A 57671-nucleotide genomic window follows, 5' to 3' on the forward strand; every position below is an offset into this window, starting at 1 on the left:
CTGAAGACCACCGAGGCGCTGGTGGTCCTGGCTCGCAAGCTGCTGCGCATTGCGTTTGCCGTCTGGCACAGTGGCACACCGTTTGACCCGCAGCGGGTAGCCCTGCGCGCTTGACGAAAACCATAGAACCTCCGCCGGCCCAAGATGCCGTCCCCCGTCCAAGCGCCGAAGGCGCGCCAGAGAGGGGGGAAGCCGCGTCAGCGGCGCAGGGGGGCGCTCCGAATACAGCGCAGGGGGGGTACCTAATTCAACAGGCGTTCAGGATTGGCATCCAGCTTGGCCAGCGCGTCCCGCGTGGCGCGCACGGTGAGCGCCTCGTCTTCACTGGGCACCAGCAAACCGGCCTGCAGATACGCCGCCACGCGCGCCGACTGGACGAGGAAACACCGTCCACCATTGGTCACGAAAAGGTAAAGCTGGCCCCTCTGGCTGCGCCAGGCCAGTTGCACGCTGTTGAGCTTGCCGTTGTGGTCCAGACCGAACCAGGAACCAATCTGCAGTTCGACTGCCCATGCGCGCATGGCTTCGCTCGGCTGGCTGCCCCCCTGATTGATCACCTCGATGTTGCTGGCATCCACGCCCGTGATCATCTCGATGCTCTCGTTGTCGAGATCCAGATCGCCCACACCGCTTTCGGGCAGAAAATCCTCGAGATTGGCCAGCCGCTTGGCGAGGTTGTCCAGGCTCTCTTCAGAAATGGCTTCCGTGCGTGACATGAAGGCGTCTGCCAATGTGTCGCTCACCGACTTGATGTGCTGGTCCTGCAGGCCGGCGGGGAAGCCCAGCAGCCCCATGCCCTGTCGCAGTCGCTGCAGCAAACTGGGCAGTTGCTGGATCACGCGAGCGCGGTCGTTGCGGTTGGGCTTGGCACTTGCAGCCCACAGAAGGTCTGTGGCCACCTGTTTGAGCGAGCCGGTTTCTTCGTGCTTGAGTCCGTATTTCACGCTGGCCACCGCCAGCACGTCCACCCAGACCTTGAACAGAAACTCGCGCACTTCCTCGCGAACCGGCACGTCGTCGAGCAGCTTGCGCAACTCGATGGTGTATTGCACCGACAGGGTTTCCTTCTGCTCGATCTGCTGCGCCACACTGACCACACGGCTGGTGCTGTCCTGCTCACTGAGGTAGGTCGACAGAAACTTCTGGAATTCGTCAAACACGAGTTGGAACACACGCCGGCCGGTTTCCGGATACTGCTCGATCACCTGCACCACGCGCTTGATTTCAGCCTCAAGCGCGGTGGACCCCACGTTGGTTTCGAAACCCATCACGCAGGAACCCATTCGGTCGATCAATTTGCGCGCGGGGTGCTGCAGGGCACTGAAAAACTCGGGCTCGGCCAACGCCACCCGCAACACCGGGATCTGCAGGCGGGCAAACCAGACCCGGACACTGGGCGGAATGCGTTCTTCGGCCAGGATGCTCTGGAACATGAGCGCCACAACCTCGATCGTGGCCTTCTCAGTGGAGGTGCTCGCCGCTTGCTTGAGCTCTGCCGTGCGGTGGCGCAAGGCACTGGAGGCGCGCTCCACGTGACTGGCATCCATGTGCACCGCGCCACCGCCCGACACGCCATAGGCAGCATCCATGTTGCCAGTGAAGGGCGCTCCCACCTCGCCGCGAACCACTTCCATGCTCTGCTGCATGGCCTGTTCCAACCTTGGTGAAGGGGGAAGCAACTGGGTGGCCTCAAAATCGCCGCCGATTTTGTCCATGAGCAGGCGTTTGAGCCGCCCCACCACGCCTTGCGCCCGCATGCGCGCGCGGGCGAGAGGTGTGGCACTGGTCAGCATACGGGTTTCTTCGTGTACGCCCATGGAAGACGACCCGGGACGCGAAGCACCGAAACCCCCGGATGCGGAGCTTCCTGCGGGTCCGAACCCAGGCGCTGAAGACAAACTGGATCCGGGCGCGTCACGCGACACATCGCCGGACCGCCGACCCGCCGGCTCCGGTGCGGCTTTTGAATCGGTTCGAGCACCCGGCGCCCGCTTCACCAGCGACTGAAGGTCGATTTCCTTCATGACGCCGCTGGACACGAGAAACTCGTTGGCCGCCTTGTATCCTTCGTGCAGTTTGTTGGCCATGATGGGCAAGAGCGCTTCCTGCACCATGGTCCACGCCTCCCGCGTCATCTGAGCGTCCAGCCATTGATCCACAAGAATGCGTGACGTCACATCGGGCAAAAGCACATCGCCCCGTGGCAATTCCTGTCTTTTCTCCAGGTGCTGGATGCGCAAGCGCAGCTCGTTAAGCTCGGAAGACGACTTGTCGAGGATCCGCATGGCCAACCGAGAGGCCAGAATCTGGTCGTCGATGGTGCCTTCGGCCACCAGCTCCAGTCTTCCGGTGCTCATGGGATTGCCGGCGGTACTGAGTTTGGGCAACAGCGTGCGCTGCAATTCTTTGCGGCTGCCGTTGAGCCAGGCGGTCTGGTGTTTCTGGAAAGCGGTCCAGGCGTCTCTTCGATCCTGCATTTCTCGTGCCGGACCAGCCTGATCGAGGAGGGAAGTCAGCCGCGCGTCACAAGCTCTGACCATTTCGGGAAGCGCACGACCCACGTGAACCACAAAGAGTTCACGCGCCTGTTTGGCAAGAGAGGAGACGTGCTGATCAGGCGAAACCACAATAATTTCAGTATGACACGAAAGCGCTCCGACCCATCATGGGATCCGGCCAAGCGTGACAGGCGCCCGGGCGACATGGCTCTTATACAACAGCACCAGCGTTCGGATCATCTGGATCCCCATCTTTCCCATCCTTGCGGGTCCCTGGCTTGACCAGGTCCTCGCGAGACACGCCCAGCCACATCGCCACGGAGGCCGCCACGAAGATGGATGAATAGATACCGAACAGGATGCCGATGGTCAGCGCCAGCGCAAAGTAGAACAGCGTGGGGCCGCCAAAGAGGAGCATGGACAACACCATCGCCTCGGTCGAGCCATGGGTGATGATGGTTCGGCTCATGGTGGACGTGATGGCGTGATCGATCACCTGGGCAGGGGTCATCTTGCGCTGACGCCGGAATGTTTCGCGTATTCGGTCAAAGATCACCACCGACTCGTTGACCGAATACCCCAGCACCGCCAGCACCGCCGCCAGCACCGCCAACGAAAACTCCCATTGGAAAAACGCGAAGAAGCCGAGAATGATGACCACATCGTGCAAGTTGGCGACGATGGCTGCGATCGCGAACTTCCATTCGAAGCGGAACGACAGATAGATCACGATGCCGATCACCACCATGGCCAAGGCGAGCAGACCGTCCTCCACCAGCTCACGCCCCACCTGGGGGCCGACGAACTCGGTTCGGCGCAGCTCGACCGTGGGGTTCTGGACCTTCAATGCCGCCAGCACCGTCTCGCTTTGCTGACCTGCGGTCTGACCGCTCAAGGTGGGCAAGCGCAGCAGCACCTCGCGTGAAGTGCCGAAATTCTGCACCGGTACATCGGTGTAGCCCAGTCCTTCAATGACCCGACGTACCGCCCCCAGGTCGGCAGGCTGCTCGTAGGCCACCTCCATCACGGTACCACCGGTGAATTCCACCGAGAGGTTGAGCCCACGGGTGACCAGAAAAAACACCGCCAGCACGAAAGCAAGGGTGGAGAACGCGTTGAGTGCCAACGCGTGTTTCATGAACGGGATATCGCGGCGGATTCGGAAAAACTCCATGCTATTTATTCCTTGTTGGGAGTTTTCAGAGGAAGCTCATATGCGCGAAGCGCATGTGATGCTGTAACTAAAAATTCCATGGTCGTTTCCCGTTCTTCAGTTGGACTTGGTGGACACCGCAGCGCCGGTATCGGGTTTCCAGACGGTACCGATCGCCAGCGACTTGAGCTTGCGCTGGCGGCCATACCAGAAATTGACCAAGCCGCGACTGAAGAAAACCGAAGAGAACATGCTGGTCAGAATGCCAATGCAATGCACCACGGCAAACCCGCGGACAGGGCCGGAGCCGAACAGCAACAGGGCCACACCAGCGATCAGGGTGGTGACGTTGGAGTCCAGAATGGTGCCCCAGGCGGTCTCATAGCCGTTCTGAATGGCCGTCTGGGGCGCCGCCCCCCTGCGCAACTCTTCGCGGATGCGCTCGTTGATCAGCACGTTCGAGTCGATCGCCATGCCCAGCGCCAAGGCCATGGCCGCGATACCCGGCAATGTGAGCGTGGCTTGCAGCATCGACAGCACCGCCACCAGCAACACCAGATTGAAAGCCAGCGCGATACTGGAAAACACACCAAACAGCATGTAGTAGAAACTGATGAAAACGACGATCACCACGAAGCCCCACATCACGCTGTTGAAGCCGCGCTCGATGTTCTCTGCGCCCAGGCTGGGGCCGATGGTACGTTCCTCGACGATTTCCATGGGCGCAGCCAGCGAGCCGGCGCGCAGCAGCAACGCGGTGTCGCTGGACTCGACCGTGCTCATGCGACCGGAGATCTGCACCCGGCCCCCACCGATTTCTGTCCGGATGACCGGCGCCGTCACGACCTCGCCCCGCCCTTTTTCAAACAGGATGATGGCCATCCGTTTACCGACGTTCGCGCGGGTAACGTCGCGAAACACGCGCGCACCCTTGGCGTCCAGCGTGAGGTGCACCGCGGCTTCCTGTGTCTGGCTGTCGAAACCGGCCTGCGCGTCGGTGAGGTTTTCGCCTGTGAGCAGCACGTCGCGGCGCACGATCACGGCACGACCCTCGCGATCAAGATAGCGTTCGGATCCGAAAGGGACCGGGCCGGTGCCGCGTTCCGCAGCAAGGCCTTCGGCGCTTTCGTCGACCAGGCGCACCTCCAGTGTCGCAGTGCGGCCCAGAATGTCCTTGGCTTTGGCGGTGTCCTGCACGCCTGGCAGTTGCACCACGATGCGGTCCAGACCCTGCTGCTGGATCACCGGTTCGGCCACGCCCAGCTCGTTGATGCGGTTGTGCAAGGTCGTGATGTTCTGTTTGAGGGCTTGGTCCTGCACCTGTCGCGCTGCCTCGGGCCTGATGGTGGCCTGCAGCCTGAAGCCAGCCGCATCAGACACATCGTTCACCTGCAAAACAGCAAACTGGTCTTGAATCACGTTGCTCGCGGCTTCCAGGGTCTGGGCATCCGCCGCGCGCAGTTCGATGGTCTGCCCACTGCGGGTCACACCGCCATGGCGCACGCCCTTTTCCCGCAAGGCCACGCGGAGATCGCCGGCCAGCACGTCCGTGCGACGCACCAGGGCGGCCGGCATGTCGACCTGCAGCATGAAGTGCACGCCACCTCGCAAGTCCAGGCCCAGGTACATGGGCGAAGCGCCCAGCCCGGCCAGCCACGACGGCGTTCGGGGCAGCAGGTTGAGTGCGACCACATGGGTGGGATCGGCCGGATCGGTATTCAGCGCGCGATCAATGGCGTCGCGGGCCTTGAGCTGATCGTCTGTGGTTTCAAAGCGGGCGCGAACCGAGTTGCCTTCAAACTGGATCAGTGAGGCCGCAATGCCCTGCTCGGCCAACACCTGCTCCACGCGTGTGGCTGTCTCGCCATCCACTCGCACCGACACCTTGCCCGCCGAGACCTGTACCGCAGGCGATTCGCCAAACAGGTTGGGAAGCGCATAGATCAGGCCGATCAGCAGCGCGACGGAAATGATCGCGTACTTCCACAGCGGGTAACGGTTCATGTTGAAGTCAGGCCGCAGAGGCCCTCAAAAAAGTCGACGAGGTGCGGTCGCGGGCGCTGCCTGGCACAAGGCTGGCAGCGCGTGAACCGCACCCATGAAGGAACACGGTTTTCAGACCGCCTTGAGCGAGCCCTTGGGCAGCACCTGCACCACAGCAGAGCGTTGCATCTGGACTTCCACCCCATCGGTAAGTTCCACGCCGATATAGGCCTCGCCGATCTTGGACACCTTGCCCAGCAGACCGCCTGCGGTGACCACTTCGTCGCCTTTGGCAAGGGCTTCGACCATGGCCTTGTGCTCCTTCTGGCGCTTCATCTGGGGACGAATCATCACGAAGTACAAAACCACGAACATCAACACCAGAGGCAGCAGGCCCAGCATGGTGGACTGGGTATCGCCGCCAGCGGCTTGGGCGTAAGCAGGGGAAATGAACACAGGCAATCTCCAACAAGTTCGATTCAATGAAAAACGCCGAAGGCCCGGGAGGGCCTTCAGGGAAACCGCCCGGGCAATCTGGTCGCAACAGGCGATTGTATGCGGCGGCCCGGACGGGCGTCAGGCGGCTTGCGTCGCGCCCTGGTTGGGCTGGCGCCACTGCGCCATCAGCGCGGCCCAGCGGCTGCGGGTGGCCGCCAGGTTGCGTGCCTTCACGTGACCAAAGCCCTTGATCTGCTCGGGCAGTCGGGCAATGTCCAGTGCCAGTGCGTGATTGCCGGCATCGAGCTGTTCAAGCAGTTCTTCGATGGTGCTGCGGTATTCGCTGATCAACGCGCGTTCGGTGCGGCGCTCTTCGGTGCGACCGAACACGTCCAGCGCGGTGCCGCGCAAGAACTTCAGCGGTGCCAGCCAGCGGAAGGCCGTGAACATGTAGGCGCCGAACGGCCGCTTCACCAGCTCGCCCTTCTCGTTGGTCTTGGCCATGAGGGGCGGCGCCAGGTGCACCTTGAGCTTGAAATCACCCTCGAACTGGCTGGCCAGGCGGTCGTGGAAAGCGGTATCGCTGTGCAGCCGGGCAACCTCGTACTCGTCCTTGTAGGCCATGAGCTTGAACAGGTTGCGCGCCACCGCTTCGGTCAGGCTGGATTTGCCGAACGGCGCCTCGCGCTCGCGCACGCGGGCCACGAAAGTCTGGTAGCGGGTGGCGTAGGCGGCGTTCTGGTAGCCGGTGAGGAACTCGACCCGGCGCTGGACCAGGCTGTCCACCGTTTCGCGCTTCTTGAACTGGATCACCTGGGCACCGGCGGAGGCCGGTGACAGCAGGGCGACCACGGCCTTGGGGTCGTGCGCGGCCCGGCGCCCCCACTCAAAAGCGGTCTTGTTCTGTGCCACGGCCACGCCGTTGAGTTCAATGGCACGCATCAGGGCGTCCAGGCCCAGCGGCACCCAGCCCCGTTGCCACGCATAACCCAGCATCATCGGGTTGGTGTAGATGCTGTCGCCCATGAGCGCGCTGGACGCGGCCTCGGCGTCGAACACGCCCACGGCGGCTTCGCCCAGGTTGGCCAGCAAGGCGTCCACACAGGCCTGTGCCGGATTCTGCCAGTCGGGATTTTTGACGAACGCGGCGGTGGGCGTGGCGCTGACATTGAGCGCCACATGGCTGCGCCCTGCGCGCAGGCGCTGCCAGGTTTCCTTGTGCGCCGCCACGATGGGGTCACAGCCGATCACCAGGTCGGCCGAGGCGGCCGACACGCGCGTGGTGCGGATCGCGTCCTGGTGGGCGCCGATGAGCACATGGCTCCAGGTGGCGCCACCCTTCTGCGCCAGGCCTGCGGCGTCCTGCGTGACGATGCCCTTGCCTTCGATGTGGGCGGCCATGCCCAGCAGCTGGCCGATGGTGATGACACCGGTGCCGCCCACGCCGGCGACGATGATGCCCCAGGCTTCTTCGCTCAGCACCGGCAACGCAGGCTCAGGCAAAGCACCGCCGGTCCATTCGGCCTTGGCGCCGCTCTTGTCCTTTTTGCGAAGCTGGCCGTCTTCCACGGTGACGAAGCTCGGGCAGAAGCCCTTGACGCAGGAGTAGTCCTTGTTGCAACTGCTCTGGTTGATGGTGCGCTTGCGCCCGAACTCGGTGTCCAGTGGCTCCACCGACAGGCAGTTGCTCTGCACGCCACAATCCCCGCAACCTTCACACACCAGTTCGTTGATGACCACGCGCTTGGCCGGATCCACCAGAGTGCCGCGCTTGCGGCGGCGGCGCTTTTCGGTGGCACAGGTCTGGTCGTAGATGATGACCGTGGTGCCCTGGATCTCGCGGAACTCGCGCTGCACGGCGTCCAGCGTGTCGCGGTGCTGTATGGCGATGCCGCTGGGCAGACCGGTCACGCTGGCGTATTTTTCGGGCTCGTCGGTCACGATCGTGATCTTGGCCGCGCCTTCGGCACGCATGCTCTGCGCAATCTGCACCACGCTGTGGCCTTCAGGCCGTTCGCCCACCTGCTGGCCACCGGTCATGGCAACGGCGTCGTTGTAGAGGATCTTGTAGGTGATGTTCACACCGGCGGCGATGCTCTGGCGCACCGCCAGCAGGCCACTGTGGAAGTAGGTGCCGTCGCCCAGGTTGGCGAACACGTGCTGCTCGTTGCTGAAAGGCTGCTGGCCCATCCAGGGCACGCCCTCGCCGCCCATCTGGGTGAAGCCCACGGTGGCGCGGTCCATCCAGATCGACATGAAGTGGCAGCCGATGCCAGCCATGGCGCGCGAGCCTTCGGGCACTTTGGTGCTGGTGTTGTGCGGGCAGCCCGAACAGAACCAGGGCTGGCGCTCAGCGCCTTGCACGCCCTGGGTCAGCAGGGTCTGCATGGATTGTTCCTGGGCGGTGAGGATGGCGAGCTGCGCATCAATGCGTGCCTGCACGTCTTCGGGCAGGCCAAGCTTGCGCAGGCGGCGCGCCACCGCGCGGGCGATGATGGCGGGCGACAAGTCGGCGTTGGCGCGCAGCAGGGTGTGCGCGCTGGGGTTGGGCACGCTCCATTCGCCGCCGCTGAAGTCGCCTTCGCCTTCGTCGAACTTGCCCAGCACGTTGGGGCGCACGTCGCTGCGCCAGTTGTAGAGCTCTTCCTTGATCTGGTATTCAATGACCTGGCGTTTTTCTTCCACCACCAGGATCTCACGCAGGCCGGTCGCGAATTCGCGCGTGGTCTGTGCCTCCAGCGGCCACACCACGTTGACCTTGTGCAGGCGCAAGCCGATGCGCTGGCAGGTGGCGTCGTCCAGGCCCAGGTCAAGCAAGGCCTGACGCGTGTCGTTGAAGGCCTTGCCGCTGGCGATCAGGCCAAAGCGGTCGTTCGGGCCAGCGATCACGTTGTGGTTGAGCTTGTTGGCGCGGATGTAGGCCAGCGCGGCGTACCACTTGTAGTCGAACAGCCGGGCCTCCTGCTCCAGTGCCGCATCGGGCCAGCGGATGTGCAAGCCGCCGGGGGGCATTTCGAATTCGGGGATCACGATGTTGACGCGTTCGGGGTCGATCATGGCGGTGGCGCTGCTCTCCACGATTTCCTGGATCGTCTTCATGCCGGCCCACACGCCACTGAATCTGCTCATGGCAAAGGCGTGAATGCCCAGGTCCAGGATGTCCTGCACCGTGGACGGGAAAAACACCGGCAGGCCGCAGGCCTTGAAGATGTGGTCGCTCTGGTGGGCGGCGGTGGAGCTCTTGGCCACGTGGTCGTCGCCGGCCACCGCGATCACGCCGCCCCAGGGGGTGGTACCAGCCATGTTGGCGTGCTTGAACACGTCGGAGCAGCGGTCCACGCCCGGGCCCTTGCCGTACCAGATGCCGAACACACCGTCGAACTTGTTGCTGCCCGGCGGCGCAAAGCCCAGTTGCTGGGTGCCCCACAGCGCGGTGGCGGCCAGTTCTTCGTTCACACCGGGCTGGAACACGATGTTCTGCGCCTTGAGGTGGGGCGCAGCCTTTTGCAGGGCCTGGTCGTAGCCGCCCAGCGGCGAACCCCGGTAGCCGCTGATGAAGCCCGCTGTGTTTTTGCCGACCACGGCATCGCGCTGGCGCTGCAGCATGGGCAGTTTCACCAGTGCCTGCACGCCGCTCATGAAGGCACGGCCGTGATCCAGCGTGTATTTGTCATCCAGGCTGACGGATTCCAGGGCCTGGCGGATGTGTTCGGGCAGTGGGGCATTCATGTTTTTGTCTCCAGAGCGTGGGGCCGCTTCGTGGGCGGATGGGTTTGTGCAGCCAGCGCCGGGTGGGCACTGGCTGTCTTGAGTTTGACGCACAGTGTATGACCCGAGCGGCGACAGGTGTTTGCTTTTCGTGCCCGTTTTTGCGATCCAATAGCAAGTATCTTGCTTCAAAGGCGCATATATGGAAACACTTGACAAGTTCGACCTCGCCATCCTGGAAGAACTGCAGTCGGACGGCCGCCTGACCAACGCCGAACTGGCCCAGCGCGTGGGCCTGTCGGCCGCGCCTTGCTGGCGCAGGGTGCGTGCGCTGGAAGAGGCGGGCTTCATCACCGGCTACCGCGCCGAACTCAACCGCGAAAAGATCGGCCTGGGGGTGCTGGCGTTCGTGCGGCTGGACGCCCAGCGCAACAGCGGCGACGTGACCCGCGAACTGGAAGCCGCCATCCGGGGCATTCCGGAGATCGTGTCCTGCCACTACATCAGCGGCTCGGGCACCTTCGAGCTTCAGGTGGTCAGTCGCGACCTGAACCACTTCAGCGCTTTTGCGCGCGAGGTGTTGCTCAACCTGCCCAACGTGAAGGACCTGCACACCAGCTTTTCGCTTGGAGAGGTCAAGTCACCCAGTGCTCTGCCACTGTCGCACCTGACTACCAAAAGCCTAGCCACGGCAACTCGAACGAGAACTTGAGGCTTTTTTGCAACCGTTTGTCGTCAAACCTCTGCCGCTGGAACCAAAAAACTCGGCAAGTCTTTGAATATGTGCATTTTTTCCGCTTTCTGGCTTGCCCCGGTATGTGCTTTTGCCTACCATTCGCCCACCCAAACCGAGCCAGATACGTAGCTGAAAGACCTCAGAGCGATGCCTGGCCACCCACAAGAAGGAAACGTCGTGAAAAAGAACCTCCTCGTCCGTTCTGCCCTGGCCGTGGCCCTGGCCTCCCCGTTCATGGTCCAGGCCGAATCCGAACTGGTGACGGGCAGCGGCAACGCCACCGCCCGGTTGGACCTGCGCGTGGTCATTCCACGGGTGTTGTTCCTGGGCGTGGGCACAGGTTCAGCCACCCCCCTGGCCACCAACGGCGCCGTGAACACCCTGACGTTTGATTTCACGAGCAATCCGCTCGCAGTCGGTACCGGTGCAGCCGCTGGCCTGATCAGCAACGACGGACCCACGCCAGCCGGCGCGGCGATTCCGGTGCGCGTCTTCGGCAACGACGGCCAGGTCACCATCACCGCCACCAACCCGACGGTTTTGACCAGTGGAACCGACACGATTCCCTTCTCCCAACTGACGGTGACGTCGGACAACACGGCATTTGCGGCCCCCACCTTCGGCGGCGGCACCAGCGCGCCCACGGCGGCCGGCCGGGTGACCAACCAGACGGCGAACTGGACCTATTCCTACGCCAACACCGCTGAGCCCGCCTTCGGTACCTACACGGGCCGCGTGACCTACACCGCCACGATGCCCTGAAGGCACCGATCGCCGGTGTGCAAAAACCCGGCAATCCAGCTTGCGGCCTCTGGCATCCCGAGGAACAAGTCCGGGGCCAACCTCAGGGGTTGGCCGGACATCGCAGGCTGCGCGCTTCCTCCCGCACACCCAGCCTCAACCGCCCGATGACATCGTTACAGCGAATCGATGGCAACCGCAGGATGCGATACCTGGCCGGTGCCTGCCTGGCGCTCCTGTGCGCCGCCGAAATGGCGGCGGCCCATGCCTGGTCGCTGACGATCACCTCGGGCGGGCGCCGCCTGTTCCTGCATGTGGGCAACGGCAACCTGAGTGGACCTTCGGGCACGCTCAATGGCACCGGGGGCGTCAGCGGTCCCATCAACCTGGTGCAGGTCAGCGTGCCACTGGCGCAACTGGGCAATGGCACATCGCTGGCGATGACCAGCGACAGCACCCAGTCGACCAGCCTCTATGGTGACAACAACATCACCTGTCCCACGCCAGCCAGCCAGGTCATGGTCGGTGCGGGCTACCGGCGGCCGGGCAACAACAGTGGCAGCGCGATCCTCTCCGTCGCCTCGCCCACCTCCCTCACCAATGCCAATGGCGACACCATTCCGATCTCCCAGATCAGCTGGACCGTGGCGGCACCAGGCAGTGGCCTACCCAACGTGATTCCGGCCGGGACCTTCAACGGGGGCACCCAGAGTCTGGCCACGTTGCCCGGCAACACCTACATCGAAAACTGCCACACCTTCCGTTACGCCAACAATGTGGTGCGCCCGGCGGGCACCTACAACGCCCGCGTGACCTACACGCTGACCGCGCCATGACCCGGTCAAGAGGCGTTCGCCTGTGGGTGGCGGGACTGGGCATGCTGCTGCTGTTCGGGTCCGCCCTGGCCGACCCCCAGCGGCTGGACGACTCGATGAGCCACACGGTGCCCCCCAATGTGCAGATGCAGTGGCTGCCGGTGGCTCGTGGCCAGACGAACGCAGGCGCCATGGAGGCCTGGGTGACCGTGAACATCCGCATCGACACCCGTGACTGGGTCGGTCGCAGCGGGCGCGTCTACATGGTGCTGCCGCGCGACGAAGCGTCCACCATGGAAGCGGTGTGGACCACCCAGGGCCGTATGCAACCCGGCCGCCTGATCTCGGGCGAGCGCACGCTGGTGTTCGCCGGCACGCTTCGCGGCGCCACCCTGGAGGACCAGTTTCAGGTGCGCCTGCGCTCCCAGGCCGACTGGCAAAGCCAGACGCGCCGCCTGAACTTTCATTTCGAGTTCGACGCGGACTGAACCCGCCTTCAACCCCATCCCTCATGCGTTTCCCTTTTCTGAGCCTGCAATCCGCTACCGGCTGGCTGGCCGCCTTCCTGTGTGCCGGCATGGCCCTTTCTTGGAGCGGCCAGGCGCGCGCCCAGGGTTTCGCCGCCTACATCACACCACCCCGGTTCGAGATCCAGGCCACGGCAGGACAAAACACGCGCCAGGTGTTCGAGATCCAGCACGTGGGCCAGCTCAAGGGCGGCTACCGCATCTACACCAACGACTGGACGTTCAATCCCGACAATTCGGTGGCCTTCAGTGACGCGCTGGCACCCGACAGCTGCCGACCCTGGGTGGCAATCGAGCGGCGCGAGCTCACGCTTGAACCGGGAGCGCGCTACCGCTTCCGCTTCGAGATTGCCCCGCCTGCCGGCACGCCCGCGCGCGAATGCCGCTTTGCGATCATGGTCGAGGGCATCGACCCGGCCCGGAGCAGCGTGGATGTGGGCGGTCGCATCGGCGTGATCGTGTACGCGGCCATTGGCGGCGCAGCGCCGGTACTCGAACTCTCCGGCACCCGTGTGGTCAGGTCGCCCGACGGCAAATCGATGGCGATGATGGACGTACGCAACCGCGGCAATGCCCACGGCCGGCTGGAAGGATTTGTCAACGGCACGGATGCCGGTGGCCAGCGGATGGAACTGGCGCCAGCCGATCTGCCCATCCTGCCGGGCGAGACGCGAAGTGTGGCTTTGGTGCCGGTGGTGGAAGACGGCAAGTCTGCGCCGGACGTGCGGTTTCCCTTGATCGTCAAAGGCAACCTCGAGTGGGGGAAGAACCGCCTGCCACTGGACACGAGCTTCGCGCCATGACGCCGTGGGCGCGGTGGCAACCGGTTGCGATGGCGCTGCTGCTGGGCACGCATGCCGGAGCGAACGCTCAGAATACTGCCACGCCGCCCGGCGCCGTGGCGCCTTCCACCGGCACAGGCTATGAGGACCGGGTCATTGAAGGGCTGGAGCCCGAGGCCCTGGATGAGACACAGACCTACAACTACGACAGGACCGGCTGGCCCCGATTCCTGAAAATTGAAACCCGCCTCGGCACCCAGCCGTTCGACGAACAGCGCTCGGCCAAGCTGGGGTTTTCTGCCTATGGCCTGCTGGAAACGCCCAATCACGGCACCTTGTCGCTCGATGGCAATTACGCGCCCGAAAACGGCATCGGAACGCTCACCCTGCGCCAGACCAACATGCCGCTGGGCGGCGGATGGCTGGGCACACACGGCCTCGGCTACATCGACACCCCTGCACCTGGCATCACCCGCCTGCCTTCCAGGGTGTTCGTGCCCACCTCCATCCTCGAAGGCCTCAGTGGTGAATGGGAACACCCGGGCAAGGGCTGGCAGCTGCAGGCCGCCACCGGTGAGCCGGGCCAGCTGGAAATCCTGCCCGCCACCGGCTTCCGGCGACTGCCCGGCAGACGCACGGTGCTGGGCGGGCAATGGCGGCTCGACGCCGACGCGGTCGCCGACCCGCTGGGCCTGTCGCGCAAGGGCTGGACGCTGGCGGTGCAGCACGAGAACGCGCGCGGCGTGTCCAATTTCGAAGTGCCGCGTTCGCCTGACGAAGTGGTGGACGCGGACGCCACCTTGCTGGCGCTGCGGCACGAAGGCGAGCAATACCGCCTCAAGGCACAGGCCCTGAGCTCGAGCAGCAGTGCGCGGGACGGTGGGCGACGTGGCTACTGGATCGACGGTGAGTGGGACGAGGGACCACGCCGGTACGGCGCCGGCCTGTACCGGCTTGAGCCGGGGCTGAACTGGGCCAACCTGCCCATGGTGAACGACGTCACCGGCGCGTACCTGCGCGCTGGCTGGCGCACCCGGCAGTGGTCGGCCGACACCAGCGTCGACTGGCTGCGCTCCATCAGCGGGCGCAGCAGCGACGGTTTCTATTCCACCACCGGCGCTCGCTGGCGCCTGGGCCGCGACAGCAGTCTTGGCGCGGGCTTCTCCATCCGACGGTTCGGCGGCGAAGCCTGGAGCAGCTATGGCGACTGGCGCTGGGGCAACGACTGGGGCACCACCGGCCTGCGACTGGAAATCGAAGGCGGTGCCGACCGGGGACAGGTCCAACGCCTCTCGTACGACCAGGACTGGTCGGTGCCGCAAGGTTGGTCGCTCGCCACCAGCCTGGGCCTCGGCCGCGCTGGTGCGCGCCCCGAGACGGGTCAACTGACCGAAAATCTCTGGTCAGCTGCGCTCAATGTGAACGCGCCTCTCACCTCGCGGGCCGGCCTGCGAGGCAACCTTTCCACTGAAAACGGCAGCTCAGGCCAGCGTCGGCAGAGCGTCAACCTGGGGGCCAACTGGCGTGTCGACCCCCGTTGGACGCTGGAAGGCAGCTATGTGCGCACCACCGGTACGCGGCGTACCCGCCTTTCGCTGGACCCCCTGGCCCCGCCCGAGGTTCTGGAGAACACCAGCGCTTACCGTTCGTTTTTTGTGGTGCTGCGCTACGAATGGCAGGCCGGCAGTCGCAGCGTGCCACTGGGCGGCAGCGCGGCCGATGGCGGTGGGCGGATCGCCGGCATCGTGTATTTCGATGACAACCGCAGTGGCACGCAAGAGGCCAGCGAGGCGGGCGTGCCCAACGTGACCGTGTTCCTGGACAACCGCTACGCGGTGCGCACCGACAACCAGGGCCGCTTCGAGTTCCCGTTTGTGGCCACCGGCGCCCGCATGGTCACGGTGCGCAATGAAACGCTGCCCCTGCCCTGGTCGGTGGTGGACGAAGGCCAGGTGCGGGTGGACGTGCGGTTGCGCGACAGCACCTCACTGAGCATTCCGGTGCAGCGCAGCGAGTAAGCCCTTGCGCTTAACCAAATTCAAAAAAGGCCCTGTTCGGGCCTTTTTTTCGAGTGCCACCTTGAGAAATCCTCAAGTCGGGAAGAACATGGGTCGATACAGGCTTCATGAAAGCCATGCACCGCTCCTCACTGATTGCTCTGGCCGCGCTGGCACTGTGCATACCCAGGACCGGTATGGGGGAGAGTGTGCTGGTCAGCGGTGCAGGCAGCACCGGCGCCAGTGCCTCGGTGGACATCCGCATCATCGTGCCGCCAGTGATGCAGGTGCTTGAGAACACCCACCCTGAGCAACTGGGCGTCGCGGTGGATGGCCAGTGGAGCGCTCAGCAGAAGCTGGTGGTGATGTCGACCATGAAGCGCGGCTTTTGCGTCACTTTGCGCCTGGCAACGCCCCAGGTGGAAGGCTGGCAACTGCACAGCCTGCAGCAGGGCGGCGTCACACTGAGCACGGTGGCCGACGGCTATCAGGTGTGCACGGCCCGCGCAGGACGGTACACGCTGCTGTTGCAGCATGCGTTCGCTGCAGAGAGCACGGTCGCTGGCGATGCCCTTCGCTGGCCGGTGCGCACCGACTTGACGGCGCTCTAGGGCAAACCCCAGGCCACAAAGCCGGGATTTTCCCAATGGGCCTTGCCATAGCGCAACGGTTCGCCCCCCAGGGTGATCACCGAACCGCCGGCCCCTGTCAGCACCGCCTGGCCGGCTGCGGTGTCCCACTCCATGGTGCGACCCAGCCGCGGATAGACATCGGCCTCGCCTGCAGCAACCTGGCAGAACTTGAGCGACGAACCGGCCACCTTCAGCTGCACCACCGGGGCATCCAGCCCGTCCAGATAGGCCTGCAGGCGCGCTGTGTCGCCATGGGAACGGCTGGCCAGCACCGTGAGGCCCGGCAACGGCGCTCTGCGGCATTGCAGCGGGCGGCGCATGGGCAGGTGACCGGATGAATCCGCTTCGCACCAGGCACCGACGCCTGGTCCTCCTGCGTACAGCAAGCCCAGTGCCGGTGCCTGCACCACTCCCAGTACAGGCTGGCCGAACTCGATGAGCGCGACATTCACGGTGAACTCGCCATTGCGTCCGACGAACTCTCGGGTGCCATCCACCGGGTCCACCAGCCAGAAGGGCTGGTCGGGTGCCACGACGGTCTGCAGACCAGCGCTGACCGCCTCTTCAGCAATCACAGGCACCTCAGGCATGAGCCCCAGAAGCGCGGCGGTGATGATCGCTTCGGCGCGGCGATCGGCTTCAGTCACCGGCGAGTCGTCGGACTTCCCGTGTACATCGAAGTCGGTGGCGTAGACCGACATCACCGCCTCGCCCGCCCGACGCACGATGGTCACCACGTCTTCGAGCAGACGGTGACGTTCGGCGATGGAGGTGTGACGCAAAGGGTTTACCGGAGACTTCACAGCCTCGCTTAGCCTATTCACCGCCGGGCTGGCTTTGCCAGACGGCCAGTGCCGCCTCCCTTGAGGGGGGTGACGCGAAGCGCGGCGGGGGATGTGCCAACCCGTTTCCGGAGCGAAGTGCCCCATCCAGGGATACCGAGGATCCGGCTTTTCCGGTCCCAGGTATCGCCCCCTTGAGGGGGTGACGCGAAGCGGCGCGGGGGTGTCTCATCTCAGCGTGGCCACAGCACCCACATCTGCAACGGCTGCTTGAGCGCCGCGGCGGTGATGTACGACTCATCGGTCCAACCACCCCAGCCCGTGAACAGGTCGGCGCGCACCGCGCCCAGAATGGCCCCCCCCGTGTCTTGCGCCATGACCAGTTTTTGCTGGTTCAGGGTGGGTCCCTGCGTGGCCAGCCAGACCGGCGTGCCATAAGGGATGCTCTGTGGATCGACCGCAATGGAACGGCCTGGCGTGAGCGGCACGCCCTGGGCGCCGCGCGGGCCGAAACGGGCGTCGAATTCACTCAGCACCTCTTCCCGGAAAAACACGGTGCGCGGATTGCTCCACAGCATGTCGTTGAGACGTTGCGGGTTCCGCGCCGCCCAGGCCTTGATGGCATCCCAGGAGGCTTCGCGGATCGCGCGCTGATCGAGCAGCCAGCGACCCACACTCTGGTAGGTGTGGCCATTGTGGGCGGCGTAGGCCACCCGGACCTGTCTCTGGCTGCCGTCGGCCTCGGTGATGTTGAGGCGGCCGGAACCCTGGATCTGCAGGATGAGGGCATCAATGGGATCGGCCAGCCAGGCGATCGCTCGGCCTTGCAGGGCCGCCTGAGCAGCGGGCAGGGTGTCGATGTCGCGTCGGCTGTACCAGGTCTGCCCGGCACGCAGGCCGGGTGGCGGCTCGTAAAGCGGCGTTCGGTGTGTGGCGGTGGGCACGCGCGTGGCGTTCATGATGGGCTCGTAGTACCCGGTCAGCAAGCCCTCGGGCACGCTGCCATCGGGTTCGCTCACCCGGTAGGGCACGAAACGCTGCACCACCCAGGCCTGCTGCTCGGCCGGCGTGGCGATCGAGAGTTGTCGCACCTCGGCACACAAGGCCGCCTGACCGGGCGCGGGGCGTTCGCAGCCGCGCACCCAGGCGTTCCAGACCTCGTGCAGGCTGTCATTCCCCCAGCCAGGCAACTCGGCCCACCGCACAGGCGTCCAGCGGCTTTTGCCGCGTTGCAACGCTGGTGGCAGCGGCTCGGTTCCGTCAACAACCGGCGCCGGGGCGACCGCGGGTGCCCTGGGTGACGGCAGGGGTGCTGGCTCGGGCAAGATCGCGCAGGCGCCCAGGCTTCCTACAATCCAGACAACGGCGAACACACGCGCCGCTCGCGCCCATGGTCCTGACTGGCCCCCTGCGCACCCGGAAAAACCAACCTTGCTCACCATTGCACTTGCTGCTCCTGAAATCTGATCCATGACCCTGTTGTTGCTGGAAGCGCTCGGTGCGCTGGTCTTGCTTGTCTTCATTGTGTGGTGGACGATGTTCTCTGGCCGCAACAAGGGTGAGTTGCCAGCCGAAGTGGAGCGTGAGAAGGCTGGAAGGGTGTCTGTTGACGAGGCTCCCGCAGGGAGCAAAGACCGACCGCCCCCCGGCCCATGATCCCATCGCGTGCCACTGCACGCACCGGGAGACTGCGTGAGCGAACTCGGGAATGGCCCATCGCTGGCCTCATGAGAGGCGCAGCGCGTTGGCCAGTTCCACCGCCGACTTCACGCACATCTTGTCGAACACCCTTGAGCGGTGGACCTCCACGGTGCGCACGCTGATGTTGAGCTGATCCGCCACCAGTTTGTTGGGCAGCCCTTCCACCACCAGCCGCATCACATCGCGCTCGCGATCTGTGAGGCTGGCCAGACGGGCCTGCATCTCGTGCTGCTGCCGCCGCTGCGCCAGCACCTGCGCCGACTGGGCCAGCGCCTGTTCAATACGATCCACCAGCACGTTGTCCGAAAAAGGCTTCTCGCAGAAATCGAAGGCGCCGCGCTTGACCGCATCGACCGCAGTGGGCACATCGGCATGACCAGAGAGGAAGATCACCGGCATGGCGGCTTGCCAGGGCAGGGTGAGCAGGTGCTCGAACAATGCCAGCCCGCTCATGCCGGGCATGCGCACATCGAGCAAGACGCAGGAAGGTGATCCCGGCGCATCGCGCCAGCTGTTCACCTCGGCCAGAAAGGCATCCGCACTGGCATAGCCCTCGCTCAGCAACCGACGGGTGCGCAACAACCACGACAGTGCGTCACGCACGCCGGCGTCGTCATCGACGAGAAAGATGCGGGCGTCGGGGTACTCGGTCATGGGCGGATCATAGTGGAGGCGTTTTCTGGAAAAGGCAGGCATCACCCTGCCGGCAGGGTGAACCGGAACACCGTGCCGCGCGGCAGTGCCGGCTCGTGCACCAGCGCACCCCCGTGCTGCTCGATCACGGTGCGGCACAGGCTCAACCCCAGGCCCATGCCTTCGGCCTTGGTGGTGAAAAACGGGGTGAACAGCTTGTTCTGCACTTCCGGGCTCATGCCTTCGCCGTGATCGGTCACGGTGAACTCAACCCAGCGCTTGTGTGCCCGCCCCGCAGACTGCTGGCGCAGCAAGGCCACGCGCAGGCTCAGCACGCGCAGGCCACTCTGGGAGACGGGGTCACCAATGGGCATCGCCTGCATGCCATTGCGCGCCAGATTGAGCAACACCTGTTCAACCATGGTGCGGTCGCAGAGCACGGATGGACAGTCGTCCGCCACCGAGATCTGCAAACGGATGTCCTGTTTCTTTGCCTGGAGGTTCAGCAGGGGCTGGATGGCATCGACCAGTGCGGCCGGTGCAACCGCTTCGCGCACATGCTCACGGCGTCGCACGAAATCGGCCACGCTCTTGATGACGCGGCCCGCGCGATCTGCCTGCTCGCCGATCCGCCGCATGGCCAGTTGCAGGTCGGCCTGAGGCAAGCCAGCGATCGGACCGTCCAGCAGGTTGAGCGTGCCGGTGGCGTAGCTGGAGATGGCCGCCAGGGGCTGATTGAGCTCGTGGCTGAGCAGCGACGCCATCTCACCCACCGTGGCCAGTCGGGCGGTCGCCTGAAGGCGCTCCTGGGACGTGCGATTGAGATCTTCCACCCTGCGCTGCTCGGTCATGTCCACGATGGCACTCATGTAACCGGTCTGTATTCCCTGGGCGTCGATCAGCGGGGCTTCGATGATCAGCACTGGGAAGCGCGTGCCGTCCTTGCGCTGGAACATCGACTCATAGCCCTCGCGCGGCAGCGTCTGCCCAGCCAATCGAACCGCCTGCCGTTGCTGGTACTCGTCCACCAGTTCGGGGGGCCACCACGGCGCTGGCAGCCCGGTGCCGATGAGCTCCTCAGGACCAAAGCCCACCATCTGGCAGAAGGCCGGATTGACATAGGTCACCCGCCCCTGCATGTCGCGCGCCCGCAGACCGGTGACAAGCGAGTTCTCCATGGCGTTGCGAAAGGCCAGCGCATCGGCCAGATTGTGTTCAGCGCGCTGACGTCGCCGCATGTCGCGCCCCAGCATGGCCATCACCGCCAGCAACGCCAGTGACAGCGCGCCCACCACCGCGGTGAGCATGTTGGGGAACAGGCCGTAAAAGCCGGTGCGGCTCACGCGCGGGCTCTCCAGCTGCAGCATCAGGGAATTGCCCGGCAGATCCAGCAAGGTGCTGGCGCGCAGCACGCGCCGGTCGCCCTGGATCGCGCTGTGTACCGCCAGCCGGGTACCGTCTGCCTCGGTGAAGGCCAGGCCATGCCCCCGCAGCATGTCCTTGTTGCCCAGCTCATCCAGAATGCCCGGCAGCGAATAGGTGGCCACCAGGAAACCGTTGGGCGCGCCCGCCCGCACCACGGGCAGGCACATTTCCATGAACTCCATGCCCATGCCTTCGCGCATGGGCCAGAAATAGCTGGGGGAAAACGCCGGCCCCGACAGGCGGCGCGCGGCTTCGCAGGCCTGCCGCATGTCCGGCAGGGCCGCTTCCCGTCCCATGCTGCCAAACGGCTCTGCCATGTAGGGGGTATTGCGAGAGGCGATCAGGCTGGTGGCGTTGTCACGCCATTCCAGCCGCACCATTTCACGGTGACGGGCCAGCACCTCGGAAGCCGGCGCCATCCAGGAGTCGGGCGTGGGCACCACACTGTGCAAGGACTGCAGGGTTTGCACATTGCGGATCAGCGCACTGCGAATGTCGCTGGCCACCGCAGCGGCGTCGCGCTCCACCGCGGCCTGGTCGCGCGACTCTTCGTATTCACGCGCCAGAAACACCAGCACGCCCAGCAGCAAGGCCACCAGCAGCAGCAATGCGCCCCAGAGCAGCCAACGCCGCGAACGCAAGGCACTGCGCGGACGCACAGGCAAGGAAGGGTAGGGAGAAGCGGCTACAGTCACCGGGTTGATTTCCTCGCGTTATGGGGAAGGCACATCAACGACACCTGAGGGGGCGCAGCAGCGAGGTCCAGAGGCGAGCATGAACAGTTAGACAGGACCAGTCCAGCACGAGCGAGATGCCCCAATCCATGGGCGACGAGGGTCCGGCTTCGCCGGCCCAAAACGCCGTCCCCCTCCAAGCCGAAGGCGCAAGAGGGGGAAGACGCGCAAGCGGCGCAGGGGGTGACGCCGTACCTCGGCGCAGGGGGTGCCTCCTATCCTCACAACCTGCGATGCTGCAAAGAAGGCAGCTGCTCCCGCACGCCATGCAAACGTTGAATATCCAGCTCTGCCATCACCACACCCGGCCCCTCGGACTGCATCGCCAGGATCTCGCCCCAAGGGTCGACCACCATGCTGTGGCCCCAGGTGCGCCGGCCATTTTCATGACGACCGCCCTGCGCGCTGGCGATCACATACGCCTGATTTTCAATGGCACGCGCACGCAACAGCACCTCCCAGTGGGCAGACCCTGTGGTGTGGGTGAAGGCGGCTGGCACCAGCAGAACGTCGGCGGCGAGCGCGCGGTACAGCTCGGCAAAACGCAGGTCGTAACAGACGCTCTGACCAATGCGCCAGTCTTGGCCGGCGCGCGAGCGAAGGTCAAAGCTCGTGGGGGTATCGCCTGCCAGCAACACCGCCGACTCGTCGTAGCGCTCCCGGCCGTTGTCGTAGCGAAACAGGTGGATCTTGTCGTAGCGGCTGATCTGGGTGCCCTTGGGATTGAAGGTCAGCGATGCGTTGGCGACGTGGGTGGGATCGTCTGTGGCCATGGGCAGCGTGCCGCCCACGATGCAGAGCTTCAGATCGCGGGCCACGTCAGACAGGAAATCCTGCACCGTGCCCAGGCCCGGTGTCTCGGCAATAACGAGTTTGTCTTCGTCCTTCTGGCCCATGAAGCAGAAGTACTCGGGCAGCACCGCCAGTTCGGCACCGGCACTGGCTGCCTGGCGCAACAGACGCAGGGCCTCGCTGAGGTTGGCATCCAGGCTGATGCCGGAGACCATTTGAATGGCGGCGACTTTCATGGCAGATCCTCACTAGAAAAGGGCAAGTGCGGCCGCATGCGCCCCGGCACCCTGGGGCCGCAAACGCACATCGACCGAGCTTACTCGACGGGGGCAGGTTTCCGGGTCTCGGGCGGCGGGGTCATCGGCACATTGCGGACCTGTTTCACCACCTGCGGATCGGCCCAGCTGCCCGTGATGCGGAACTCCTGTGTGGTGGCGCTTTGCAAGGGTTCGCGAAGCAGGAACTGCGCCAGAAACGTGCCGAGCCCCACGGCCGGGTTGATGGCGGTGGCGATCAGCGCGGCGGTACCGGCATTGATCTCGGGCACCACCACCACCTTGAGATCCTGCTCTTCGCGCCCGATGTCGGCCGTGCCTTCCATCAGCACCGCCGCATTGACGCCCTTCATCTGCAGGTTGTTGGTCGACATCACACCCTTGTCGATGCGCGCATCGCCGCGCACGAAATCGAAAGCGAAACCTTCGGAGAACACATCGCGGAAATCGAGTGCCAGTCGCCGGGGCAGTGCCTGCAGGCTCAGCACGCCGAGCAGCTTGGCCGCCCCCGGCTCCACCTGCAGGAATTGCCCACTGGCCACGTCGGCCCGCAGCTGGCCCGAAAGGCTGGGGTAGTCGAGCGCCAGCGGAGAACCCGCCCAACCAATGCGCCCCTCGATCTGCCCCTTGCCGCCGCGCACCACGCCTTCACGACCAAACCGCTCCAGCAGCTTGCCCGAGTCGTCAATGTCGAGCCGGAAATTCAACGCTGTGCGCCGGGGGGCGTCAGAGGCAGTCGTACCCGTTGGCGTCTCCAGGGCGGCCCAGTTGCCGGTGGCGCTCAGCCGGGCTTCGGGCACACGCATGGCAAGCCGGTTCAGCCGCCACTCTCGTATCCGCCCTGCACCTCCCACGTTGACCGCCTCGATTTCCACTCGGCCCAGGCGCCGGGTGCCCAGCACGAGGTCGTCGACCGCGATGTCCAGTGCGGGCACGCTTCCAGGTTGCTGCAATCGCTGCTCCACGTCGGTGGCGGCACTGGGGGGCAGATCCAGCCTGGCCAGACGGGCGTAAATGCTGCCGGCGCTGATGCCGCCTGAGGGCCGGTATTCCACGTAACCGTTGAGCTCGTCGGCGTCGATGTTGGCGCGCCACTGCGTGCCCACGCGCGAGCCACCCACGACCACCTTGTTGAAACTGCGCCCGTCCGCGGTGATGCGGTTGGCTCGCACGGCCACGGTGGTGGGCAGGTAACCCAGCGTCCCATCGCCGGTTGGACCGGTGGTGCCCGTGCTCGCACCGGTTGCAGGGAGGCTCACCTCCACGCCAGTGGCAGACGAGAAAGCGTGCCTCCACTGATCGATGTCAAGCTGGTCCAGGGAAATGTTGGCCATCACACCTTGTGCAGGCAGCGGTGCCGATTCGCCCTCCCGCAAGCCGGCAGCCAGGCTGCCGCGCAGCACGCGGGGTTCCGCTTGACCCAGATCGCGCTCGTATTGCAGCGCCAGCACAGGCGCCGCAGGCGGGCCCAGCGAAACACTCAGGCGATCAACGCTGGCCTGTTCCCCGACCACCGACAACACCGCACTCTCGAATCTCAGCGGCATGTTCGCATCAGCCGCCTTGTTCAAAGGCGCCGGCAAGTTCAGCGCCAATCCTTGCAAGCTGCTGGTGACGATCAACTCGGGTTCGCCGCCCCGAAAACCCAGTTGCGCGGCATAGCCTGTGCTCCCGCTGGTGTTCAGGAACAGGCGTGAGACAAAGCCCAGACCGGCTTGCTGAAGCCCCACGGCGCTCGCCGTACCCTGTCCACGAAACCGGATCGGCGAGGGCTGACCGGGCTCATCCGCGGACATGCCGCCTTCAAAACGCACCACGCCGCCGTACAACCTGGCCTGGGCGTTGGTGATGTCGAAACCGCGGTCGGTGAACTGCAACAACCCGGTGGCGCCGGCAAGCAACGGAGAAAGCGGACTGATCTGCACGTCATTGCCCGGGAAGCGCACCGAACCCCTGACCTGCGCAGCATCCACGTCGGACAAAGGCAGACTCAGGTCAAAGCCCAGATCCACCACACCATTCATCTGCGCTTGCGTCAGCGCACGCCCGGTCAGGTCGTTCAGCGGCGATGTCTTCAGCACCTCCAGCACCTCGACCGCAGGCCCGGCGGCATGCGCCTTGACCAGCAAGGTGGCACGCTCCGACAGATCGTCGATTCGGACCTCACCGCGGCTCAGGCTCACGTTCGGCGCACCCTGCAACCCGGCGGAGATGTCGGTGATGCGCAGCGACGCGCGATCCAGTACCAGCTGACCGCTCACTTTTTGCAGTGCCGGCCAGGGTGTGGCTCCTTCTGAGCGCAGGAAGGGGGGCGCATAGGCCAGGTCCACATCCTGCAAGCGGGCCGCAATGCGGAAAACGCCCACGCTTCCCGGTGTGTCGAAGGGCAGGTCGTCGACCTCGCCACGCACCCGGAACTCCACCCGACTGGAGGTCCCGCCAAGCAAGGCCTCGCGCACATAGCGCCGCGAATCAGGGCCCACGCTCAGGGGCAGGTAGCGGTGGGTGCTGGTCGCCAGCGCGCGGGTCAGGGTGGCGTCAAGCTCCAGCACGCCGGGAAAACGCGTGCCCGCGGGGTTGGTGTCGGGATCGCTGGTGCGCCAGCGCACCTTCGCCGTGCCCTCGGCATCGGCATTGGCCATGCGCACCTGGTCCAGATCGACCTCGATCCGCTCGCCCTTCACACGCCACACCGCATCGGCCTGAAGCCGCTGCAACGGCAAATCGGTGGCCTCGAACACGCCGGGGAGTTCAAGCTGACCGTCGGTCAGATCCAGGCGCGCCTTGCCTCCTTCGCGATTGAAATCGAAGTCCACCGTCGCACCCACCAGCCCGGGGCGACCTGGCAACGGGTAATCGCCCCGCGATGACCTGCGCTCACTTTTTTCACCCCTCAGCGTCAAACCCACCACACGCCCCTTGGCCCAGTAATTTCCGCCCGGCCACACCCTGGCTGGAGCCTCGGCCAGCCCAGGGCCATTGGTCCATGGGTCAGGTTCCCAGCGCGCATCCAGTCCCTGGACGCGCCCCACCGGTTGCAAGCTGTCCAGCATCTGGTGCGCGAACCCATCCAGCGGCAGGCGGGTGGCAATGGCGCTCAGCGCCGCCAGATCCACCTGGTCGGCGCTGAGCGCGGTCGAACCTGGCCTGCCGCCCGCGTAACCCGCCACATGCACCACCCGCACCCGCCCACCAGGCCAGATCTGGCCCTCTGCGGTGCGAAAGCGCAGGTCATCGGTGGAGAACGAAAATCCGTCGGCGCTCCACTGCGCTGCCAGACCGCCCTGGATCTCGTCGAGCGCCAGCGCAGGCAGGGTCGGACCCAGCCGCACCTGGACCTGGCGCAAATCCAGTTCGGTGCTGGCACCAGTGACGGCGCCACGCTTCACGTCGGCCCAGGCCTTGAGCGCGCCCTGACCGCCAGCGACCTCCAGGTCCCATTCCGACAAGTCGACGTAGGCGCGCAAACGGGCCACGTCCACACGCCGGAAGTCGGCAAAAAGATCACCGTCCCATTGCCGCCAGCGGGCGGGGGCCTCTTCCTGATTGCCTTGACCAAGGGCCAGCAACGGTTGCCGAAATCGCGCCACCAGACTGAAACGGTCGCCCCATTCGGCCGGCGGCGTGGCATCCAGCCTGAACTGGTGATTGCGACCGGTATGGCGGGCCACAAAATCGAGCGCCGAAAGCGCCAGCGGCGGCTGGCCGCGCAAATCGTCGGTCCAGCGCACGGTACCCTGCCGGATCGCGAATTCCCTCTGGGAGAAAAACCAGTCGGCGGCATCATCATCCTCGCTGTTCGACCCGGACAGGTCCAGGCCGGCCACTTCGATACGGCCCTCGCCGGTGCGACGCACATCCAGCACCGGACGGTCGATCACCACCTGTTCCACGCCACCGCGCCAGATCGAGGCCACCGACAGCGCGACGCGCACCTGGGGCAACTCCAGGGCCGCACGACCATGTGCGTCATACAGCCTGACATCCTGCAGCTCGATCACCGGTACGAAAGCGGGCAGCAGCCCCTGTTTGACGGAGGTGGTCTCGGCGCGGATGCTGCCCACTGTCACGGGAACCCCAACCGCTGCGCTCGCCCACCGTTCCAGCTCAGGACGCCACTCGCCGATTCGCGGCACAATCCACCAATGGAGCGTTCCCCAGGTCAACGCAAACAGGCTCCACGATGCCAACACGAGCCACAACAGCAGCCGTGCAGCCACCGAGAAAGTCTTGAGGATTCGCGTGGCGGGTGCGATCGACGCCGGGCTTTGTTTCATGTCCACTCAAATTATGACGGCCAGCCCTCCCAACGGTTCCGCAGCTGACACCTCCGCGCCCACATCCGTGACCGTTTGCCCACCAATGGTGGCGGGTGAACGGCAGGCGAGCCATTCGCGCTTCGTTCAGCGCCTGCGCAGGCGGTACGCCGATGAGCTGGCCTGCCTCCCGCCCGGTGCTCCGGTGCACGCCACCATGCAGGCCTGCCTGACCGTCCTGCGCGCCAAGGGCTTGCCTCTGCCGGCGGCACTGCGAGTGCTGCGCCAACTCGTGCTGGAACGCCTGGTGGTGCTCGACTGCGAACAGGACGCGCCGCTGCGCGATGTCACCCGCGCGGTCACCGAGTTGGCCGAACTGGCGCTGGACGCCGCCTGCGAGCTGGCTTTCGCCGAACTGGACAGCCTGCACGGCGAACCGCTGGTCGGAACATCCGAAGACGACGTGCCGGGTCGCTCCAGACTGGACGCCGGCCCACCACCCCCGGTGTTGAACGCTGCGCCTCGCAGGGCACATCTCTGGGTGGTCGGCATGGGCAAGCTCGGGGCACGCGAACTCAACGTGTCCAGCGACATCGATCTGATCTACGTTTACGACCACGACGGCGAAACCGCCGGCAACAGCGAGGGCCGCAACCGCATCAGCAACCACGAGTACTTCGGCAAGGCGGTCAAGCACATCTACAACACGGTGGGTGAGACCACCGAACACGGCAACGTGTTTCGCGTCGATCTGGCGCTGCGACCCAACGGCAACTCCGGGCCCAGCGCCGTGTCACTGGGCGCGCTAGAAGAGTATTTTCTGGTTCAGGGACGCGAATGGGAGCGTTTTGCCTGGCTCAAGAGCCGGGTGATCGCGCCGGCCATCTCCGTGCGCGACGGCAGCGCCAATGCCCTTAGAGGTGCGGTACTGCCTTTTGTGTTCCGCAAGTACCTGGACTACAGCGTTTTTGATTCGCTGCGGCATCTGCACCGCCAGATCCGCGAACATGCTTCGAGGCGTGCCGCCGGGCATCCCGGGCGCGCCAACGACGTGAAGCTCTCGCGCGGTGGCATCCGGGAGATCGAGTTCACCGTGCAGCTGCTGCAAGTGGTGCGTGGCGGCCAGTTTCCTGAACTGCGCACCCGGCCCACACTGGATGCGCTCACCCGCTTGTGTCGCGCCAACCTGATGCCTCAGGCCACCGCCGATGCGCTCTCGCAAGCCTACGACTTTCTGCGCCGCGTCGAACACCGCATCCAGTACCTCGACGACCAGCAGACCCACGTGCTGCCCACGCGCGACGACGACCTGACCTGGTTGGCAGCGACCATGGGTTGCGCCAACGTGTGCGAATTCCTGCATTCGCTTGACGCCCACCGGGAGGTGGTCGCCCAGGAGTTCGATACCTTGCTGGGAGGACCTTCCAAGGGCAACTGCAACGGAAAGAACTGCGGCAACGGAGGCCGCAACGGTGTCGAGGGCCTGCAAAGCGTGTTGGCAAGGCTGCCGGGGCGTTTCGCCGAGCGAATTGGGCAGTGGTGCGAAGACCCCAGGGTGCTGGCCATGCGCGAAGACGCCCGCCAACGCCTGACGCGGCTCGTGGAACGCACTGGCGCGTGGCTGGACGAAGGTCGTGTCAGCGAGCTGGCGGCGCTGCGCCTGGCCGACTGGATCGAACACCTGCTGCGGCGTGAGAGCTATCTGGCCCTTCTTCAGGAACGCCCGTCGGTGCACGAGCGCCTTTTGCGCATCATTGGTGCCGCCAAATGGCCCGCCCGCTACCTGCTCAGGCACCCCGGCGTGATCGACGAACTGGCCAGCCAGCAACTGCTGGCCGAACGCTTCGACGCGGCCCAGTTTGAAGGCGAGCTGGAAGCCCGCCGTGCGGCCTTGCAGTCCACTGGCGAAGACGATGAAGAGGCTTTGCTCGACCTGCTGCGCCGCGCGCACCATGCCGAGGTGTTCCGCACGCTGGCGCGCGACATTGAAGGCGCCCTGACCGTGGAGCAGGTGGCCGACGATCTGTCGGCGATGGCCGACTCGGTGTTGCGTGTGACCGCGCGCTGGTGCTGGTCGCGACTGAAGAACCGCCACCGTGAATCGCCCCGCTTCGCCATCATTGGCTACGGCAAGCTCGGCGGCAAGGAGCTGGGCTACGGAAGCGATCTGGACATCGTGTTCGTCTACGAAGACGATGACGAGAATGCGTCAGAAATCTACGCTGGCTTCGTGCGCAAGATGATCAACTGGCTCACGGTCAAGACCGGGGAGGGCGACCTGTTCGAAATCGACACGGCATTGCGGCCCAACGGCAATTCCGGGCTGCTGGTCACCAGCTTCACAGCGTACGCCAACTACCAGCAACGCCGTGGCAGCAACACCGCCTGGACCTGGGAGCACCAGGCGATGACACGTGCGCGCGTGGTCATGGGCGACGGCTCGGACGGGCCGGGTTCTGGTGCTGGCGCGACAGGCCCATCGCTTCAGGAGCGGTTCGACGCCGTGCGCGAGTCTGTGGTCACGGCCGAACGCGACCCGGTTGCCCTGGCGGCCGAGATCGTGGCGATGCGCGAGAAGGTGCGTGCTGCCCACCCGGTCAAAGGCACCCGGTTTGATGTCAAGCACAGTCCAGGCGGCATGGTCGATGTCGAGTTCGCGGTGCAGTTTCTGGTGCTGTCCCAGTCGCAAACGCACGCGGAACTGCGTGACAACACCGGCAACATCAACTTGCTGGAACGCGCCGAGCGCGCAGGCCTTCTTGCACCCGGCATGGGCACAGCGGCCGCGCGGGCTTACCGGCGATTGCGCCAGATCCAGCACCAGGCCCGGCTGGATGAAGCATCGACCCAGGTCGAAGAAAACGAGGTGGCCGATGCGGCGCCAGCGGTGCGCGCCCTCTGGAACCATGTGCTGGGCCACGCGGTGACCACCCCTGCGGTACAGCACCCCGAACCATGAGCGGCGCATCGCGCAGCTGGCTGCTGGTGTGCGCAGTGCATGGCGTGGCGAGCATGCTGCTGTGGTGGGCCGGTGCGGACATGGTCGGTGTCATGACCTGGCATGCCGACGGCTGGCAACAGCAACCCTGGACCTTGTGGACCAGTGCCTGGGTGCACATGAATACGCCGCACCTGATTGGGAACCAGCTGGCGCTGGGTGTATTGACGGCATTCGCCTGGGTGATTCGACCGAGCGGGCGCTGTACGCTGGCCTGGCTGCTGGTCTGGCCGCTGACCCAGGCCTCGATGGCGTGGTGGCCACAGATCGGCTATGCGGTGGGTCTCGCCGGGCTGCTGCACGCCGGTGCCATGGTGCTGGCGGTGCAGCTCGTGCTCAAGCGGATCGCCGTGCGCAAGGGAACGAGGTGGGGCGGGCTGCTCATGCTGGGCCTGATCGTGAAGCTGGCGCTGGAGCGCGGCTGGTCGTATCCGGTGGTCTGGGATCCGGGCAACAACATGTCGGTGGTGCAGGCCGCGCACCTGAGCGGCGCAGGCTGGGGTTTGCTGATGGGTTGGCTGATCTGTGGTCGGCTCTGGCCGCTTCGACCCGCACCCTCGGTTGCCACTGGCTGAGGGCGGCCAGGAGCCTGCTGTCCCGCAAATAGTTGCATGAAATGAAACCGATGAATTCGCGCCCAGGGCAAGGCGCAAACCGCAGCGATAGCCTGTGCTATCGCGAGGATTTGCAACGCAGTCATGGGTGCGAAGGCGCGGTTTCATATGCAAGTTATTTGCGGGACAGCACATTAGCGCCGCCCGGACGCGCCACTCAGGCAGCGGCGGGCGCGCCGGCTGACGGCGCCAACGACTTTCTGAAGCGATTGAGTTCCTGCACCGACTTGAAGCTCTGGTCCATCAACAGGCTCATGTTGTGGAGAATGCGATCAACCACCTTGGTTTCCCAGGCGGCATCGAAATCGATCTGCTTGTCCAGCCAATGCTCCAGCCACTCGGGGTTGGGCAGGCGACTCTGGATCGTGTCATTGGGAAACAACCCCTTGTTCACGTGCAGGTTGGTGGGGTGAAGTGCCTGCGCGGTGCGCCTGGCACTGGCCATGAGCACGCCCACCTTGGCAAACGCGGTGCGGGCCTCGTCGCCGAATTTTCCAATCGCCCGCTTCATGTACCGCAGGTAGGCGCCTCCGTGGCGCGCTTCGTCCTGGCTGAGCGTGGCGTAGATCTTCTTGATCACAGGCTCTGAATGCCATTCGCTGGCGCGCCGGTACCAGTGATTCAGGCGGATTTCGCCGCAGAAATGCAGCATGAGGGTCTCCAGCGGCGGCGCGGGATCGAACTCGAACCGGATGTCGTGCAGTTCCTGTTCCGTGGGCACGAGTTCTGGCCGGAAACGACGCAGGTACTCCATGAGCACCAGCGAGTGCTTCTGCTCTTCAAAGAACCAGATCGACATGAAGGCCGAGAAATCCGAATCATCGCGGTTGTCACGCAGGAACATCTCGGTGGCCGGCAGCGCGGCCCACTCTGTGATCGCGTTCATCTTGATGGTCTGGGCTTGCTCGTCACTGAGCTGCGACGCCTCGAACTGGTCCCACGGAATGTCTTTGTCCATGTCCCAACGGACGGATTCGAGTTGCTTGAAGAGTTCTGGGTAGAGCATGTCGGACTTTCGTTACAGCAGAAACCAACCTTGCATTTTAGGCGGTGTGTCTGTTAGAGGTCCAGAAAGCAACAAGTTCTTGAAGGCCATGCACCGGCTTGGCTCGGTCAGCACAATGCACTCATCTGGCCATGAAAAGGCTCATGACCCTGCACGCCAACGCCCCACCGCCACGGAGATATCTTCCAGTTTCCCCATGGGCCAGAAAGCCGGTGTGCCCGGTTTGGCGGCGCCTCGCCTGGGCTGGTACAAGACCGGGCACCGACCACCGGCCCAGATTTCGACACGCGGCGGCAGGCGCTCCCGCAACTGGGCCAGTGCCGCGCGAACGTCTCTCGGGTTCTGGATCGCGGTGAAACCCAAGGCCAGAATGTCGGCACCGCTTGTCTGCGCCGCGCGCAAGATATCGGGCAGTGGCGTCTGTGTACCCAGGGGCACGGTCTGGCAACCCTCCAGCACCAGGAAACACTCGGCCATCAGCAGGCCCAGTCCATGGGGCTCGCCGGGCAGGGTGGTCAACAGCACACGGGGGGGCAGGCCCGGTCGTCCTCCGCCAACCTGTCCCATGGCGTGGCGCAGCACCCCCTGGAGGATTTCCGTGTACAGGTGTTCCTCGAACACCGCCAGATGGCCGTCCAGCCAAGCCTGCCCGACCTGAACATTCATCGGCACCACACATTCGGTGATGAGGCGTGCCAGACCGCGCTCAACAAGGGTCTGAGTCAACGCCAGGCGCAGGGCCTGGGCGTCCTGCGAACGCAGCATCTGCATCCATTCGTCCAGCTCTGGCAACGCAGCCGCCGGAGGCGGTGGCATCGTCGTGTCAGGCGGACTGTCGGACCCTGGCGTCTGAATCTGCTGCGCAGCGCGCTGCGTATCCAGTTCATCCAGTGCGTCGGCCGACAACGGAACCACCTGCCCCGGCCGGTGGCCTGCATCAAGCAGACGCCTGATTTTTCGCAGGCGATGCAACTGGGCGTCGTCGTACTGGCGCTCTCCAAGTGCGTCGCGGGCCGGCGTCGGGAAGCCATAGCGTCGCTCCCAGACGCGAAGGGTGTCCTTGGCCAGCCCGGTGTCTCGCTCCACGTCGGCGATGGTGTGCTGGGGCGATGCGGAAGAGCTTGAACTTGTCATGGACAAAAGATTCAATGTATACCTTTCATTATGGAGTTGCGGCCATGAATTCTCGATTTGTCCTTGGCAAGACCCAGCGTTTCGCGCGGTCACGATCGGCGTGTTTGGCTGCCTTGTTCGGCTTGCTGGCCCTCTCGACATGGGTCAGTGGCCACGCTCAACCACTCCAGGCTGGGCCCGCCAGGGTCAAGCCTGCAGTGGTTTCCGAAGCTGCCTGTCCGGCACTTTTGCAGCACAGCTTCGACCGGCTTCAGGACGAAAAGCCCCAGTCGCTCTGCCAATACGGGGGTCAGGTCGTTCTGGTGGTCAACACCGCAAGCCTGTGCGGTTTCACCGGCCAGTACAAGGGCCTCGAAGAGCTGTTTGCGCGCTACCGCGACCGCGGTTTCGTGGTGCTGGGCTTTCCCTCCGGCGATTTCGGACGGCAGGAACTTGGAGACAACCAGGCCATTGCCGATTTCTGCGAGAACACCTTCGGCGTGCGGTTTCCGATGTTCAGCAAGTCACGGGTGAGTGGCGCCGGGGCCAATCCGCTGTTTCGGCAGCTGGCCGAGCGCAGTGGTCAGACGCCGCAGTGGAATTTTCACAAGTATCTGATCGCTCGCGACGGACGAACCGTACGCAGCTTCGCCAGCACCGTCGAGCCTCAAAGCCCTACGCTGACCAGGGATATAGAGCGATTTCTCTCGACCAAACAGTGACCGATCAGTCACAATAAAACCGTTCAGTACATTTTTTATCCAATCCGTCATGACCTCCCCACTTTCCAGAAATGACCACGCATCGGCGCGGGTTGCCAGCGCAGTCCAGGCGTGGAACTTTTCTGTCCGCGACGGCCTCTCAATCTTCACTTCAGCAGCGAAAAAGAGGGCACCGCTGCTGTTCCCGGTTTCTGTACTGCGAAGCCTTCCGGGCGCGAGCCCGGTTGCAATCCCGAGGCGCATCTCCTCCTCCTCCCTCCCTCCCTTGTTCGTCTCGGGGCGCTTCGCAGTCTTTTCTTCTTCAGCTGATCCGACCTTGTCGGTCGCGGCCAGGGTCTGAGCCATGTACGCCGACCCGCACGCCTTGCCCACTGGCGACCAGACCCCCTCACTCCCTTCTTGTCGCCCCCACGTGGCCATCATCGGCTCAGGCATTGCCGGACTGGGCGCTGCCCACTCACTGTATGGCCAGGCCGACCTCACACTCTTCGAGGCCGGCGATTATTTTGGCGGACACACCCACACGGTCGACATGACCCTGCCCGACGAACGCGGGCAGGGCGTGACCTTCGGTGTGGACACGGGCTTTCTGGTGCTCAACGAGCGCACCTATCCCAACCTGCTCGCCCTGTTCGCCGAACTGGATGTACCGGTCGCCAAGTCCGACATGTCGTTCTCCGTGAAGGCACCCGGCAGCGGGCCGGGGGGCGCGACGCTCGAATGGAGCGGCTCCAACCTGTCCAGCGTCTTTGCACAGCGCCGCAACCTGGTCAGTCCCCGCTTCTGGCGCATGTTGTCCGACATCGTGCGCTTCAACCGCATCACCACCCGCCTGGCCGAGCGCGGTGAAGACCTGGCGCCCGACAGCCCGTTGCTGCAGCCGCTGGGCGATTTTCTGCGTGAACAGCGCTTTTCGCCCGAATTCCGGGACTGGTACTTCCTGCCCATGATGGGTTGTATCTGGAGTTGTCCCACCGACCAGATGCTGGCTTTTCCCGTGGCCACCATGGTGCGCTTTTGCCACAACCACGGCCTGATCCAGATCACCAAACGGCCGCAGTGGTACACAGTGGCCGGCGGAGCGCGGCAGTACGTGGAAAAGATCGTGGCGCGCATTCCAGACCGCCGACTGAACACTCCGGTGCAGCAGGTGCTGCGCGACACCCAGGGCGTGCGCGTGGTCACCGACGCTGCGGTCAAACGCTTTGACGCGGTCGTGTTTGCCTGCCACAGCGACCAGGCGCTGGCCCTGCTCGGCGGCCAGGCCTCGGCCGATGAGCGGGAGGTGCTGGGCGCCATCCGATACCAGCCCAACCGCGCGGTGCTTCACACCGACAGCAGCGTGTTACCCGCCAGGCAACGCGCCTGGGCCGCCTGGAACTACGAGCGCTCTGAGCATGCCAGCCAGGAGGCCACGCAGGTCTGCCTCCACTACCTGCTCAACCAGTTGCAGCCTCTGCCTGTCAAGCAACCGGTGGTGGTGTCACTCAACCCGCAGCGCGAGATCGACCCGCGCCAGGTGGTGGGCAGCTACGAATACGCGCACCCGGTATTTGATCTGGCGGCCATCCGCGCCCAGGCCCGGGTGCCTACGCTGCAAGGCAGGCACCACAGCTACTTTGCGGGTGCGTGGACGGGTTACGGGTTCCATGAAGACGGTCTGAAGTCGGGCAAGCGCGCCGCAAAGGCACTTCTGGACGCACATGGCATTGCGGCGCGCGCCACCCCATCGGATCAGGTGGCCGCTTGACCACTGCTGCCGCCTTGCCAGACGCCACCGCACAGATCGGTTTTGGACAGGTGCGCCACACGCGCCACCGGCCACGGCGCAACGCGTTCGCTTACCCAACCTATTTCCTGATGCTGCCGATGCGCAGCCTGCGTGCGAACGGTCCCGGTGTGCTGGCTCGCAACCGCCGCGCCGCCCTCAGCTTTCACGACACCGACCACGGCGACGGCCGCAGCGACAGCCTGCAGTGGCTGGAAGCCTTGCTGGATCAGCACGGCATTCAGGATGCGCAGGGCGAGATCTGGCTGCACACCTACCCGCGTGTGCTGGGCTACAGCTTCAAGCCGGTGAGCTTCTGGTACTGCCACCGCAGCGACGGCTCGCTGCGCGCCGTGCTGGCTGAGGTCAACAACACATTCGGAGAGCGCCACTGTTACCTGCTGGACAACCCCCGTTACGGTGAGCCCTGCGAAGCCGCCAAGGTGTTTCATGTCTCGCCGTTCTGCCCGGTCCGCGGACGCTACCGGTTTGTTTTCATGCGCACCGAAAGCCCGTTGGCGCGCACCGTGGCCCGCATCGACTACTTCGACGCCCCGGGCGTCGATGCCCTGCTCAACACCAGCGTGAGTGGCCTCCTGGAGCCTCTGACCAACGCCTCGATGCGCCGTGCACTGTGGTCGCATCCCGCCATGACGTTCGGCGTGATCGCCCGCATCCACTGGCAAGCCCTGCGCCTGTGGATCCAGCGCGCCCCCTTCTTCCGCCTACCGCCCGCCCCGGGCGATTTCGTCACCCCGGCCCTGCCCGGCGCTCAGCCGGTCGCCGCTGAACGCCCTCCCGAACCCAGCCGCCCATGAACAGCACCACCGCCACCCAGAGCCCCGCCGGATTCGCCCTGCCTCGCAACGCCCCGGCGGCCGCACGCACCACGCTGCAGTTGTTGCAGCGCCTGTCGGTCGGCAGCCTGTCCCTGACGCTGCCAGACGGCACCGTGCAGCGCCTGGGCAGCCCCGAAGGTCCGCACGCCAGCATGAAGCTCAACAACTGGAATGTCTGCGGCGCCGCGCTGAAATCGGGCGACATCGGCTTCGCGGAGACCTTCATCGCGGGTGACTGGAGCACGCCCAACCTCACCACCCTGCTCGAACTCATGATCGCCAACCGCCGCGAGGTGGAGGACGTCATTTACGGTTCCTGGCTGGGCCGGCTGGCCTACCGCGTCAAACACCTGCTGAACCGCAATTCCAAAGCCAACAGCCGCAAGAACATCCATGCCCACTACGACCTGGGCAACGCGTTCTACCGTCTCTGGCTGGACGAGACGATGAACTACTCGTCGGCCTGGTTCGAGTCGCCCGAACAGTCGCTGCAAGATGCCCAGCATGCCAAGGTGCGACGCGCCCTGCGCATGACCGGCGTGCAACCCGGCGACCGCATGCTGGAAATTGGCTGCGGCTGGGGTGCACTGGCCGAGAAGGCCACAACCGAATTCGACGCGTCCGTCGTGGGTGTCACGCTGTCGACCGAACAACTCGCGTACGCCAAAGAGCGCATGCGCAAGCTCGGCATACCACTGGTCAGCGAAGCACCGACTGCCGGTGCCGCCAGCGCCGATCTGCGCCTGCAGGACTACCGCGACATTGGCGATGCGCCATTCGACGCCATCTGCTCCATCGAGATGGTCGAAGCGGTCGGCCGCGAGTACTGGCCCACCTACTTCCAGACGGTGGCACGCCTGCTCAAACCGGGCGGACGCGCCTGCATCCAGAGCATCGTGATCGATGACGCGCATTTCGACCGCTACATCAAGGGCACCGACTTCATCCAGCAGTACATCTTTCCCGGTGGCTGCCTGCCCTGTCCGCGCGAGTTCCGGGCGCAGGCGGCCGCCGCCGGGCTGGAGGTGGTGGACGAGTTCGCCTTCGGACCCGACTACGCCCGCACGCTGGCCTTGTGGCGCGAGCGCTTCCTGCACGAGCAGTCACAGGTGCTGCAGCTCGGCTTCGACCAGAAATTCATGCGAATCTGGGAGTTCTACCTGGCGTACTGCGAAGCGGCGTTCAGCGGACGCAGCATCGACGTGGTGCAGTACACATTGAAGGCACTCCCCGCGTCGCCTGCGGCGCCACCCCCCTGAAAGGGGGGCGCACCCTGTGGCCCGGCAGAGCCGGTTCCACGGGTGCCCTGGACTGGAACATTACGCGCCGACGGCGCCATTGACTGGGCTCTCCTGATGAACACCTTTCGCACCCATCCCTTACCGATCGTACTGTTCGCTTTCGTCGCCGCGTGGATGCCTGCGACGGTGCTGGCCAGTGCACCCGAACCCACGGCGAGCGCTGCACTGGAAGGCAAGCGGGCCACAGACAAGGTGCGCCTGCGCGTCTGGGGCTTCGAGGTGTATGACGCCAGCCTTTACACGGTGACTGGCTTCAACGCCGAACAGTTTGCGGACCATCGCTTCGGCCTGGAGCTGAGCTACCTGCGCAGCTTCAAGGGCAACGACATTGCCCAGCGTTCCATCGACGAGATGCGAGGCGTGACCGAACTGACCTCTGTGCAGGCCGAAGGCTGGCTCAAGACCATGATCGGCATCTTTCCTGATGTGCAGCGCGGCGACCGGATCACTGGTGTGCACGTGCCGGGGAGCGGTGCCCGCTTCTACCTGAACGACCGCCTGCTCGGCGACATCGCCGACGAGGCGTTTTCGCGCAGCTTTTTCGGTATCTGGCTGTCGCCAAAAACCTCGCAACCCCGCATGCGGGAGACGCTGATCGGTCAATCGGGCGGCGCTTCCCGCGCACCATGACACCCACCAACACCGCTCCTGGACACGAGCCGGCCGCGCAATTCATGGGCGCAGGCGCCTGGCGCAGAGGTCTGAGCTACGGCCTGCTGGGCATGCCACTGGCGTTCGTGGCACTGCCGCTGTATGTGATCCTGCCCAACCACTACGCCACCGCTTTCGGAGCACCGCTGGCCTTGCTGGGTCTGGTGCTGCTCGGTGCGCGCCTGGTCGACGCGGTGCTCGACCCCTGGATCGGTCGCTGGAGCGACCGGCTGTTCACCCGCTCGCACCGGGACATCCTGGGCATCAGTGCATTGGCCGCGGTGGTGCTGGCCCTGGGTCTGTGGGGGCTGCTTTTCCCGCCCTCTGCGGTGCAGGGCGCCGGCATGGCCACCCTGCTGTCATGGGCAGGCGTGCTGATGGCCATCACCTACACCGCCTACAGCGTCATGAGCGTGGCGCACCAGTCCTGGGGCGCCCGGCTGGGCGGCACCGAGGCGCAACGCAGCCGCGTGGTCGCCTGGAGAGAGGCGCTGGCGCTGCTGGGCGTGCTGATCGCTGCCGTGCTGCCGGGCACGCTCGGCCTGGGCGCCACGGTGGGCAGCTTCGCGGTGCTGCTGGCGCTGGGCTGGTGGGCCTGGACCCGCGCGGTGATTCCGCGGCCCGGTGCTGCTGCGGTCGACCGTCCGGCGGCCACCACCGCCAGCCTCCAGCCGCTGCGGCAGCCCGCTTTTCAACGCCTGCTGGCGGTGTTCGTGATCAACGGCACCGCCAGCGCCATTCCCGCCACGCTGGTGCTGTTTTTCGTGCAGGACCGGTTGCAGGCGGCGTCATCGGTCGAGCCCGCTTTCCTCGCCACCTATTTTCTGTGCGCAGCCCTGTCGATACCTTTGTGGGTGAGGCTGGTCTCGCGTTTCGGTCTGGCCCGCACCTGGCTGGCTGGCATGGGCCTGTCGGTGGCGGTGTTCATCTGGGCCGCCACCCTGGGTGCCGGAGACATCGCAGCGTTCCTGATCGTTTGCGCGCTCTCGGGTGTGGCGCTGGGCACCGACCTGGCCCTGCCGAGCGCGATGCTGGCCGGCGTGATCGGCCGGCTGGGCGAACGCGGTCAGCGCGAAGGCGCCTATTTTGGCTGGTGGAGCTTCGCCGCCAAACTCAACCTGGCCCTGGCGGCCGGGCTGGCGCTGCCGCTGCTGGCCTGGTTTGGCTACACACCGGGCGCGCGCGACCCTGCCGCCCTGCTCACCCTGACCATCGCCTACTGCCTGCTGCCCTGCGCGCTCAAGTTGCTCGCGGGCACCGCGCTGTACGCCCTGGTGATTCGCCCAGAAAACCGTTCCGCCGAGTCTCCTGCGGCCGCCCATCCCGCTGCGGCGGTCACCCGCACCCTGCCCTGAAAGACCCCCATGCAAAGACGACTCCTTCTCCTTGGCGCCGGTGTGACAGGCGTCGCCGCCCTCACCGGTTGCGCCGGCCCCTCCCTCGACGACTTTGCCGGCCAGAAACCTGAACTCGACCTGCGCAAATACTTCAACGGCACGCTCGACGCCTACGGTGTGTTCCTCGACCGCTCGGGCAAGGTGGCTCGCCGCTTCACCGTGGTGATGCGCTGCACCTGGGAGGGTGAAGAGGGTGTGCTGGACGAAGACTTCGTCTATTCGGACGGCACCACCGAAAAACGGGTGTGGCGTCTGACGCACCTGGGCAACGGGCGCTACAGCGGTACCGCTGGCGATGTGATTGGCACCGCGATGGGCGAGACGCGAGGCAACACCTTCCGCTGGGGCTACACGCTGTCGCTGCCGGTGGACGGCAAGGTGTACGAGGTGCAGTTCGACGACTGGATGTACCTGATGGACGACCGCGTGATGTTGAACAAGGCAGTGATGAGCAAGTTCGGCATCCGACTTGGCGAGGTGATGCTGTCCTTCGTGAAACGTCCGGCATGAACGCCGACACCGCGATGCACACGCGCAGTTCCTTCACCGACACCCGTGCCGGCACGCCAGCGGTCCATCGACCCGGGGCTGTCAAGACGAGGTCATTCTTCGGGCCGTTCAACAACCCCATCACCGACTGGCGCGGCCAGCGGGTCTGGCTCGTCGGCGCCTCCAGCGGCATTGGTGCGGCGACGGCTTCTGCCCTGCACGATCTGGGCGCGCAGGTGCTCGTGTCGGCGCGCAAGGCCGAACCGCTGTACGCTTTTGCTGCCGCGCACCCCGGCCAGAATGGCAACGCCGCACAGGCCTGGCCACTGGACGTGACCGATGCGGGCGCGGTGGCAGGCACCGCCCAGGCCATTCTGGCGCAAGGCCCGCTGGACATGGTGTTGTACTGCGCCGGACACTACAACGAAATGCGCGCCACCAACATGGACCTGCACGACCTGCGCCAGCACCTGGCGATCAACTACACCGGGGCGCTTCATGTGCTTTACGCGGTGCTTCCGGCCATGACCGCACGAGGCAGCGGCCATGTCAGTCTCATCAGCAGCGTGGCTGGCTTCCGGGGTTTGCCCAAAAGCCTGGCCTACGGCCCGACCAAAGCCGCTCTGACCAACCTGGCCGAGACGCTATACCTCGACCTGCAACCGCAGGGGCTGGGCGTGAGCGTGGTGCACCCCGGCTTCGTGCAAACCCCGCTGACCGCGCAGAACCAGTTCACCATGCCCGCCCTGATCACCCCCGAGCAGGCCGCCAGGGCCATGATCGAGGGCTGGCGGCGCGGCGAGTTCGACATCCACTACCCCAAGCGCTTCACACACTGGATGAAACTGCTGCGCCTGCTGCCCTACCGCGCTTACTTTCCGGCGGTGCGCCGCTTCACCGGGCTATAACCCCAGCATGAACGACATTGCCCGACCTGAAGCCGCTGCAGCGCAGACCGACCTTCGCGCCCGGGTCGCTGGCATCAGCCGCTATTTCGAATCGATTTCACCGGAAACGCTGTCAGAGATTTCCCATTGGTACAGCCTCGATGCCCGCTTCAAGGACCCCTTCAACGAGGTGCGGGGAGTGCCAGCCGTCACCCGCATCTTTGAACACATGTTCCAAAGCCTGCACGAGCCGCGCTTTGTCGTGACCCGGCAGATCGTCGACGGACCCCACGCCTTTCTGGTGTGGGAATTCCATTTCCGCTTCAAGCGCTTCGACACCGCCACAAAGCAGGTGGTGCACGGCGGCTCGCACCTGGTGCTGACCGAAGACGGCCAGATCAAAGAGCACCGCGACTACTGGGATGCGGCAGAAGAGCTTTATGAAAAACTGCCCATGGTGGGCAGTTTGATGCGGTGGCTCAAACAGCGAGCCAATGCCTGAAGCACCTCAGTCTGGTTTGGTGTCCGTGAAGCTGGGCCGCTGCTCCAGCTTTTCACTCAACCGCACGAGGTTCGGGTAAGCGCTGCGCCAGTCCAGCACCGGGAAGCGAAAGTCCAGGTACCCCAGGGCGCAACCCACAGCCACGTCAGACAGGCTGAAATGGATGCCCGAGCAGAAGGGCTTGTCGCCCAGGCCCTGGCTCATGGACTTCAGGCTGGCGTCGATTTTGGCCAGCTGGCGGTCGATCCAGGCCCGGCTGCGCTGCTCGTCGCTGCGCCCGGGCCAGGTGCTTTCCAGTCGGGCCAGCACGGCGGCATCCAGCACACCGTCGGCCAGCGCTTCCCAGGTTTTCACTTCAGCTCGCTCGCGGCCTTGCACCGGAATGAGCTTGCCCACGGGCGACAGCGTATCCAGGTATTCGACGATCACCCGCGAATCGAACACCGCTTCGCCGCCTTCCATGACCAGGCAGGGCACCTTGCCCAGCGGGTTGGACGCCATGATGGCCGTGTCTGCAGACCACACGTCCTCCAGGACCAGCTGGTAGTCGAGCTTCTTTTCCGCCATGACGACGCGAACCTTGCGCACATACGGGCTGGTGATGGCACCAATGAGTTTCATGGACGGTGACGGTATGACAGGTTTCCCTCGGGCTGCCCATTTTATCGGTGAGATCGATCTGCCACGCTGACAAAGGCCACAACACCCCGGCCTGTCGCCTGCTGTCCACACCCCGTCCATCGGCACGCCAGGAACGCCGGCGAGGACCCCAGGGCGCGCCTCCTACAATCGCCCGATGCGCCCGACTTCCCCCACCCCCGCTTCCACCACCACCCTGGCGTCCAGCGCCCTGTCACCCGTTTCCGCCCTTTCACCTCTGGATGGCCGCTACGCCGGCCGGCTGGCCAGCCTGCGCCCTTTCATGAGCGAACAGGGCTACATGCACCGTCGGGTGCAGGTCGAAATCGCCTGGTTCATTGCCTTGTCCGACGCCGGCTTTGCCGAATTCAAGCCCCTTTCGCCCGGCGCACGCACCTACCTCATGGGTCTGGTGAAAAATTTCAGCGAAGCCGATGCGGTCGCCATCAAGGAAATCGAAAAGACCACCAACCACGACGTCAAGGCGGTGGAGTACTGGATCAAGTCGCGCTTTGAAGCACGTCCTGAACTGGAAAGATCGTCCGAGTTCGTGCATTTCGCCTGCACCAGCGAAGACATCAACAACACCAGCCACGCGCTGCAGCTCAAGGGCGCACGCGACGCCGTGCTGCTGCCTTCACTGGACGCGGTCATTGCCAAGCTGCGCGACATGGCGCACACCCATGCCGCCGTGCCCATGCTCAGCCGCACCCACGGCCAGACCGCCAGCCCCACCACGGTGGGCAAGGAACTGGCCAACGTGGTGGTACGCCTGGCCGCCGCCCGAGAGCGCATCGCCGGCGTGAAGCTGCTGGGCAAGATGAACGGCGCCGTGGGCAACTACAACGCCCACCTTTCGGCCTGGCCCGACTTCGACTGGGAAGCTTTCAGCCGCAACGTGATCGAGCAGCCCGAACCGCTCGGCCTGGGCCTGACTTTTCAGCCCTACAGCATCCAGATCGAGCCGCACGACTACATGGCCGAGCTGTTCGATGCGGTGGCACGCACCAACACCATCCTGATCGACCTGGCGCGCGACATCTGGGGCTATGTGAGCGTGGGTTATTTCAAGCAGAAGCTCAAGGCCGGTGAAATCGGCTCCAGCACCATGCCGCACAAGGTCAACCCGATCGACTTCGAGAATGCCGAAGGCAATCTGGGACTGGCCAACGCCCTGTTGCGCCACCTCTCCGAGAAGCTGCCCATCAGCCGCTGGCAGCGCGACCTGACCGACTCCACTGTGCTGCGCAACATGGGCGTGGCCGTGGGCTACGCGGTGCTTGCCTACCATTCGCTGGGGGTGGGCCTGGGCAAGCTGGAACTGAATGAAGAAGCCCTGGCCGACGATCTCGACGGATCCTGGGAAGTGCTGGCCGAGCCGATCCAGACTGTGATGCGCCGCTTCGGCGTGGCCGGTGCCTATGAAAAACTCAAGGAAGTCACGCGCGGCAAAACCGTCACAGCGGAAGCGCTGCACGGCTTGATCCAGAGCCTGGAAATTCCGCAAGCAGAAAAAGACCGGCTGCTGGCCATGACGCCGGGCAGCTACGTGGGCAAGGCGGCCGAACTGGCGAGGAGGGTTTAACCCCCGCGCCGCGCCTTCGGCGCGTCACCCCCCTGAGAGGGGGGCGCACCCAGAGGCCCGGCAAAGCCGGTTCCCCGGGTGCCTTGGACTGGGACATCTCACGCCGACCACGCATTGAATACGCCATGAGTGTGGCGAATCTGTCTTTTCGAATGGCATTCAGCAAGCCTGCTTGACTTGGCGCAAACGGGTTTCGGTACCCGGCCTCTACAGTTTCTTCCTTGATTTCTCAGGAGAAACGCGGCCATGGCCATCGAACTTTTCAACCAGGATGGCCATGTGTGCCTCATGTTTGCCCACCTCAGCGACGAGGGCGGCGACGCCGTGCAGGCAAACCAGTTTCTGGTCATCCATGGCGACACGGGCGCCATCATCGACCCGGGTGGCAACATGGCCTACAACGAGTTGCTGCTCACCATTGGGCGCTTTTTTCCACCCAGCAAGCTGTCCAAGATACTGGCCTCGCACGCCGACCCGGACATCATCGCCTCGCTGGATCGCTGGATGACCAGCACCCAGGCCACGCTCTACATCTCGCGACTGTGGGAACGATTCGCCCCCCATTTCTGCAAACCGGGCAAGACCCAGGGCCGCATCATCGGCATCCCCGACCCCGGCATGCGCATCCCCCTGGGCAACACCGAACTGGTGGCACTGCCAGCACACTTCATGCACTCCGAAGGCAACTTCCAGTTCTGGGACCCAGTGAGCCGCATCCTGTTCTCTGGCGACCTGGGCGTGTCCATGGGCACGTCCCTGGATGCAAGCTCGCCGGTGACTTCTTTGGCCGCCCACATCCCCAAGATGGCGGCGTTTCACCGCCGATACATGGTGTCGAACAAGGTGCTGCGCCTGTGGGCGAACATGGCGCGCAGCCTGCCGATCCAGATGATCGTCCCGCAACACGGCGCGCCCATGGCAGGGGCCGCCGTGCAGGAGTTCATTGAATGGATCGGCACGATCGACTGCGGCGTCGACCATCTGACGCAGGCGAACTACGCTGTGCCGGCCTGAGCCTCACTTCGAAGCCGTCAGCCGGCGTCGGATCCTGAAGAAGAGGCGCGACAGCTTGGGTGGAAGCCAGTCCTGAATCTGCTCATCCATTCGGTAGTGCCGTGCCTCGGCGTGTATTTTCGCGGAGTCTGTCGGCCGCGCGTAGTACATGGTGCTGTGGCTCGGGACCTCCTTGTAGATGTTGCGCGAGCTGGTGTAGTAGTAGAGTGCGATCGAACGCCTTTTCACGTGCTCGGGTGTGTTCAGCGGATCGGGGTGGCCATGGAAGCTGTCCGCGTCGGTGCTGAACACCACGCAACGATTCAAGAGGGGAAACACCTTGGCGTGGCAGGCCGACATTTTCCGATCCCACAACTCCAAGGCACCGCCCCATTCCTCTTGCCAATCCGGATTGAGGTAGATCAGCAGGTTGATTCGCCGCTCGAGATGCAGGGTGTCGTTGATGCGGAAATCTGCGTGGACGCCCAGCAACCCGCCCCGGCTGATTTCGTGAAAACCGCCACCCTCGAAATAGGGATCCGGAATCAGACCGGAAATGCCGGTCAGTCCTTCGAGAAATTGCAGCACCGCCTTGGAATTCAGGAAGGCAAACAGCGCCTGAGCTTCCTTGTTGCAGTCGTAGGGAAGGATCTGCCGCTTGTGGTGGCCGCCATAGTTGATGTCGAAGATCCGGTCCGACTTGAGCGGCTCCGTCGGGAAATTGTCCAGCGCCTGCTGAAGAACCCCGGCCGGAAGAATGCCATCCAGCACGATGTGAGGGAATGGCTCGGCCGAGGCGTATTCCTGTGCAAGCATGGCTCCCGTCGCTTTCGCTTCTTGCGGATCCATGGAAAGGGCCGAGTCATTGCTGACAGGCAAGGTAAGTTCAAACAGATTCATGCAACCCTCACACCATAGAGACACCAACTCCCATCATCACAGAAACACCTCGGAAACTTTTCAAACCATCCCGCCAAGCTGGTCGGGTAAGCGCCCATGTCGACCACCTCTCACCTTCAGCGCAGGCAATTGGACGAGTGTGAAAGTGCACCGTCTCCCGAAGCCGCCTCACAACTGGCAAACGATCACAGCCATCGAAAGAGAGCGTCAGATTCGTATTTCCAACCATTCACCCTTCAGCGGCCTGACGATTCCAGTGCGCGCTCAGCATAGCGATTGAACCGCCAGGCATCGCCTTCGATCGTGATGCGACGCCAGCTGGCCCGCTTTTCGCCAGGTGTCATTTCGGTCCAGCGCTGAACCTCATCGAAGGTCCGTCCGCAGCCCTTGCAGAGTGCGTCACCCTGGCTGGTTGAACAAATGGCAATGCAGGGGGTGTCGGGCGTGCTGTCAAACCAGGTCATCCAGGCGGTGCGCGCCGCCATGGGTAGCGTTGTCTCGTCGGCTTCGGTTTCGTGAAAGTACACCAGCAAGGCATAGACCTCGGCCAGCGCGCGCAACTCGCCAGGCAACGAAACGCCGTCTGGCGAAGGTGCGCGCTCACGCCAGAAATTGATCGCGGCTTCGATGTCGGTGATGTGAATGCCTGCCATGGGTGCTTGGGGTAAGGGGACGGCCATGATAGCCACTGGCGGATGGCGATGCCTGCGGTAGAGAAATCCGCATCGGTCCGGCAGCCTCGCACCGCTGTGACTGGCGTTCGATCGGTCGGAGACCCGTTCGCTCAGCGATCAAAGGATGTCCCGCAGGGCGCCCCACCCCACGTGAACGGGGCGTGCACTTTGCAACCCGCGCACTGGCGGGTGATCCCGCAGGTCGGCACGGTCTATCATGCGAAAGTGGTCATCACCAGCCTGCTCGTGGTGACCCCCGTGGCGGCTTCGGTGTCTTGTTCCGTGCTGCACCGGCGCGCCCTCTCTCTGATCGCAATTCCACCATCTCTTCACTGACATGAAACTGATCGCCAAATGGCTGCTTGCAGCCTGTGCCCTGCTCCTGGTGGCCTACATCTACCCAGGCGTGCAAATTCAGGGCTACGGCACGGCCCTCATCGCTGCGGCCGTGATCGGGCTCTTCAATGTGTTGCTGCGCCCGGTGCTCGTCATCCTCACGCTGCCAGTGACCGTGGTCACCCTGGGCCTGTTCCTGTTTGTGATCAATGCGCTGCTGTTCTGGGCAGCATCGGGTTTGCTGAATGGCTTTGGCGTGAACGGCTTCTGGGCCGCCATGCTGGGCTCGGTGATCTACTCGCTGCTGATGCTGGTGGTGGACGCAGCCATCCGCGCCATCTTCCCCCGTTAAGGCGGATCAGCTGCCAGGCTCTTCTTTTTCCAGCGCCAGCAGCAGCTGCTCCACATCGCGGCGGCGGCTGTCCACGATCGCCATGGTCATCGGGTCGGCGTTGCGCACCGCCACCGGCTGTGCCTGGGCGCCCCGGTAGCGTTCCAGCGCACCGGCGTAGTCCAGGTGCGCCACCCGCGATTCGGCTTCGGCCCGGATGGCGCGCAACGTCTGACCCTGGGCGTGGTGCACCCTGGCCAAGGTCTCCCAGGCCAGCGCATCCCGCGGGTGAACCACCACCCAGCTCTGCAGGCGCGATGCCGCCAGTTGGGGTTCACGCGTCGCGATGGCGGCCTGAGCACCCAGCATGAGCAATGCGCGGCTGCCGCTGTCCAGCGCCTGGTCGCGCAGCGACTTGAGTGCCATGGCGGATGCGCCGCCGGTCGAAGAACCACGGTTCGGCGCCAGGTGCAGTTCGATCAGCAGGGCGTCGACCACCCAGCCCACCTCCGGCGTCACCTGCTCGCGCAGCTTCTGCGCAAGCTCAAGCGCCAGCGCGGGCTGGCCCAGTCGCTGTGCCGACCACGCGGCCGCGTACCGATCGCCAGCCGTAGCCTGGGGGCCGCGACCACTCTGCAACCAGCCTCCCATGCGGTCGGTGCCCTTCTCCGCCAGCACCTTGGCGCGAGCCGCCATCAGCGGATGCAGGGCCGGCGACAACTGGGCTGCCGTGCCCGAAGCCCTGGGCAGATCGAGCACCAGCCCACCGGTGGGCGGCGACGCTGAGGATTCTCGTCGAGGGCCCAACTGGGCCGTTCCTGGCGCCACAGACGCCGTCCCCATGGGCAGCCGTGCGCGCATGTCGGCAATTCGCTCGCTGTTGAGGGGATGGCTGCGCAAGTAGGGAAATCCACCATCGTCGTTCAGGCGGGATGCCTGCTGGAGCTTGTCGAACATGGTCACAAAAGCCAGCCCATCAAACCCCGCATCTGTCATCACACCGAAACCGACGCGATCGGCCTCGCGCTCCATGTCGCGCGAGAAGTTCAACTGCGTCTGTGCCGCGACCGCCTGGCTGCCAACGATCGCGGCGTTCGCCACGTCGGTGTTGGCTCGCGCGGCCAGCGCTCCCAGGATCAGGGCACCGAGCATCCAGGGCGCCATCTTGTCCTGGCGTGTGAGCATGCGGGCAATGTGGCGCTGGGAAACATGGCTGAGCTCGTGGGCCATCACCGAGGCCAGCTCACCGGTGTTGTCGGTCACCGCGATCAATCCCAGGTGCACGCCCAGATAGCCACCCGGCAGCGCAAAGGCGTTGACCCGCCGATCCCGTGAAATCATCAGCTCCCACGCCATGCGCTCGGCCAGTTCGGGGGCCACGTCGCCACGCGTGCGCGCAGCGCCAAGCAGCGGTTGCCAGATCAGCTGCAGATAGTCGCCCAGTACCGGGTCGTCCAGGTAGTCCGGATCGCGGTAGATGTCGCGCGCGATACGGTCCCCCAGGCGCCGCTCGGCCGCGATCGACATGCCCTGCACGTCACCCAGACTGGGCAAACCCACCGGCTGAGCCCCTACCCAGCTGCCGGGCAGCACAGTCAGTGACACCGCCAGCAGAGCAGCCATCCAGCGGGACGGTGCAGGCAGGGGACGCGGGCAGGTGGAAGCGCTCATGCCCGTATGATGCCGCCAACCGCACGAGGTTTCCCAAAAGCACCCACAAAGTCAGGCCATGACCCGATCAAAGACCTCCGCCCACCCCATTTCGACCGGCACACCGAGCGTTCCCGGTGCCGGCGCGCTGACCCACTTTGACGCCCAGGGCCAGGCTCACATGGTCGACGTGGCAGCCAAAGCCCATACCCACCGTGTGGCGGTGGCAGAGGGCGTCATTACCATGGAGCCCGCCACCCTGGCGCTGATTCAGAGCGGAAACGCGAAAAAAGGGGATGTGCTCGGCATCGCCCGCATCGCCGGCATCCAGGGGGCCAAGCGAACCAGCGACCTCGTTCCGCTTTGTCATCCGATCGCGCTCACCCGGGTGGCGGTGGAGTTCGAAATCCTGCCCGACACCCAGTCGGTGAAATGCACGGCCACGGCCGAATGCACCGGCCAGACCGGAGTGGAAATGGAGGCCCTCACCGCCGCCAGCGTGGCGCTGCTGACCATTTACGACATGTGCAAGGCGGTGGACCGGGGCATGACGATGCACGGCCTGCGATTGATCGAGAAACGGGGGGGGAAGAGCGGGCATTTCCTGAGCTCGCCGACCGCCTGACAAGAGCAACCGGCAGCCTGCTGCCAGATCAGGAAGGCGCTACGCGGGAGCGAAGCAGTGGGAGCGCCACCCGGATGAGAAACGGCGCAAACAACAGCGTGACAAACGCACCCAGCACCACCAACCGGACCGCCGGATGCAGATCGGCGATCAAGGGAACCGAGGACCCCAGGAACAAGCCTGCCAGCGAGGCTACCGCCAGGATGCCCAGCATGCCGAGATCGTGTCGCACATTGCGCAGGCCCATCTGCCAGCCAAGGTATTGGCCCATTGCCGCTCTCGCCAGCTCACTGACCGCAACCATCACCGCGGCGGCCACCAGCCCCCATCCAAACAGCACGAGCGGCACCAGCAGCAGCAAGAAGACCAGCACCTTCGTCGCGCTTGCGATAGCCGCCCACTTGGAACGACCCGCAGCCAGAAAAGCCGCTCCGTACATGGTGTCCAGGCAGGCGAACCACGCGCCGACGGACAGAATCTGCAGGTAGGTGGCCGCGCGAATGTAGCGGTCGTCGTACGCCACCTCGAAAAAGCTCTGCGCGCACACCACAAGCAAAGCGGTCATGTAAGTGCAGATCAGAATGACAGGCGCTCGTGCCTGCTTGAATGCATCTGCCAGACTCATCCCTTCTTCCATCATGCGCGAGTACCAGGGGAATACCACAGAGCCCTGCAAGGCCCCGATCAGGATCCCGACCATCATCGCCAGACCGGCCGCAATCGAGTACACACCCACTTCTGCCAAAGAATACAGACCGGCAAACACCAGACGGTCCAGCTGAATCGCCAGAAATGTCAGGACCGTGCTCACGAATATCCATTTGCCAAAGGAAAAAATGGTTCGCGCCGCAGCAGGCTCGATGAACAATCGGTTTCGGATGCCGTCCAGCAAAAAATAGGTGAGGGCCGTTCGCAGGCAGCAAGAGAGCACCCCTGCAATAGCCAGTGCGTACACGGATCGCATGTACCACGCCAGCGAGATGATGATGATGGCGTTGACCAACTGGGTGATGAACTCAATGGCAGTCACCCGCTTGAGCTGCATGTAGCGGGCCGCTGTCATGATCCGGGACGACTGCAACCCATCAATGAACGCTGTCAAACCCACCAGGGGAATCAGCCACATCAGCTGGTAGGCCATGGGGTCATTGGCCGCATAGATGACCGTCAATGGCCATGCCAGCAGGGCAGCCATCAGGGTCAGCAGAATGCCCCGGATGACCTGAAACGTCCAGACCGTGTTGAGGAAGTCCGGTTCATCGCCCCTTTCGCTGCGAATCACGCTGGGTCGCAAACCCACGTCCGAGAACATGGCCAACCCTTGCATCACCGCGGACACGATGGCCATCAATGCGAAGGCCTCCTCGAAGAGAATCGCGGCCAGCGCGACATTCACCGCCAGTCTGAGGATCTGGCCCAGAACATAGCCTCCCCCGATCCACATGGACCCGCTGCGCGCACTCTCTCGCTGGGGCAACTTCTTGTCCAAGATGGGCTCGGTTGCGCTTGGTCGGGAATCCTTCATCAGACGTTCAACGGAACGGGTTTCGGTCTGGAAGCGCAGGCCGCATAAGCTGCACAGAAGCCTGCAAAGATCCAGTAGACCCAGGGTATGGCTGTGATGCTGCTGGCGGTGTAGATGATCAGCATGATCGCCGCCAGGATCGACATCAGGACCCTCCCGAGCAAACGCATCTCGGGCGAATCGGCACCGCTGAGGCGAAGTCCGCGCCTGATGCTCATCGCGCTCGTGACAAAAACGCCCACGAAAAACGTCAACCCTACGATGCCGGCATCGAGCACAACACCGAGATAGCTGTTGACGATATCAATGATTCCTTCGCCTTGAATCATCGACTGCAGTTCGGGTGCCTGCAGATAATCTTTGGAGCCGAACCAGAGGTTTCTCAGAATGACGTCACCGGTGGTGCTGAAAAGATCGACTCGGTATTGCACATTGAATTCATCCACTTCACCAATGAACGGAAGCATGTTGAGCACAACCTGACCCTGTGGGATGACATTCAGAATCACGAATGCCACGAACACGATCATGAACAGATAGAGCACATTTTTGACCGGCTTTTCCCCAAAGAGTGTGAAAACGATCATCAGGAGCAACGCACCGACCCATGGCCCACGGGACAGCGATGCAAACACGCCCACAGCCAGCAGGAGGGCACCCATCAATCGGTATCTGGGCTGCGGGATCAGGTTCTTGATAAAGAGGTAACAGCCAGCTCCCACCACGATCACATAACCCAGTGCAATGGGCTGGCCGAGTGACACGGTCGGCCGCAACCATCCTGACCGCATCAGGTACAGACCCCAGAAATAGTCATATAAACCAAGGACCGACAGGACTGCGGTGTAGAGCTTCCATGATCTCAAAACCTCAAAGATCGCCAGCAAGGAAAGCAGCATGGCGCCGATCATGAAGCCGAACAAGGCATGCCGAAACCCGTCGAGATCCTTGATGCTTCTGCTTGCGACGTAGTAGGGCAAGAAGACATCCAGCCAGATCATCGTTGCCTCTCTCAGATCGCTGGTGATCACCCCGCCGCGAAACTTGAGTGCAGACACGACCAGCACATAGCCGAGCACCATCCAGTCGATCGGTGACCGTCCGATCCGGAGCGTGGACGGCCGCTGCATGAGCGAAAGTGCCGCTGGAAGCAACAATGTCAGTGCAAGAATCCGGTAGTGATCGAGCTGTATGAGGTAGTTGATGACCCCAAACCCAGGGATTTGAAACGGCGCGGCGGGTGCGACGAACATCAGCACAAAATAGATGCCGAACACATGGGGTTCCCTGCCTCGCACGTAGAGTGACACCACAACCACTGCCAACAGGTAAAGCCAGATGTTGTGGGACAGGAACAGGGCCAGGGTGGTCACGAGCCAGGCGTTGCGCCAAGTCCTGAACCGCTGCGGCGGCATCAACTGGGCCGCTGTTCCACGGAGGGCGAAAAAAATCAGCGAGCCCAAGCCCAAAGCCACGACCATGGCACGTAAGTGTTCAGGCATTTGAGTTCACTGGTTGAAGTAGGGAGCAGATTGACTCGCGCGCGCAGTGCGAGCTGAGATTTTCATTCGATGTGGGGGGGTCGCTTACGCCATCTGAGCCATCCACTGTGCCCCAAGCAAGTCAAGGAAGGGGCAATGTCGTCGGTGAGCGAAGGCGGCTTTGCGCTGGGAAAATTCCCCGAGCGCCGCGACCCTCAAGCTGCACCAGTTTGCGTGACCTTGCGATCGCCTCCCTCACCAACGCCCGCAAGCCACGAACGACAGCGGACCAACTGCATCCCCAAATCAATAGTACGCGTTGGAGGTCGGCGTCTTGTCCTTGTTCAGAACGACGCCCAACAGGTTGGCCCTGGACAGTCTCGCCATGGATTCTTCAATTTCCTTCTCCGTGGACATCCCGCTGGCGACCACCATCAGCACACAATCGATGCGCGGCAAAATGGCCATGACATCATCTGCCGCCAGCACGGGAGGAAGGTCAAACAGCACGATCCGGTCGCTGTAGCGCTCTCGGAGTTCGGTGATCAATCCCGCCACCTTGGCCGAAGACAACACCTCGGAGGCATTGAGCACCGGCCGGCTGGTCGGAAGCACAACGAGTCTTGGCATACCGGGGTTCACCATGGCCTCCGCCAGGTCCACCTGATCTGTAAGCACCTCATTCAGGGAGACGGACCGCTGCAGCCCGAGCAGAGATGAGACCCGTGGGCGACGCAGGTCAAAGTCCACCAGCAGTGCGGTTCGATCGGTCTGGTGTGCAATGCTCATGGCCAGGTTGATGGACACCAGCGTCTTGCCGGACTCCATGGTGGGCGACGTGATGGCGAGGGTGCGCCAGCCGTTTTCGTCCATCTGCTGGAGCACTTGCGTGCGCAGCACGTCAAATGCCCAGTTCGCAGGATGGGTTTTCTGATGAGCAATCACCCGGTGGCGGTCCAGGTGCGCCTGGTCCAGCTTCATCACCTGCGTTCGCTCGTATCGAACGTCAACCTGCGTCGCAATGGGTGGCAAAGTCGGGGAGGCGACCGGACCTGCATCGTCCAGTGTGTGCAACGGCTGTGATTCGACCAACGGCGGTTCAGAAACCACCCCCTGGGTAGACTGAGATTTCGCCTTCTCGATGGCGAGCTTGATGCGTTCCATGCGGTGGCGGTCCCTTAACCCAAACGAGCAAACAGATTGATCAGCACGGTGTGCAAAGGTGTGATCATCGTGTGAACCAGAGCCAGCAACAGCACGCCCGTTCCGATGGCCACCCCGATGACCCGATTGCGAAGCGCTTGCGCTTCTCGGGTTTCGCTGGCCGTGACGATGTAGGGCACCACCACCAGCGGCCGCCTGCCCGTGATGGCCGCGACAGCGTCGGCTCCACGGACCCGTGCAAACAGGGTTTCAAGCAGAAAAGCGATGCCTGCCGAAGCCGCCAGCGCCAGGAAAAATCCCAAGGCCACCATCTTTTTCCGGTTCGGCTTGATCGGGTACTCCGGCATCAGCGGTGGCTCCAATACGCTGAAGCTTTCCGCCCGCTGGCCCCCTTCAAGGTTTTCCGCCACCTGGGCGGTCATCTGATTGGCCCGAATTTCCTCGTACTTCGTGCTGGCACTCTGGTAATCCCGTTGGAGCGCGGCAAGACCTTGTTCCACCTGAGGCGCCCGCATCGCCTGCGACTCGATCTGGGCGATATCCCTGCGCAAACGGCGCTGCTGCTCACCGTAGACGGATGCTTGTGCACGAGCAGCCTCTCTGCGGGCCTCCAGCCGCGACACGGCCAGTTGGGCTTGTGCTGCTGCCGCAGCGCGGGCGGGAGTCACTGCGCTGGCCTCATTCGCCAGGGCGCGCTCCAGGGATTGCACGCGCAGGCTCTGGGTGCGTATGTCGGGGTGGTTGTCGGTGTAGATACCCCGGATGCGCGCCAACTCGGCCCGGGCTCGCTCAAGCTCCTGCTCCGTGGAAGAGGGCCCCTGGAGGGCGGGTCCGCCAGGAAGTGTTACACCTGCTCTGGCCGCAGCCAGATCGACCTCCACCGTGCGCAACTCGTCCAGCGCAGCGCGCTGCTGGCGCTCGGCTTCACGCAATTCCGACTCCATACGCTGAACGTTGGCGATGCTCAAGGTTTGCACATCAGGCAGGGCCCCCGCATTGCGCAGCTTGTAGGCTGCAATTTCCTTCTCCAGCGCCACCAGCTGCTCCCTGAGCTTGTCTGCCTCTTGCGAGAGGAACTCGGTGGTCCGTGTGGCGCGCTCCACACGCTCCTGGGTGTTGGCAGCCAGAAAAAGGCTCATCAGCTCCTGCGTCACTTCCAGCGCCTTGGCAGGCTCGCCGTACTGGAACGACAGATTGAAAGCGATCGTGCTGGACGGACGCTGCCAGTCGTTGGCGCCGCTGGTCATCTGCTCGACGCGAATGCTGCCCCGCATCTTGTTGACCACATCCGACTCACGAACCTGCGCGCCCTCTGCGGGCGCAAACAGATCGTGTTTCTGAGCAATGCGCAAAAGGTTTTCGCGGGTCATGATGCGCTGCTGGATGGCCTGAATGCGCTCCGCCGCCAAGCCAGTTTCCGTGGGTTGCACGACTTGCGAAGAAACCTGCGGCCTTTCGACAATGATCGTGGCGGTTGACTCATACACCCGGGGCACCACAAATGCCACCAGCACCGACGCAGCGAGGATGGCCACAAAGGTCAGGGCCATCGCTACCCCCCACCGGCGCGCGATGGACAGATAGTCCTGCAAATTCAACTGGTAGTCGGCAGCCATGGATCAGTTCAAGCAGTCAAAAATCGGGGTGTGAATAAACGAACCCAACGCCCACTGCGGTGCTGCGGGCCCTGACGCCCGAACCGGTGGTTGCGCGCAGCTGCTCCAGTCGCATGTTCATGGACCAGTGGGGTGTGAGTTCGGATCGCAAGCCCACCGACACGCTGCTGCCTGAGCCGCCATCGATATCGAGCGCCCGGGTTCGGGCAACACCCGAAGTCAACGTGGTCGATTCCGACACCGCGTAACTCAACCCCCAGGTGAATGACTGGCTCAGTGCGTAACCTCCGATGGTCCCGCTCGGCGCCACGCTGCGCGCCCACGCCAGTTCGGAACCGAGCCTTTCACCTTCGTAGGTCACTTGCACACCCCCGACCGCATCGTTACCGCGCCGCACGCCGGTCGATCTCACCGCGCCCAGGTTTGCACCCAGAGTGACGCTTGGATTCAGGACGGTTTCGTATCCCAGCACAATGCCTTGACGCGAGGATCGTTGGACGTCGTTCTTCGGATTGAGTCGCGCCACCGTTCCCACCACCTCCAGCCGATTGCCTTCGGAGAGTTGCCAGCGGTGAATACCCTCGGCATTGACCTCGGTGTAACCGATGAGCAAAGGAAGGTCGTACCTGAGATCGGCATACCCTGCGGCCAGTTCAACCTCCGTGCGATCGGTCAGTTGCCCAACCCAGCGCGCACCCAGGAGGCCGGTTTGCAACGTGCCGTCTTCGGTCACGAGACCCGTCTCTTCAAACTCGGCGGTGCGTGAAGAGGTTTTTTCCAGCGATGCATTCAGGGTCAGTACCGATGTGGGACTGGTCACCTCGTGCAGATAGCCAATGTTGGGGTCGGCTCGATTGGCGCTGACCCTGGTGTTGCTGGAACGCTCCACCACGCCGCCCAGCGAGAAGACCGATCGCGTCGGTCCGTCCTGGCGGGTCATGGTGTACCGGGGTGAAACCCGGTAGCGGATCGCGCTGTCGCCATCAGGAACGAGCGAGGGGTTGCTGTTGTGCTCGACCTCGATCGGCACCGTGATGGCATTCTGGGCAAACGCCCACCCCGGCGCCAGGACGAGCAGCGCCTGTGCAGAAAGGGACCATGCAAGGCACCGCATGGTCAGGGCACCAGAATGGTGTCGCCAGGCCTCAGGACGACGTTGGTATCGAGCTGGCTGCCCTTGATCAGGTCGTTGTACCGGACCGCGAGGACTTCATTGCCGGCCGGGCTGCTTCTCAGTACACGGAGGCATTGCCGTCGGCGAATCGATCGAGTCCGCCCACCTGGCTGAGCACCTGCAGAACGGTGATGTTGGGTGAAGAAAGCAGGACTGGACCGGGATTGGCGACCTTGCCCAGCACATAGACCTGACTGCCCTCGATGCCGGTGATGGCCACTGTCACCACCGCTTCAGGAATGAATTTTTTGAGTCGTTCAGCGATCCGGCTTTCAGCCTGTGACGTGCTCAACCCCGCCACTTCGACGCGCCCGGCAAGCGGGAAGGTGATGCTGCCGTCTGGCAAAACGCGAACCTCCATGCGCAGCGCCTCGTCGCGCCACACCGAAACCATGACCGTGTCGCCATGGCGCAAGGTGTACGGTGCAGCGCCTTGCGCCACAGGTGCGGGAGCAGGGGCCTGGGCCAGCGCGACAGAAGCTGTCATCGCAGCCAGCAGGGAAATGATCCATCGCAAATAGTTCGGCATGATTCGCCTCCGGTTGAGTGACTCGATTGAGCAAAGGCCTTGATTGCCGCGAACCAACCGCGCAGGCCCCTTCATCCCGCACGGCGACCCCTGGCTGATGGGTTTTCCAGGTGGAATGGCGGGCGCGCGAAGGAGCAATGAACCTTTTGGTCTACAGCTGGCAATGATCTTACGCGATCTGCCTTCATGGAAACGCGCGCCGCATCCCAGTATCTAGTCAATCTGTGGCGAGCAACCTACGCTCCGATTCAAAATTCGTCACGAACCAGCCCCTTTGCTCGATAAGGATCGCTGCAGCGCCAGACTTGGGTTTGACCTCAGGGTTTCTACTGCACAGACTGCGGTACTCAAGCATGCCAGCGGAACACGACCCCCAAAACGGAGGATGCCGCAAGTTTGCATCGCTTGTCACGAGCTGAAGATGGGTGGCGCAGACAGCAGGTATGGCCTGGTCCTTTTTCCGTGCTGGCTGAGTCGGACTGTCCACCGGTTGTCAGCGTGGGGCGAGCGCCGTGTGTGACCACCGGAGGGTAAATGACACCGCCACTTCACCCGGCTGCGGCTTGCCAGCCCTGCGATTGCGATGCGTCACCTGTGCAAAAATTGTAGCCCTCTGTCACTGATCTCAGCATGAATACTTGCACGTTTGGCATCAAGGCGCGATGCTCGCTCACCGCACCATCTGGCCTCTGGTGTTGGGCGAGCTGTTGGGCGTCAGGGAAATGATGGACATCAGTGCCGATGAACCCGACTGGAGCAGAGAGCATTTGCTCCCGGGTGAGTGGAGTCCTGGCAAACGCTTGCTCGCCAGCATCCGGGACTTTCAGCGCCTCCAGAACGCCTCGTCGCCTCTGGCCCGCCTGCGACGGATGGTGACCGTCTTGCGCCACCGCTTCTGGAGTGCCGTTTCCGGTGCAGACATTCCGCTGAACTGCCAACTGGGAGGCGGCTTGCTGCTGCCACACCCCAATGGCATCGTCATCCACCCGGATGCCCGGGTGGGTCCGAACTGCCTGATTTTTCAGCAGGTCACACTCGGCACCGTGGCCAGAGGTGGAACGCCGCGTGTCGGTGGGCATGTGGACATCGGCGCGGGCGCCAAGTTGCTGGGTGGCATTGTCATCGGAGACCATGCCCGCATCGGCGCCAACGCCGTCGTTCTGACGGATGTTCCTGGTGGCGCGGTCGCGGTGGGTGCTCCCGCACGCTGCCGCCCCGCCACACAAGAGGTCCAAGGCCATGCGTGAAGTCAGGCTGGGTGTCGTGGCAATCGGACGCAACGAGGGTGAACGACTGCGGCGCTGCCTGAACTCGGTGCTGCCGGCCGCACCCGCCACCGTCTATGTCGATTCGGGCTCCACCGACGGCTCGACCCAGATGGCCAGGGAAATGGGCGCGCAAGTGGTCGATCTGGACATGTCACGGCCATTCACCGCCGCCAGGGCACGAAATGAAGGCCTGCACCGCCTGCTGGAGCAAAACCCCGACGTCGATCTGGTCCAGTTCGTCGACGGCGACTGCGAGATCGTGACCGGCTGGCTCGATGCTGCTCAG

At 64.1% G+C, this 57671-nt stretch carries 48 protein-coding genes (1 of these 48 running past the window's edge); 25 read left to right on the forward strand and 23 right to left on the reverse strand.

Translation table 11 applies throughout. The features are described from left to right. Positions 1-242: 242 nt before the first annotated feature. From Q7V46_RS00950 to Q7V46_RS00970, 5 genes are all read right to left on the reverse strand, one after another. Positions 243-2627, reverse strand: a complete 2385-nt coding sequence (locus Q7V46_RS00950; protein ID WP_304911625.1) for a DUF1631 family protein — start codon at positions 2625-2627, stop codon at positions 243-245. Between the two features lie 82 nt (positions 2628-2709). Then, positions 2710-3672 (reverse strand): protein translocase subunit SecF, encoded by a 963-nt coding sequence (secF, locus tag Q7V46_RS00955; RefSeq protein WP_304911626.1) that lies wholly within the window; start codon positions 3670-3672, stop codon positions 2710-2712. Positions 3673-3768: 96 nt separating this feature from the next. Then, entirely contained in the window at positions 3769-5655 is a 1887-nt protein-coding gene (gene secD / locus Q7V46_RS00960; protein WP_304911627.1) for a protein translocase subunit SecD, read from the reverse strand. 111 nt (positions 5656-5766) lie between these two features. Further along, a complete protein-coding gene (gene yajC, locus Q7V46_RS00965; RefSeq protein WP_304911628.1) occupies positions 5767-6090 on the reverse strand; it encodes a preprotein translocase subunit YajC in 324 nt (107 codons plus the stop codon). Between the two features lie 120 nt (positions 6091-6210). Next, the gene (locus Q7V46_RS00970) at positions 6211-9801 is read right to left on the reverse strand and encodes an indolepyruvate ferredoxin oxidoreductase family protein (protein ID WP_304911629.1); all 3591 of its coding nucleotides are present in this window, start codon (positions 9799-9801) and stop codon (positions 6211-6213) included. Positions 9802-9982: 181 nt separating this feature from the next. Here Q7V46_RS00970 and Q7V46_RS00975 point away from each other — a divergent pair, with 181 nt between their 5' ends. From Q7V46_RS00975 to Q7V46_RS01005, 7 genes are all read left to right on the forward strand, one after another. After that, on the forward strand, positions 9983-10492 hold the full coding sequence (locus tag Q7V46_RS00975) for an Lrp/AsnC family transcriptional regulator (RefSeq protein ID WP_304911630.1): 510 nt from the start codon (positions 9983-9985) through the stop codon (positions 10490-10492). 201 nt (positions 10493-10693) lie between these two features. After that, positions 10694-11278, forward strand: coding sequence for a hypothetical protein (locus Q7V46_RS00980; RefSeq protein WP_304911631.1), 585 nt, complete (start codon positions 10694-10696; stop codon positions 11276-11278). 146 nt (positions 11279-11424) lie between these two features. Continuing rightward, positions 11425-12093, forward strand: a complete 669-nt coding sequence (locus Q7V46_RS00985) for a hypothetical protein (RefSeq protein WP_304911632.1) — start codon at positions 11425-11427, stop codon at positions 12091-12093. Beyond that, positions 12090-12560, forward strand: a complete 471-nt coding sequence (locus tag Q7V46_RS00990) for a hypothetical protein (protein WP_304911633.1) — start codon at positions 12090-12092, stop codon at positions 12558-12560. The genes Q7V46_RS00985 and Q7V46_RS00990 overlap by 4 nt, the downstream gene beginning before the upstream one ends. 23 nt (positions 12561-12583) lie before the next feature. Beyond that, positions 12584-13402: a hypothetical protein gene (locus Q7V46_RS00995; protein ID WP_304911634.1), complete on the forward strand. Its 819-nt coding sequence runs from the start codon at positions 12584-12586 to the stop codon at positions 13400-13402. Further along, positions 13399-15399: a carboxypeptidase-like regulatory domain-containing protein gene (locus Q7V46_RS01000; protein ID WP_304911635.1), complete on the forward strand. Its 2001-nt coding sequence runs from the start codon at positions 13399-13401 to the stop codon at positions 15397-15399. Before Q7V46_RS00995 ends, Q7V46_RS01000 begins: the two co-directional genes overlap by 4 nt. A gap of 107 nt (positions 15400-15506) precedes the next feature. Further along, positions 15507-15989 carry a hypothetical protein gene (locus Q7V46_RS01005; protein ID WP_304911636.1) on the forward strand — a complete coding sequence of 161 codons (483 nt, stop codon included), beginning with the start codon at positions 15507-15509 and terminating at the stop codon, positions 15987-15989. Here the strand turns inward: Q7V46_RS01005 and cysQ are convergent. Together cysQ and Q7V46_RS01015 are read right to left on the reverse strand one after the other, a co-directional pair. Continuing rightward, positions 15986-16792: a 3'(2'),5'-bisphosphate nucleotidase CysQ gene (cysQ, locus tag Q7V46_RS01010; protein WP_304911637.1), complete on the reverse strand. Its 807-nt coding sequence runs from the start codon at positions 16790-16792 to the stop codon at positions 15986-15988. The two genes, Q7V46_RS01005 and cysQ, sit on opposite strands and share 4 nt — an antisense overlap. 233 nt (positions 16793-17025) lie before the next feature. Further along, a complete protein-coding gene (locus Q7V46_RS01015) occupies positions 17026-18027 on the reverse strand; it encodes a murein transglycosylase A (RefSeq protein ID WP_370690246.1) in 1002 nt (333 codons plus the stop codon). A 235-nt stretch (positions 18028-18262) separates the two neighbouring features. Here Q7V46_RS01015 and Q7V46_RS01020 point away from each other — a divergent pair, with 235 nt between their 5' ends. Then, positions 18263-18448, forward strand: a complete 186-nt coding sequence (locus Q7V46_RS01020) for a hypothetical protein (protein ID WP_304911639.1) — start codon at positions 18263-18265, stop codon at positions 18446-18448. Between the two features lie 69 nt (positions 18449-18517). Here Q7V46_RS01020 and Q7V46_RS01025 read toward each other — a convergent pair whose 3' ends face one another. The 4 genes from Q7V46_RS01025 to Q7V46_RS01040 form a co-directional block, all read right to left on the reverse strand. Then, the gene (locus Q7V46_RS01025; protein ID WP_304911640.1) at positions 18518-19147 is read right to left on the reverse strand and encodes a response regulator transcription factor; all 630 of its coding nucleotides are present in this window, start codon (positions 19145-19147) and stop codon (positions 18518-18520) included. 41 nt (positions 19148-19188) lie between these two features. Then, a complete protein-coding gene (locus Q7V46_RS01030) occupies positions 19189-21246 on the reverse strand; it encodes an ATP-binding protein (RefSeq protein ID WP_304911641.1) in 2058 nt (685 codons plus the stop codon). Between the two features lie 260 nt (positions 21247-21506). Further along, entirely contained in the window at positions 21507-22313 is an 807-nt protein-coding gene (locus tag Q7V46_RS01035) for a carbon-nitrogen hydrolase family protein (RefSeq protein WP_304911642.1), read from the reverse strand. A gap of 80 nt (positions 22314-22393) precedes the next feature. Continuing rightward, positions 22394-26629 carry a YhdP family protein gene (locus Q7V46_RS01040; RefSeq protein ID WP_304911643.1) on the reverse strand — a complete coding sequence of 1412 codons (4236 nt, stop codon included), beginning with the start codon at positions 26627-26629 and terminating at the stop codon, positions 22394-22396. A 13-nt stretch (positions 26630-26642) separates the two neighbouring features. Here Q7V46_RS01040 and glnE point away from each other — a divergent pair, with 13 nt between their 5' ends. Both glnE and Q7V46_RS01050 read left to right on the forward strand, forming a co-directional pair. Then, entirely contained in the window at positions 26643-29567 is a 2925-nt protein-coding gene (glnE, locus tag Q7V46_RS01045; protein WP_370690250.1) for a bifunctional [glutamate--ammonia ligase]-adenylyl-L-tyrosine phosphorylase/[glutamate--ammonia-ligase] adenylyltransferase, read from the forward strand. Then, complete coding sequence (locus Q7V46_RS01050; RefSeq protein ID WP_304911644.1) at positions 29564-30181, forward strand: rhomboid family intramembrane serine protease; 618 nt, start codon at positions 29564-29566, stop codon at positions 30179-30181. The genes glnE and Q7V46_RS01050 overlap by 4 nt, the downstream gene beginning before the upstream one ends. 196 nt (positions 30182-30377) lie before the next feature. On the opposite strand, the gene Q7V46_RS01055 is transcribed toward Q7V46_RS01050, so the two are convergent. Both Q7V46_RS01055 and Q7V46_RS01060 read right to left on the reverse strand, forming a co-directional pair. Then, positions 30378-31226, reverse strand: a complete 849-nt coding sequence (locus tag Q7V46_RS01055; protein WP_304911645.1) for a ferritin-like domain-containing protein — start codon at positions 31224-31226, stop codon at positions 30378-30380. Between the two features lie 141 nt (positions 31227-31367). Beyond that, positions 31368-32360, reverse strand: a complete 993-nt coding sequence (locus tag Q7V46_RS01060) for a MerR family transcriptional regulator (RefSeq protein WP_304911646.1) — start codon at positions 32358-32360, stop codon at positions 31368-31370. Between the two features lie 44 nt (positions 32361-32404). Here Q7V46_RS01060 and Q7V46_RS01065 point away from each other — a divergent pair, with 44 nt between their 5' ends. The 9 genes from Q7V46_RS01065 to Q7V46_RS01105 all read left to right on the forward strand — a co-directional run bounded on the left by Q7V46_RS01065 (position 32405) and on the right by Q7V46_RS01105 (position 40895). Further along, positions 32405-33061, forward strand: coding sequence for a glutathione peroxidase (locus Q7V46_RS01065; protein WP_370690251.1), 657 nt, complete (start codon positions 32405-32407; stop codon positions 33059-33061). 343 nt (positions 33062-33404) lie between these two features. Next, positions 33405-34811, forward strand: coding sequence for an NAD(P)/FAD-dependent oxidoreductase (locus Q7V46_RS01070; RefSeq protein WP_304911648.1), 1407 nt, complete (start codon positions 33405-33407; stop codon positions 34809-34811). Continuing rightward, positions 34808-35647, forward strand: coding sequence for a DUF1365 domain-containing protein (locus tag Q7V46_RS01075; protein WP_304911649.1), 840 nt, complete (start codon positions 34808-34810; stop codon positions 35645-35647). The genes Q7V46_RS01070 and Q7V46_RS01075 overlap by 4 nt, the downstream gene beginning before the upstream one ends. Beyond that, entirely contained in the window at positions 35644-36927 is a 1284-nt protein-coding gene (locus Q7V46_RS01080) for a cyclopropane-fatty-acyl-phospholipid synthase family protein (protein WP_304911650.1), read from the forward strand. Before Q7V46_RS01075 ends, Q7V46_RS01080 begins: the two co-directional genes overlap by 4 nt. Before the next feature lie 96 nt (positions 36928-37023). Beyond that, complete coding sequence (locus Q7V46_RS01085; protein ID WP_304911651.1) at positions 37024-37599, forward strand: chalcone isomerase family protein; 576 nt, start codon at positions 37024-37026, stop codon at positions 37597-37599. 44 nt (positions 37600-37643) lie between these two features. Continuing rightward, the gene (locus Q7V46_RS01090; protein ID WP_304911710.1) at positions 37644-38975 is read left to right on the forward strand and encodes an MFS transporter; all 1332 of its coding nucleotides are present in this window, start codon (positions 37644-37646) and stop codon (positions 38973-38975) included. Between the two features lie 9 nt (positions 38976-38984). Next, positions 38985-39527 carry a DUF3833 domain-containing protein gene (locus Q7V46_RS01095; RefSeq protein ID WP_304911652.1) on the forward strand — a complete coding sequence of 181 codons (543 nt, stop codon included), beginning with the start codon at positions 38985-38987 and terminating at the stop codon, positions 39525-39527. Then, on the forward strand, positions 39524-40414 hold the full coding sequence (locus Q7V46_RS01100; RefSeq protein ID WP_304911653.1) for an SDR family oxidoreductase: 891 nt from the start codon (positions 39524-39526) through the stop codon (positions 40412-40414). The genes Q7V46_RS01095 and Q7V46_RS01100 overlap by 4 nt, the downstream gene beginning before the upstream one ends. Positions 40415-40421: 7 nt before the next feature. After that, positions 40422-40895 (forward strand): nuclear transport factor 2 family protein, encoded by a 474-nt coding sequence (locus Q7V46_RS01105; RefSeq protein WP_304911654.1) that lies wholly within the window; start codon positions 40422-40424, stop codon positions 40893-40895. Positions 40896-40901: 6 nt separating this feature from the next. On the opposite strand, the gene Q7V46_RS01110 is transcribed toward Q7V46_RS01105, so the two are convergent. Next, positions 40902-41516, reverse strand: coding sequence for a glutathione S-transferase N-terminal domain-containing protein (locus Q7V46_RS01110; protein ID WP_304911655.1), 615 nt, complete (start codon positions 41514-41516; stop codon positions 40902-40904). 175 nt (positions 41517-41691) lie between these two features. Between Q7V46_RS01110 and purB the strand changes: the two genes are divergently transcribed. Both purB and Q7V46_RS01120 read left to right on the forward strand, forming a co-directional pair. Continuing rightward, positions 41692-43119, forward strand: a complete 1428-nt coding sequence (gene purB, locus Q7V46_RS01115; RefSeq protein ID WP_304911656.1) for an adenylosuccinate lyase — start codon at positions 41692-41694, stop codon at positions 43117-43119. A 246-nt stretch (positions 43120-43365) separates the two neighbouring features. After that, positions 43366-44133, forward strand: coding sequence for an MBL fold metallo-hydrolase (locus Q7V46_RS01120; protein ID WP_304911657.1), 768 nt, complete (start codon positions 43366-43368; stop codon positions 44131-44133). Positions 44134-44136: 3 nt separating this feature from the next. Here the strand turns inward: Q7V46_RS01120 and Q7V46_RS01125 are convergent, their stop codons facing one another. Both Q7V46_RS01125 and Q7V46_RS01130 read right to left on the reverse strand, forming a co-directional pair. Next, the gene (locus tag Q7V46_RS01125) at positions 44137-45012 is read right to left on the reverse strand and encodes a 2OG-Fe(II) oxygenase (protein WP_304911658.1); all 876 of its coding nucleotides are present in this window, start codon (positions 45010-45012) and stop codon (positions 44137-44139) included. 236 nt (positions 45013-45248) lie between these two features. After that, positions 45249-45665, reverse strand: coding sequence for a DUF3717 domain-containing protein (locus Q7V46_RS01130; protein ID WP_304911659.1), 417 nt, complete (start codon positions 45663-45665; stop codon positions 45249-45251). A 358-nt stretch (positions 45666-46023) separates the two neighbouring features. Here Q7V46_RS01130 and Q7V46_RS01135 point away from each other — a divergent pair, with 358 nt between their 5' ends. Further along, positions 46024-46374: a phage holin family protein gene (locus Q7V46_RS01135; protein WP_304911660.1), complete on the forward strand. Its 351-nt coding sequence runs from the start codon at positions 46024-46026 to the stop codon at positions 46372-46374. A gap of 6 nt (positions 46375-46380) precedes the next feature. Here the strand turns inward: Q7V46_RS01135 and Q7V46_RS01140 are convergent, their stop codons facing one another. After that, positions 46381-48024 (reverse strand): M48 family metalloprotease, encoded by a 1644-nt coding sequence (locus Q7V46_RS01140; RefSeq protein WP_304911661.1) that lies wholly within the window; start codon positions 48022-48024, stop codon positions 46381-46383. Positions 48025-48082: 58 nt separating this feature from the next. On the opposite strand from Q7V46_RS01140, the gene moaC reads away from it, so the two are divergent. After that, complete coding sequence (gene moaC, locus Q7V46_RS01145) at positions 48083-48628, forward strand: cyclic pyranopterin monophosphate synthase MoaC (protein WP_304911662.1); 546 nt, start codon at positions 48083-48085, stop codon at positions 48626-48628. 28 nt (positions 48629-48656) lie between these two features. Here moaC and Q7V46_RS01150 read toward each other — a convergent pair whose 3' ends face one another. From Q7V46_RS01150 to Q7V46_RS01175, 6 genes are all read right to left on the reverse strand, one after another. Then, positions 48657-50117, reverse strand: a complete 1461-nt coding sequence (locus tag Q7V46_RS01150) for an oligosaccharide flippase family protein (protein ID WP_304911663.1) — start codon at positions 50115-50117, stop codon at positions 48657-48659. A gap of 35 nt (positions 50118-50152) precedes the next feature. After that, a complete protein-coding gene (locus Q7V46_RS01155; RefSeq protein ID WP_304911664.1) occupies positions 50153-51634 on the reverse strand; it encodes an O-antigen ligase family protein in 1482 nt (493 codons plus the stop codon). Positions 51635-51940: 306 nt separating this feature from the next. Further along, positions 51941-52798: a CpsD/CapB family tyrosine-protein kinase gene (locus tag Q7V46_RS01160; protein WP_304911665.1), complete on the reverse strand. Its 858-nt coding sequence runs from the start codon at positions 52796-52798 to the stop codon at positions 51941-51943. 14 nt (positions 52799-52812) lie between these two features. Then, a complete protein-coding gene (locus Q7V46_RS01165; protein ID WP_304911666.1) occupies positions 52813-54414 on the reverse strand; it encodes a hypothetical protein in 1602 nt (533 codons plus the stop codon). A 16-nt stretch (positions 54415-54430) separates the two neighbouring features. Then, on the reverse strand, positions 54431-55528 hold the full coding sequence (locus Q7V46_RS01170; RefSeq protein WP_304911667.1) for a hypothetical protein: 1098 nt from the start codon (positions 55526-55528) through the stop codon (positions 54431-54433). Between the two features lie 118 nt (positions 55529-55646). Further along, on the reverse strand, positions 55647-56117 hold the full coding sequence (locus tag Q7V46_RS01175; protein ID WP_304911668.1) for a polysaccharide biosynthesis/export family protein: 471 nt from the start codon (positions 56115-56117) through the stop codon (positions 55647-55649). Positions 56118-56779: 662 nt separating this feature from the next. On the opposite strand from Q7V46_RS01175, the gene Q7V46_RS01180 reads away from it, so the two are divergent. Both Q7V46_RS01180 and Q7V46_RS01185 read left to right on the forward strand, forming a co-directional pair. Beyond that, complete coding sequence (locus tag Q7V46_RS01180; RefSeq protein WP_304911669.1) at positions 56780-57364, forward strand: serine acetyltransferase; 585 nt, start codon at positions 56780-56782, stop codon at positions 57362-57364. Continuing rightward, positions 57357-57671 carry the 5' end (the start) of a glycosyltransferase family 2 protein gene (locus Q7V46_RS01185; RefSeq protein WP_304911670.1) on the forward strand. Its footprint extends 651 nt past the window's final position, so only the first 315 of its 966 coding nucleotides appear in the window; its start codon is at positions 57357-57359; its stop codon lies off the right edge, out of view. The genes Q7V46_RS01180 and Q7V46_RS01185 overlap by 8 nt, the downstream gene beginning before the upstream one ends.

The organism is Hydrogenophaga sp., from assembly GCF_030651625.1.
Taxonomy (GTDB): domain Bacteria; phylum Pseudomonadota; class Gammaproteobacteria; order Burkholderiales; family Burkholderiaceae_C; genus Hydrogenophaga.

Excerpts from the sequence above, each read along its gene's own strand:
- secF (WP_304911626.1), bottom strand. The coding sequence starts at position 3,672 with ATGGAGTTTTTCCGAATCCGCCGCGATATCCCGTTCATGAAACACGCG.
- secD (WP_304911627.1), bottom strand. The coding sequence starts at position 5,655 with ATGAACCGTTACCCGCTGTGGAAGTACGCGATCATTTCCGTCGCGCTG.
- Q7V46_RS00970 (WP_304911629.1), bottom strand. The coding sequence starts at position 9,801 with ATGAATGCCCCACTGCCCGAACACATCCGCCAGGCCCTGGAATCCGTC.
- Q7V46_RS00975 (WP_304911630.1), top strand. The coding sequence starts at position 9,983 with ATGGAAACACTTGACAAGTTCGACCTCGCCATCCTGGAAGAACTGCAG.
- Q7V46_RS00985 (WP_304911632.1), top strand. The coding sequence starts at position 11,425 with ATGACATCGTTACAGCGAATCGATGGCAACCGCAGGATGCGATACCTG.
- Q7V46_RS00990 (WP_304911633.1), top strand. The coding sequence starts at position 12,090 with ATGACCCGGTCAAGAGGCGTTCGCCTGTGGGTGGCGGGACTGGGCATG.
- Q7V46_RS00995 (WP_304911634.1), top strand. The coding sequence starts at position 12,584 with ATGCGTTTCCCTTTTCTGAGCCTGCAATCCGCTACCGGCTGGCTGGCC.
- Q7V46_RS01000 (WP_304911635.1), top strand. The coding sequence starts at position 13,399 with ATGACGCCGTGGGCGCGGTGGCAACCGGTTGCGATGGCGCTGCTGCTG.
- Q7V46_RS01005 (WP_304911636.1), top strand. The coding sequence starts at position 15,507 with ATGAAAGCCATGCACCGCTCCTCACTGATTGCTCTGGCCGCGCTGGCA.
- Q7V46_RS01020 (WP_304911639.1), top strand. The coding sequence starts at position 18,263 with ATGACCCTGTTGTTGCTGGAAGCGCTCGGTGCGCTGGTCTTGCTTGTC.
- Q7V46_RS01025 (WP_304911640.1), bottom strand. The coding sequence starts at position 19,147 with ATGACCGAGTACCCCGACGCCCGCATCTTTCTCGTCGATGACGACGCC.
- Q7V46_RS01035 (WP_304911642.1), bottom strand. The coding sequence starts at position 22,313 with ATGAAAGTCGCCGCCATTCAAATGGTCTCCGGCATCAGCCTGGATGCC.
- Q7V46_RS01040 (WP_304911643.1), bottom strand. The coding sequence starts at position 26,629 with ATGAAACAAAGCCCGGCGTCGATCGCACCCGCCACGCGAATCCTCAAG.
- glnE (WP_370690250.1), top strand. The coding sequence starts at position 26,643 with ATGACGGCCAGCCCTCCCAACGGTTCCGCAGCTGACACCTCCGCGCCC.
- Q7V46_RS01050 (WP_304911644.1), top strand. The coding sequence starts at position 29,564 with ATGAGCGGCGCATCGCGCAGCTGGCTGCTGGTGTGCGCAGTGCATGGC.
- Q7V46_RS01055 (WP_304911645.1), bottom strand. The coding sequence starts at position 31,226 with ATGCTCTACCCAGAACTCTTCAAGCAACTCGAATCCGTCCGTTGGGAC.
- Q7V46_RS01060 (WP_304911646.1), bottom strand. The coding sequence starts at position 32,360 with ATGACAAGTTCAAGCTCTTCCGCATCGCCCCAGCACACCATCGCCGAC.
- Q7V46_RS01065 (WP_370690251.1), top strand. The coding sequence starts at position 32,405 with ATGAATTCTCGATTTGTCCTTGGCAAGACCCAGCGTTTCGCGCGGTCA.
- Q7V46_RS01070 (WP_304911648.1), top strand. The coding sequence starts at position 33,405 with ATGTACGCCGACCCGCACGCCTTGCCCACTGGCGACCAGACCCCCTCA.
- Q7V46_RS01080 (WP_304911650.1), top strand. The coding sequence starts at position 35,644 with ATGAACAGCACCACCGCCACCCAGAGCCCCGCCGGATTCGCCCTGCCT.
- Q7V46_RS01085 (WP_304911651.1), top strand. The coding sequence starts at position 37,024 with ATGAACACCTTTCGCACCCATCCCTTACCGATCGTACTGTTCGCTTTC.
- Q7V46_RS01090 (WP_304911710.1), top strand. The coding sequence starts at position 37,644 with ATGGGCGCAGGCGCCTGGCGCAGAGGTCTGAGCTACGGCCTGCTGGGC.
- Q7V46_RS01095 (WP_304911652.1), top strand. The coding sequence starts at position 38,985 with ATGCAAAGACGACTCCTTCTCCTTGGCGCCGGTGTGACAGGCGTCGCC.
- Q7V46_RS01100 (WP_304911653.1), top strand. The coding sequence starts at position 39,524 with ATGAACGCCGACACCGCGATGCACACGCGCAGTTCCTTCACCGACACC.
- Q7V46_RS01105 (WP_304911654.1), top strand. The coding sequence starts at position 40,422 with ATGAACGACATTGCCCGACCTGAAGCCGCTGCAGCGCAGACCGACCTT.
- Q7V46_RS01110 (WP_304911655.1), bottom strand. The coding sequence starts at position 41,516 with ATGAAACTCATTGGTGCCATCACCAGCCCGTATGTGCGCAAGGTTCGC.
- purB (WP_304911656.1), top strand. The coding sequence starts at position 41,692 with ATGCGCCCGACTTCCCCCACCCCCGCTTCCACCACCACCCTGGCGTCC.
- Q7V46_RS01120 (WP_304911657.1), top strand. The coding sequence starts at position 43,366 with ATGGCCATCGAACTTTTCAACCAGGATGGCCATGTGTGCCTCATGTTT.
- Q7V46_RS01125 (WP_304911658.1), bottom strand. The coding sequence starts at position 45,012 with ATGAATCTGTTTGAACTTACCTTGCCTGTCAGCAATGACTCGGCCCTT.
- Q7V46_RS01130 (WP_304911659.1), bottom strand. The coding sequence starts at position 45,665 with ATGGCAGGCATTCACATCACCGACATCGAAGCCGCGATCAATTTCTGG.
- Q7V46_RS01135 (WP_304911660.1), top strand. The coding sequence starts at position 46,024 with ATGAAACTGATCGCCAAATGGCTGCTTGCAGCCTGTGCCCTGCTCCTG.
- Q7V46_RS01140 (WP_304911661.1), bottom strand. The coding sequence starts at position 48,024 with ATGAGCGCTTCCACCTGCCCGCGTCCCCTGCCTGCACCGTCCCGCTGG.
- moaC (WP_304911662.1), top strand. The coding sequence starts at position 48,083 with ATGACCCGATCAAAGACCTCCGCCCACCCCATTTCGACCGGCACACCG.
- Q7V46_RS01155 (WP_304911664.1), bottom strand. The coding sequence starts at position 51,634 with ATGGTCGTGGCTTTGGGCTTGGGCTCGCTGATTTTTTTCGCCCTCCGT.
- Q7V46_RS01160 (WP_304911665.1), bottom strand. The coding sequence starts at position 52,798 with ATGGAACGCATCAAGCTCGCCATCGAGAAGGCGAAATCTCAGTCTACC.
- Q7V46_RS01165 (WP_304911666.1), bottom strand. The coding sequence starts at position 54,414 with ATGGCTGCCGACTACCAGTTGAATTTGCAGGACTATCTGTCCATCGCG.
- Q7V46_RS01170 (WP_304911667.1), bottom strand. The coding sequence starts at position 55,528 with ATGCGGTGCCTTGCATGGTCCCTTTCTGCACAGGCGCTGCTCGTCCTG.
- Q7V46_RS01175 (WP_304911668.1), bottom strand. The coding sequence starts at position 56,117 with ATGCCGAACTATTTGCGATGGATCATTTCCCTGCTGGCTGCGATGACA.
- Q7V46_RS01180 (WP_304911669.1), top strand. The coding sequence starts at position 56,780 with ATGCTCGCTCACCGCACCATCTGGCCTCTGGTGTTGGGCGAGCTGTTG.